Raw genomic sequence first — 56007 nt, 5'->3', positions numbered from 1 at the left:
GTCTACTTCGAGCCCATACCGGACCGACATCGTAAATCGAACTACTGTTGTGGCGAGTACCAAATCGGCGAAGTGTAGGCGCGTTCCTGCGTTGTTAATTGGATGCCATCCGGCATGTTTATTCCGAACTTAACTGCATCATACGCCGTCCAGCGAGGGGTCGGTATTTCTATAACCCGGGCATAATAAAATGCGCTTTCCGAAGGATCGAAATCTGGGTCTTCCCACACGGTTCCAAGCTCAGAGGCTCCAATTGTGTTGGTCCACGAGGGGATAGAAAGGTCAACTGTGGTGCCTACTGACGGTAACTTGCCAGCGCCATCTGGTTCGCGGGAACCAGACCAGGCCACGTCGTAGACTTTTTCCTGTTGCTCTCCATCTGCATCTAGCCAGCCCTTTATGATCTGAATTCGATCCAGGTTTGCTCCCATCGGATCACGAAGCGCATATACCAGAAAGGAAGGTGCGCCCTCACCAGGGTCAAGATCCCCCCCCATCGGCACACCTTTGGTGTATCCCACAAGCGCCAAGTCCCGCCGCAAGGCATCCTCTTCGGTAAAAGAAAAACCTCCGAACATACGAACGCGCATTCTGGGTCCTGTTGTTGCGTAGGTTTCACGCCGATGCATCGCATCCCAAATGGCTTCTCGGGAATTTTCCTGCGCCCATACTGCGGTCAGACCGCCAGTAATGTATTGCGACGAAAGCAGCGCAACCGCCCCGTCAGCATAGGTCTTACTGACATGTTGGCTGCGCTCTTCGCTGGGCTCGTAACCGGTGAACTTCCCGAAGAAATTGTCGTTATCTGGAGCCGTTAAACCTGTGTGTGTATCACTTGCCCCACCCAAGCCAAACTTGAAAGGGTTTACTCCCAAAGCCTTTTCCAAAGACAAGCCACGAAGTAATCCGGATCGAGCGTATTCACCGGGCAACATTTCTGGCTCTTTCGGAACCGAAGCATCCAGATTGCCGTAATCCCATGTTTCGAAGTCAGCAAATTCATCGTCAGGCGATAGGAACGGGTGGGCCTCACCATCTCCCTTAATCTGCGTTGGTTCGTATAGTCTTTCCCATTTGTTTCGCGCTTCTGCGTATGCCGGATCTAACGGCACACTATCCGCGAAGTCATCGACTAACGGGAACATCCAGCCGTTAGACAAATTCCCATTATGTGGAATTGCAAGAACACGCCCGCCTGTCGTTTGCTCATAGTTTTCCAACCACTTCCAAAGATCACGAGGGTTTGGTGAGCCCACAGGTGGCGTTGTTGTATAAGGGAGTATCTTTCTTGTGAGCTCAGGGCCGTCGCGAAAGATCACATTTCGGTGCAAATTGTTCCCTGCAACGAGAGATGTCCATTCATAGGCGATAAAGGTGCTGAATACGCCGGGGTCATTGTACTGCTCTGCGGCGTCGATAATGTCGTCCCAAACACGGGCATACGCGGGGTTGCCTGGTTGATAGTTCAGCGCAGGGGAAACCTGTCCTTGCGCAAACGCGGCTGTAAGCTCAAGCGCAGCCGCTAGAGCGGCTTCCCCACCCTTATTGAATTCTTCATGGAAATACCTGCCTTGCTCATCTGCCAAGATGTTGGGAGCACCTCCGATGATGTCGGTGATAGCACCCATAGCATCCGAATGATCTGTAATCATGAAGAAATCGAGAGGCATCGACAACTTTACAGGTTGCCCCGTGTTAGACACAACTTCTTCGCCACGCGCAAACCGGTAGGCATCATGAGGCATGAGGCGCGTACCACCCCCACCAGCATCCCCGGAAAGACCAGTATGAACGTGAGTGTCACCAAAATAGACTTGAGTTGGATATGCGCGTTCAGCGTAAGGTGAATAAGGTCGACCGGAAGGACCGGAAAGGCCTGACGGATTTATTGCATCCTGAGCTAAGACTGGGCTCCCCAGAATGAGAGCTGCTGGCAAAACAAAGCGAAACAATTTTTCCTCCATAATTGAAGGCACCATAGCATAACTCTGCTCGGGAAGTTATTTTGACTGAGTTCGAAGGTTTGCCAAGTTCGCGCAACAGTCATTGGTGACCGTTGTAGCGAATGGCGACTTTGAGCCCAATGTGGCCGGTACAAGACTTAATATCAAATGCCGCTAGTATGCTTCCGGTTTGATCCGAGAGATTCCCAAAGAAAAATAAGTAGCGGTTGGGCACAAAGACAATTCACCGATCAGAAGTGTCGCTGGCCTTCGAAAACCTGATCAAAGAGCTAAATTAAAAAAATCAAACAGTCATATGTCTTCTTTGGTAATAGCGTTAAATTGTCATACTTAGCCGGTCCCAAAGCCTATCTTTAGGTGAGTCCTCAATCTCAGTTATCCGCTGTCATAAAGCCCGCGCTCATGCTATCCGTCGCAAAAAGGTTTCGGCTGTCGTGACATGCTTGTTTTTGACTTCTGGCGACATGCGTCCCGCCGTACGGCACATCATCGCCCATCGAGGATTGCCAGCAAGTCTGTCGGTGTGTTTCAGAATGAATCGCCAGTAAAGGCCGTCCCATATGTCGGACCAAGGCCCTTTGCCCCAATGGCTCATTTTGCGAACGTAGTTTGAACCGGAAAAGTACGGTTTGGTGGTGATTAAACCGCCATCGGCATGCTGGCTCATCGCGTAGGCATTTGGAACCATTACCCAATCATAGCTGTCGACGAACATTTCCATGAACCAGCGATAGACATGGTCCGGATCAATCTCACACAGAAACATGAAACCGCCCAGTACCATAAGGCGTTCAATGTGATGGCAATACCCAGTTTTGAGTACCCTTTTGATCGTGTCGTCCAGCGGATCAATACCAGTGGTTCCATCATAGAAAGAGCGGGGTATGGGGCGGTGATGGCCCCAATGATTTGTTGTGCGCATCTGCACTCCAAGGTCCTCATATGTCGCGCGCATGAACTCGCGCCAGCCAATGATCTGCCGGATGAATCCTTCTACCGAGTTCAGGGGAATGCTCTTTCGATCCGCATGCGCGAGGGCCGCGTCCAAAACTTGTTTGGGCGTCAACAATCCTATGTTCAAAACAGGCGTGAGAACGGCATGCCATAGCCAGTTTTCGCCCTCGACAATGGCATCTTCATAGTCGCCAAAACGTTCGAATCGCCGCTCCAGAAACTGCGCTAGCCAATCGGATGCAGCTTTATGTGATGTCGGATAATATAGCGTTTCCAGACTGCCCAGTGCATTTGGAAAATCAGCTAGAACGCTCACTTTTGCGGCTTCATCAACTGCATCATGGTCAGGCCAGTCGATCCACGGCAGGCTATCCAACAGCGCTTTGGGTACTTTTTTGCGGTTTTCTTCGTCAAAGCTCCACTGTCCGCCAGTCGGTTGACCGCTGTCCATTAACACGTTCAAGCGCCGGCGTTGGCTTTTGTAGAACTCGGCCATGAGCCAACGTTTTCGACCGGCAGACCAATTCAGATTGTCGGCCCGCGTATTCAGAAAGCCGGGTGATGGCTGGATATCAAGCGTGATTTCGGTATTGCTAGCCGCCGCGCGCAACCGTCTTTCTGCGATGAAGTCTACTGGATCAGCCATAACTATTCGGCTGACACCGCGATCGCGCAGACTTTGAAACAATCGCAGACATGCGCCCGGTTGCCGCTCAAAGGGCCATATCGTGGCATCAAGTCCCTTGGTGACCAAGCGGTTACAATAGCGCGCCATAGAAGCGCGGTGCAGCCAAAGCTTTTGCTTGTGCATTGTGGCCGGATAATGCGCATCGCCAAAGAACAGCGGATCCTCGAAAAGCACAGCAGTGTCTGGCTGGGCGACCAGACCCGGGTGTTGGGCAAACAATTGGTTGGGGAGTAGAAGGGTGGCAGTGGACACGGGTTAAAGTCTTCGTTGGAAGGGCAGGTTCAATTGATCCAAGAGCAATGGGATCTTCTTTCGAAGGCCGAAGTATCCGGCCCTTGCATGAGGCCACGTTATCGCGTCGTACGGCCGCATTATCCTGATCAATGATAGACCTGCATCTCTCAATAAGGGTTCCACACGATCCAATCGTGACCGAGTGGGGCCAACAGGCGAGTAGGCTGTTGCAATGGTCGTGACACCCGCATTTCGCGCTGCCTCGATCAGCGGACCACACCAGTCGTCGGCCGATTTTGCGGGTTTTTCGTAGGGTTCAAGGGCGCTGCTGATCGCGCCCTTGGCAAAGTCTTTTGCGGCGTCTCCCATCGGGTTTGGAGACCGGCCATGCGTCGCTAAAAGCCCGATCGCGGTAGCAGGCGATGTCGGCATTACGCTTTCACCTGACAGATCATCCTCCGTCAACAGCAACAGATAAGGACAGTCTGGGGGTGAGCGCGGGCTCGAAAGAGGAATGAGCGGGTGATCTACTTGCTCGGTCAACGGTTCTGCAAATTTGGCGAGGCCTTTTGGTTGAAACCGTCCTTCAGTGTATTTGGCAATATTGTCAGGTCGCGCGAGGTAGGTTTTGCCTTTCGTGTGCAATCCGCCAACCCACCGCCAGCTCAGCGTGTTCGATGAGGGATCGCCATCCAGCAAGTGTCGCAAAAAGAAATCTGCCCCAAGCTGCCACGGTAAACGAAGCGTAAAAATCCAAATTGAAGCAAACCACATGCGCGTATGATTATGAAGGTAGCCAGTCGCCACCAGTTCCTGAGCCCAATGATCAAAACAGTCGATGCCTGTATTGCCCTTAACGGCTTCATTGAAGCGGATCTCTAGGTCTTCGTCACTTGCTAGCCGCTCACAAGCGCTCAACAAGTCCCGCTGATATAGTGCCCAGACGCTGGGCCTTTGTTCCAGCCAGCCCTTGAAGTACGTGCGCCAAAACACTTCTTGCACGAACTTTTCTGCCACGTTGAAACCATGCGCGGCCAGTACCGTTGCCAGAACCTCTTTCTCCGTTATCAAACGGTGGCGCAGCCACGGCGACAAAGCTGATACATTGCAGCGTCGCTCGGTCCCAAAATCGTAGTTCCGCGTACTTGTATATCGCCGCCCAGTGCGGCCAACGAACTGCTTCAGCCTTTCCAGACCAGTGGTACGTGTAGGTTTGAAGCTGATTGTTTCTTTCGCTTTCGCGAGTTCTAGAAATTTCTCGGTCATGCAGCCGACCTGCATTTTTTTGAGCAGTATTTCACTTCATCCCAAACGCTTTCCCATTTCTTGCGCCAGGTGAAAGGGCGCTGACAGACCGGGCAGATTTTTTGCGGCAAATCGACTTTCTTCCGCATTTTCATGACTGCTCCCCAAAAGGTAAGTCGAGTTGCTTTTGACCTTGAGACGCCCGCGGGCCTCTGCGAGCATTCGGTCTTGTCTTTCGGCTTGCGTGTTTTGTCGCGATGGCTCGTGCATTGGTGCGAAACTCCGCACTTCGGCGTACGCCCCAAACCCGCTCGCGCGCGGCCTTGGCTGCCGTGAGATGGTCAAAAACGGGCTCTGGATAGAGCTTTCCAAGGATTTGCTTCGCGTTTTGAGCTTTCCAGGGTTCGTGGATGTGCTGATCCGCGATTTGGCGTAACTCCGGCACCCATGTCCGAATGAACAACCCTTTTGGATCCTGATCATGGCCCTGCTTAACCGGATTATAAATCCGCACAGTATTGATGCCGGTAGTGCCTGATTGCATCTGTACCTGGTTCCAGTGAATGCCTGGTTCGTAGTCAGTAAACATGCGCGCTAAATGCTCCCCCGGGGCCCACCAATCCAGCCAGAGATGATAACTCGCCGTGGCCATCACCATTCCGCGCATCCGAAAATTGAGCCAGCCGGTCGCTTGCAACGACCGCATGCATGCGTCGAAAAATGGATACCCGGTTTCGCCGTTGGACCAAGCAGCCAAGAGTTCAGCATCTGGTGCCGTGGGACGAAGACCGTCGTATAGCCGATGCAGGTTTTCAAACTCAATCCGAGGTTCATCCTCAAGTTTCTGAATAAAATGGCAATGCCAATGCAATCGGCCCGAGAACGAGCGAAGCGATTTGCGCCATTCCCTTGCATGCGGTGGCAATCTGCGTCTTTGCTTTTCAGTAGCTTGCGAAACCTCGCGCATCGAAAGCGCCCCCCAAGCCAGGTAGGGCGATAGCCGCGAACACGCAACGGCCCCCTCCAACGGGCTGGACATTTCGCGTTGGTATCTTTTGCCACGGTGGATCAAAAAGCTGTTCAACCGTTCCAAACCCGCAGTTCGCCCACCGGCTTGACGACTCGTACATGAATCGTTCCCCAAGCCGAGGTCGCGCCCCGTGGGAATATATCCTGGTTCTATGCTGATATGCTCTAGCGCAACTGGTGAAGAAATGGGAAGAGCCATAAATCTATCCCAACGTTCCGCCCAGCCGTCACGGGATTTGAGCCTGCGAAAAACGCCATGGTTCTGCACTTCGTGCCACCGCACAGTATGATTCCTGCACCATGCAGCGACCTGGCGATCCCGCTGATACGTCCATCTGTTTCCTGTTTCCTCGTGTGACCAAAGGACGTCAATTAGACCACGGTCTTTCAACTCGGAAAGGACCGACACAATTTGCCCGGTGCGAACAACAAGTGGCTGGCCCAGTTTCCCGAGCTCTTTTCGTAAACCAGCGATTGTCTCAGCAACAAAGTCCCACTGCCGTTTTGAAGCGTCGCCTTGCTGCCAAAGCTCTGGTTCAACCACGTAGAGTGGCAGAACTGGCCCGACCTCAGACGCTTGCGCTATTGCCGGATGATCATTTATCCGTAAATCCCGTTTGAACCAAACAACCTGCACGACACCTCCGTTCTTCAAGTATTGTACGTGTGGCCGCAAAGAATGGATCTTTGTTCCAAACTCCTCTCCATTCCGCTGTCGACGCAGCCTTTGCACCGGCGCTATCGGCCTTTGGCACTCGAAGTTTGGAAGTTTCCGCGAACTCACTGATGAGCGTTTGGCCTGAAGAAGGAGACCTAGGCGAAAGTGACATAGTTGTTGAAGACTCTGAGCCCAAAAACACCATGCCCAGAACCGGATGGCCCAGCTTTATTTTGTTCGAATTCTGATTTCTAAGTACAGGTTAAGAAAAAGACCACCACAACGATCTGTATGCCACCATGCACCTCTGGCACCATTGGCGGCGAACCCCAGAACATCCGCCCCCAAAGCACCGTTGGTGGGAGAAAGCTAAATTTAAACCGAACCATCCAGTTTGCGTATCGAAATCGGTAATCTAGGCTCATGCAGCATATAGCCTCGCCGATCATTCGATACGAAAACCACTGAATTTTCTGCCATAGTCATTCTTTTGTGCCGGCGATTTTTAAGTACTCTTCGGCAATCATCGATGTAACTACAAACCTCACGCCTCATTCGACATATTTGCCGGTACGCCTGCAATTCCAGCGAAGCTGCCGTTAAGTCTGAATTGCAGCATCCCAAGTTGCGACTTCATAGCGCATCTGTGCGCCACAGCTGCCCCCTCTTTTCTTTGGTTTTTGCGCTAGCTCTTACAAATGTACCGGCGATACCCAAGAGGTATGGGCGAACAAAATGTACAAAACGGATAATGCTGACGTTGCACTCAATTCTAATGACACCGATCAATCCCTTACTACGGTATACGAAGCGTGAATAAGGCGCAAATGTTGCCAAGTACGGATTCGAGAACGTTATTGACGGGCTAATCCCGCCTTTGGAAATAGCCATAGTCTAGGTTGATCATGTTGACGAACTCGTCCTGTTAACTGGCTTCGCTCCAAAGCAAGACGCGATGCTCGAAAGCGTCGACCTTAAGGGCAGGAAAACCCGGTATGCAAGTTCTAGCAGAGGCGTTACCCCCGGTAAGCCTGCCACGCGTGCCAACCAACGCCATTTGGGTAAAGCACCCCAGAGTTCCGCGAACCCGCGCGCACCGGACACAAGTTTTCCATCTGGTCGGCGCACAGTGAATCGATTCATCGCTTCTTGTCGCGTTAGATTTGGACCAACACGAGCATTGGGTTCTGAAACGTCGACAAACCGCAGGTGTTCAGCGCCCTGGCAAGAAGCATAATGCCCGATCTCAACGGAGCAAATCTGAGATGCGAACCAGAGCAGCAACATTGGCGACATCGCTGTCGATACTGCGCGCGATACCGGGATATTGCATTTTGATCGCCACATCGCGCCCGTCTTTAATAGTTGCACGATGTACTTGCCCTATGCTTGCAGCCGCTACAGGCCTAACATTGAAAGCTTTGAAGGATTTTCGCCAATCTGGACCCCAGGCTCGATTCAAGACATCACGCAATTGTTTAGGCGGCATGAAATGCGCCTGATCTCGTAAACGCGCCATGATGTCAGCCAGTTCAGACGGCAAGACCTCACCTGCATCCATCGAAATCAACTGACCCACCTTCATCGCGGCCCCTCGCATACGCGCAAGCTGATCCGCGATTCGTGTCACGTTGCCGGGTGTCATCAACAAACCACGCATATCGGGTCGCGCACCGCGACCGATCTCTCTTAGGGCGCGTGCTGCCATGTTCCCCGCAATGCCTGCCGTCATGCTGCTCAAACCGGCAAAGCTTCCAGCACATGGCGGGTGAACTTGCACCATCAAGACGCTCAATGTCAGCTTTGATCGGGCAGCACTTTTTGACCGGCGTTGCAGGCCGAGAAGCCGAAATGAGTGTCCTAAATCTACCAGTTCGCCAATAGTTCGCCCATGCGCTCTAGGCCAAGGTCGAGGTTGGCAGCAGTACCTCCCCCCACGCCCAGTCGGATGTGGTTCTGCATCCCGTAAGACGAACCCGGTAAAAGAAATGTCCGATAGGGATCGGCGAGCAAGCGTTTGGCGAAAACGTCGCCATCAATCCCATCGAGCAGTGCCAAACCAATCAATCCAGCCTGAGGTTTGACCCAATCGAGGCGGGGTTGATCGGCAGCAAACCGATCCAGGCGTTCCAGCGTTTCCATCCCAGTTGCCCGTGCAGTTTTTATAGCCTGATTATATCGGCCAGGCCTTAGGGCGATTTCGGCGATGACTTCACCGAGAATATTCATAATTTCGCTCGAGTTTTCCCGCAGAATAATAGCGTCCCAAATCAGATCTGGATCACGGCATATCATCCACCCGGTGCGTAGCCCCTGGAGCCCCAGTGCCTTGGAAACGCTGCCCGTCGTGATACCCCTAGGATACAAACCGGCAATCGAAGGGGCGCGGGATCCGACCCACTCCAATCCTGCATAAACCTCGTCAACAACCAGCCATGCGCCGACACGATCTGCGATTTGGGCAAGCCTTTCCAGCTCTGCTTGTTTCATCAACTGCCCGGTGGGGTTATTGGGGTTGGTTATAAAGATAAGCCGCGTGCGTTCTGTTACTGCAGCCTCAACTTTGTCGAGCGGCAATACCCAACCAGCACTCTCTTCACGGTCGACAACTCTTAGTGTCGCTCCAACCGCCTCTGCCAAGACGCCCGCTTGTGGCCAACCCGGGCGTTCCGTTACGACTTCGTCGCCCGGTTGGACCAATTGCATGAATGCAAGATAATTGGCTTCTGCAGCGCCGGCGGTGATCAGAACGTCGTCTGGCTTGCAAACATCAGACAAGCCGGCGCGGTCCAAGACATGTCGTCGTAAAGCAGGCAGACCCCGAAAGCTCATTTGGTTCCAATCCAACGGCAGCGCTGGATCCAGCGCATCCATGAACTCACCCAAACGCGGCGACTCGGACAAGGAAAACCCAACGAAAGCTTCTGGATCCGTTTCTGTGGTATCCAGTAGGTACTGAAAGAGTGTGTGTATCTTGACTTTCATGCTCTACTCTAAATCTTTTTAGTCAATCAGGGAGATAGTCTGTGCAAGCAGAGGGATTTGTCAAAGGGCGACCGATTGACCTTGCGGTTTTGGACTACGGGCTGTTCAAGGTCCATTCCACTGGCCGTATCATAGGTATCTGCGGGTTTCTGATCCGGACAGATTTAGGAGAGGCAATACTCATCGACACTGGATTTCCTGAAAAATACGCGATTGATACCGACGCCGCAGTCAAAGAAGATCGATTGTTCGAGTTTGGCAAGGTTCTGAAGTGCGAACCAGATAATCTGCCACGCGCACAGCTGGCAAAACTCGGACTCGTTCCGTCGAATATTACGTTGCAAATTTGTACGCACACCCATATCGACCACATCGGCGCTTTGGGCGACTTTCCAAGCAGTCCAATTCTTATCTCTTCTGCGGAGCGAGCCTTACCTCGCCCCTTGTATTGGGGCGACATGCGGCCTTTGGAATGGCCCGATCAGGATTATCTCTTGGTTGATGGCGACGTAGAGATTGGGCCGGGTATCTTCGTTTTGAAGGCACCCGGTCATGCGCCTGGCCAGATCGCGATAATGGTCGATCTTCCGTCGGGGGCGATTTTATTAACCAGTGATGCGATTTCCCGACCAGCAGAAATCGACGAGAAGTTTGCCGGGTCTTGGGACGAAGATGCAGCGATTGCCAGCGCAGACAGGTTGATGCGTCTAGCATCCGAGCGAGATGCCTTTGTAATCTATGGGCATTGTCCAAAGCAGTGGCCTGTTCTGAAAAAAGCACCAGGAGTCTACAGATGATCCCACCCCGTGAACCATTTTCCATAAATACAACGGTGCGCCTAGGAGTTATCTGACGTCGCGTCCTTGGTTCAGAATAATCACATTCCCACTGGAAACATCACCGGCCGGCGAAATTAGAAAACCGACCCAAGACGCGATTTGCTCAGGTAGCATCGCGCGACCATGCGGCATGGCACTAACGGCTTTCTCCAAGACTTCCTCAGTTAATACACTGAACAATGGTGTCTCAGTCATGGCAGGAGCCAGAGAATTCACACAGATCTTTTCCTGTGCGTATCGACGGGCGAGATCTTTCGTAAGAGTATCCAACGCCGCTTTTGACGCCCGGTAGTGCGGAGGGTCGAACACATCGAAATTGTAAGCTCCGTTCGATGAGATATTTACAATCTTTTTGATGCCTTCGCGTTCCAACATCAACTGAACCGCCTGCTGGCAACAGTGGAACGCGGAGTTGAAGTTGATTGTCATCTGCTGTTCGAGTTCTTCGGGCGGAATGTGCGGGAAGTCAGACATGTAGCAGGTGCCCGCGTTGTTTATCAAAGCATCCAGACCGCCATACTCTGACCTAATTCCATCAAACGTATGAGCGGTAGCAATGGGATCTGTTAAGTCAACGCAGATAGGCGTGAAATCCGAACCCAGTTCTGCCGCAAGTTCGTCTAGTCGCTCTTCACTGAGGTCCAGCCCAATTACATGAAACCCATTTGTCCGCAATTGGCGACAGATGGCCTGACCCATCCTTCCCGCAGCGCCGGTCACAACCGCTGTTTTCATAATCACTCCTCCAACCATGGCCATATCTGGGGTACTGCGAGCTAAAAAATTCGCAACCCTTTCATCCGAAAGCGGTGAAAGTCAATTCTCTTCGAATTCGGTGCACGTCCGTTGAGGGCTCAAGCTCGATTTCGCAAAGTCCACTTTCCGCGCGTTTCTAACATTTTTCTGCCAGGATGCTGCGTAGTAGCGAACTGGAGCTTCGTCCGCATTGCGGTCGTTCGCTGCAACTTGCTTGAACGTCTACTTTGCGGACGAAGCGGACCTTGATGGTCACAGACTGAACGTCGGCTTCTGGCATTGTTGCGTGAGCTGTTTCTACGGGGCAATTAAAAACTGGCTGTCCGTTTCGAGCAAACTTACAATGCCCGGCAACTTTCTTGTTCTATCTTCTACTTTCTGACAAGAATTGCATGTTCCCGCTCTATAACCTTTTCCCAATCGCCTTGTGCTTTCAGACCGGTCGAAGAGTCTCCCATTAGCGAAGTAACCATCAATCTACCACGCGCTTTCGCTTCTTCTTTCGAAAACCCGGCCTGTTCAAACATCCAGGCGGCGAACTGGAATCGTTTGCCGATGGTTCTTTGATACGCTTCTCTTACCTTCACCTCCCCAAATATCTGGCAAAACCTACTTGCCTTCAATCTTGGCGTCGAGCTTGGCCAAGTCGCCATTATTCTTGCGCTCTGGCCTGCCTTGATAATGTGTCGGCGCGTGAACTCGAGCTTGTGGATGTACCTACGTGTGGGCTTGGCCGGTGGATGTGCGGCTATCGCTTGCTATTGGACCTTTAAGCGAGTTGCCGAGGTTTATTCCACGTTGGCTTAAGGTCATTGCGATGGCGCGTGCCGTGATGGTCGCCTGGGAGAAAAGCGGACATTCGGCTGTTCCGCAGCATAAGACAGATTGGGCTAAGTGCAGCCATTCGCTGCGATCCGTCTGACTGACCTCTTCGCGGACAAAGCCGTCATTTACCGTCTATACGAGCGTTGTTAAGCTGTCATCCATGTGGCGTTCCATGCAACACCAGCGCCCAATTTCTATTGTTTGCGGGGGTGAGGCTATTTCCATCCCTTCCCGAGACGCAACACTTGCCTACTTTGCGAATTCAACTGCGGCTGCTGGAATTTCGGGCAATCTACTCTTTTTCATGTTCTGGGTGCCTGGCATTTTGCATCGCGGTTGCGTGCGTTGTGGATTTTTTAGAAACAGCTTGTTTCGAATATATTAATTGTCAAATTTGATCCGGTGAACGACGTCAAACGTAAGCCCTATATCGAAACAAATGGGGGCTAAAAATGAAAAAGCTTTTCGTACTTTCCACTACCGCGCTCATCGCGTTCACTGCACCTGCCATGGCTAACGGTAATTCCGATGCCGCGAAAAATATGGCGGACACTCTTTCCAGTACGCCGGGAATTGGAGCTGCCGCACCGTCGGTCAGTGGTAAAAACGCTATCGATGGTATCAAGAGTGATAGCGGTTGGGGCAACGCCGGCAGTCGTGTGGTTTCGGGACAGCAAGTCTCTCGCGGAAAGAAATAATAAACCACCCTCGTGTACCGAACCTAGTTGGGCACAAGTTATCATTTTTGGAGGGCGCCGTTCAAATGATCGGCGTCCTTACTTTGCTTTTTGTGTCGCGTCTCAGTTGGAATAATCCGCAATCCGCATCTGGTCGGCTTGACTATGATGCTAGGCAAATCCGCCGCCTCTGAAGAGCTTGTTCTTGAGTTCAAAGGCGCGATAGCAATAATTTCTCAGACGATGCAAAGCTGTCGTTAGCCAACCCGCGCGCTTGATGCTATGCAGTCCGCAGAAATGGACACTAGACGTTTCAGCAAAGACACGGATACTTCAAAGCTCAAATGGATGGCTGTGTAATTTCGTGCCTAGTAAGCCGCAGTTCATTCAAGTGTGGTCAGGAATACGTGGGCCATAACGACTGGCAGGTACATGGGTTATCGTTGAAACGCAGGAAACAAGATCCTTTTAGCGTCTCCGTGCTCTGGGTGAACAGTTTCAGAACATGGGTTTTGTGTTCTATGATTTCGAAACGACAGGAGTTTCAGTCGCATTCGACCAACCGCTTCAGTTCGCTGCGGTTCTCACAGACGAAAGACTTAATGAAGTCGAACGGGTCGAACTGCGGTGTCGATTGGCACCACATGTTATTCCTTCTCCGTACGCATTGATCGTAACTGGTATTTGTCACGAACAGCTTGTTGACCCGGATCTACCGGAGCTCTTTGAGTTTACTCAGGCCATTATGGATTGTTTGACGCGATGGTCGCCCGCTACGTGGGTTGGCTATAATTCCATCAGATTTGATGAAGAAGTCCTAAGCCAAGCATTCTATCAAAATCTCCAACCGAAGATCTATGCCACACAATTGAACGGCAACAAGAGATTGGACATTCTCACGGCGGTCTATGCAGTATGGTGTCGCAGCCGAAGCTTGTTAAACTGGCCGATTGACGACAAAGGCCGACCGGTTTTTAGTTGGACCGTTTGGCCCCTGAGAACGGGTTCGACAGTCATGATGCGCATGACGCGCTCGGTGACGTTGAAGCCACGCTGCACCTAGCACGCAAAATCGCTTTTGGTGATCCGGAACTTTGGTCGAGCCTACTTGAAAACCGCGACAAAAAGCGTGTCTTAGATAAGCTCAGCAACTTCCAACCATTTGAGCTTGTTTCGCGGTTTGGCGGAGGACCTCCTGAGCCCTACATCGGCTGCTTTTGCGGAGTTTCCCCAAGCAATCCTTCGGTGGCGGCTTTTTTAGACCTCGTGAAGGCTGATCCATCTGAACTTATTGAGGCCAGCGATACGACGATCCTTCGAGCAATCAACGGTTCACCGAATGTAATCCGCAGGTTCGCCGGAAGCTCCAAACCCAAGAAAGATCCGACACATTCAATCGTCAGATGGTTCAATGCCTGTGTAATTTCTTTCGCTTCCATGGATCTGAAACTACTCGAGTATCGACTCAACCATCAAGCAAGTATGCTTCACAAATATTGTGCCTCTTGGTTGTTTCCATGCTGAACCAAGAAGAAACTCTTATGCTGTGAATGCTGGAAGTTTGCCCTGAAAGCCCGGCTTTTGAGCCCCGTCGGGGCAATGATTGAAAAACCGCCCTCAACCCCTCGCGTTGCAGTGTCGTACTAGACCCGAGCTTTTCTGGCACCGACAGACAGGCCTAGTGATCTGAAAGGCATGATTGATGAGCCGTTCTGATGGCGTAGATGCGTTCCAGCCATCGGTAATGCTGAGCTTGTTCACTTCACTGAAGACCGGTCGAAATCCAATCACAGCGAAAAGCCAAATTCGCGCTAATGCGTGAAACTACCTATTCAATTCCTAACTGACAAGCTTCGTGGTAAAAGCCAATCAATCCAGTATCTGAAGCAATTCATCAATGAGCAGAGAAAGCAAGTTTTTGAGCCTGGTGCTTCGGCACAAGCCTGAGGAGATCGGTCTTCAGCTCGATAAGCATGGGTGGGTTCGTGTTGATGAACTCTTGCGGAAGCTGAAGAAAGCCAATCGCAAGCTTAGCCGCGACGAACTCATTCAGCTTGTCGAAAACAACGATAAGAAGCGCTTCACTCTGTCCGAGGATGGCTTGCGGATCAGGGCAGCTCAAGGTCACTCAATTGATGTGGATCTGGGTCTGGAGCCTCAATGTCCACCTGACGAACTATACCACAGTACAGCCAGCGCAAATCTTGATGCAATATTCTCCGAGGGCTTAATTTCTGGGCGTCGCCACCAGGTTCATCTATCTTTGGATCCAGACACAGCCAAGCGCGTTGGCCAACGACACGGCAAACCTGTTGTGCTACGCGTCGAGGCACAACGAATGTTCAACGACGGTTTTGAGTTTTTACGCGCTGACAACGGTGTCTGGCTCACAGCCAAGGTTCCAGCAACCTATTTGGGATTTGGTTCGACTGCAGAACAATAACTAAGCCCATCTATACCGGACTCGTTGAGTAGGGGTAGTTATTCAACCAGATCTACGGGCATTGAGCTTCCTATTGCGCATACGAGACACATGATGCAGAGCTCAGAATTTATCCCGCAACAGGGATAAACCTCTGTCAAAAGAGACAAACTTCGTGTCATCTTTCATTGAACACAGTGGTGAGCCGTGCAGGATTCGAACCTGCGACCCACTGATTAAAAGTCAGTTGCTCTACCAACTGAGCTAACGGCCCACTCTTTTGTTGGATCTCGATGATCCGTGGCGCTCTGTAAGGTATTTACCCAACCGGGTTCAAGACCTAAATTTGCACCTCGGCACGCTTTTGTCTGATGTCAGTCCAGCGCCCCGATAGGCGGCCTAATTAGGCAGGTGGCGCTGGGGGGTCAACCCCTATTTTGTGGAATCTTTAGGACAGGCTGGATTCATTTTGTCGCCGGGGTTATATGCCCGCAATGCAAACCCTAAACGATACCGGATTGCCCATTATGAAGATGCACGGGCTGGGCAATGACTTTGTCGTTGTGGATGCGCGCGCGCATACGATTCCGATCACACCCAAGATGGCCAGGGGAATTGGACATCGGCAGTTTGGCGTGGGTTTCGACCAGCTCGCGGTGATCGAAAGCGGAGATGCAGATGCGCATCTGGTGTTCTACAACGCCGATGGGTCGACCTCGGCAGCCTGTGGCAACGCAACGCGATGTATTGCCAGGTTCTTGCTGGATGAAACTGGCAGATCGGATCTGACTCTCACGACAGAACGCGGCACTCTGCAGGCACGGGACGCAGGAAATGGCCTGACATCAGTCAACATGGGCCAACCTCAGCTTCTTTGGAATGAGATTCCCCTGACCGAAGAAATGGACACGCTTGAACTCCCCATCGAAGGGGGGCCAACAGCAACCGGAATGGGTAATCCGCATTGCACTTTCTTTGTCGACGATGCGGAGGCGATCCCTCTCGAAGATTTCGGTGCGCGTTATGAACACCATCCGCTCTATCCTGAACGTACCAACGTGCAGGTAGCACAGATCGCAGGGCCAGACAAAATCCGCATGCGCGTCTGGGAGCGCGGTGTTGGGATCACCTTGGCTTCGGGGTCATCATCCTGTGCCACTGCCGTCGCAGCGGCCCGGCGTGGACTTACCGGGCGCCAGGTACAAGTTGATCTTGACGGTGGGACTATATGGATCGACTGGCGCGATGATGGCGTCTGGATGACGGGGCCAACAGTCCACGTTTTTTCGGGTACGCTCACGCCGGAATTTCTGAGGTCTCTGGAATGAATCCGCCCAAGTTCAGTACTCTGGGTTGCCGCCTGAACGCCTACGAGACCGAGGCGATGAAAGAGCTGTCACAGCTGGCGGGCCTTAGCGATGCGGTGATCGTAAACACTTGTGCGGTGACTGCTGAGGCCGTGCGCAAGGCGCGGCAGGAAATTCGCAAGCTGCGGCGGGAAAATCCCGACGCTCGCCTGATTGTCACCGGCTGTGCCGCGCAGACTGAGCCAGAGACATTCGCGCGCATGGATGAGGTCGACGCGGTAATCGGAAACACCGAAAAGATGCGGCCCGAAACCTGGAAAGGAATGGCTGCTGATTTCATCGGTCAGACCGAAGCCGTGCAGGTAGATGACATCATGTCTGTTACCGAAACGGCGGGCCATCTGATCGACGGTTTTGGCACCCGCTCACGCGCCTACGTACAGGTCCAGAACGGGTGCGACCATCGGTGTACTTTCTGCATCATCCCCTATGGCCGCGGAAACTCTCGCAGCGTCCCTGCAGGCGTCGTGGTGGACCAGATCAAGCGGCTGGTCGATAGGGGCTATAACGAAGTTGTCCTGACCGGAGTTGACCTGACCTCATGGGGCGCGGACCTGCCTGCGCAACCCAAGTTTGGTGATCTGGTCATGCGCATCCTGAAACTGGTGCCGGACCTTCAGCGCCTGCGGATCAGTTCGATCGACTCGATCGAGGTGGACGAGAATCTGATGCAAGCTATTGCGACCGAACCGCGCCTGATGCCGCATCTGCATCTGTCGCTACAGCATGGTGATGATCTGATCCTGAAGCGCATGAAACGTCGCCACCTGCGCGATGATGCCATCCGCTTTACGGAAGAGGCTCGTAAGTTGCGCCCGGATATGACATTTGGGGCCGATATCATCGCAGGCTTCCCGACAGAGTCCGAAGACCATTTCGAGAATTCTCTAAAACTGGTCAACGACTGCGACCTGACCTGGCTGCATGTGTTTCCTTATTCAAAACGCGAAGGAACTCCCGCTGCTCGCATTCCACAGCAGGTGAACGGAAACGTAATCAAGGAGCGGGCCGCCCGCTTACGCGCTGCCGGGGATGCCAAGGTTGCGAAGCATCTTTCAGAACAGGTTGGAAGGCATCACAACATACTGATGGAAAACCCTCATATGGGGCGGACGGAACAGTTCACCGAAGTCACTTTTGCGCAGCCTCAAATTGAAGGGCAGATCGTGCGCGGGGTGATCACAGGCACATCAGGTACGCAGTTGCAGGCCCAACCCTGTGCTCAGGTCAGTCAAAGATAGACGACACCGAATTCCCGCTCGATCAACTCAAAGTCCTGTTCGCCAATCTCGTTCTGCCGGGAGGTTTCGGCCATGAACGCTTCGACGCGGTCGCCGGGGAAAATGTAGCTGATCATACGCACATCCTGATCGCTATTGTTTTTCATATAGTGGGAAACTCCGCGCGGGCAGTGAATGGTATCCCCTGCGCCGGTGCTGACCCACGTGTCACCAATCTTCGCATCAACCGTGCCTTGAAGAATGTGAAACGTCTGATCCTCCCATTTATGGTAATGATCGGGCACCGCGCCTCCTGGAGCCATAACGCCGTCCGAGATTACGTATTCTCCGTCGGTGGCCTCTTTGCCCACAACAACTCCGACATACTCATTCGGGGCCATCATGTATTTCTTGCTGCCATCCCAATGCTGAATGACAACCTGTTTACGTGTGGCTTCGATTTTGTCTGCCATCGATAAGCTCCTTCGGAATTTCTGTATTCGCTATCTGGGAACTCGTGGCCTGAATTCTAGTAGGCACCAAAGAAGAAACCCCGCAACCGAAAGGTGCGGGGGTCCTTTAATAGACAATCCGGTTGGATATTAGTCCTTGCGGATCTTGCCCTTGTGGGGCGCCCACAGGCGCTTGTTCACCAGATAAAGCAGCACAGACAGAACCGTCAGGAACAGAACACCGACGAACCCGGCATTCTTGCGGCCCATCATCTTTGGCTCAGCGGTCCACATCAGGAAGGCCGCAACGTCTTCCGACATGGCTTCAACCGTTGCTGGATGACCATCTGCGAATTCGACCTGATCCTCGGCCAATGGCGGTGCCATCGAGATCCAGCCACCCGGGAAGGCCTTGTTCTCATAAAGAACCGTGCCCGCCTCTTCCTTCTCTTCGCCGGTATAGCCGTCAAGCAATGATGCGATATATTCCGCACCACCCATGCCTTTGACCAGTTGGTTAATCCCCAGGCCGTATGGGCCATGGAATCCGGCACGGGCCTTCGCCATCAAGCTCAGGTCCGGTGCGCCAACGCCAGTATTGGCCGGGAAGTGGTCGGTCGGGATTGCCGGGCGGAAATCGTCCAGCTCGGGATCAAACACTTCGAAATTATCGGCCGCATAGGTGATGACCTGTTCTTCCGAATATCCCAGATCCTCAAGCGTCCGCAGCGGTATGTATTGCAGACCATGGCACGCCGCGCAGACCTCGGTGTAGATCTGCAGACCGCGCTGAAGCTGGTTCTGATCCCAGGTGCCAAACGGACCTTCGAACGAAAAGTCAAAGTCCTCGATGTGCTGCTCACCGCCACCTGCCGCAAAGGTCGAGGCGGGCGCAAGGGCCAGAGCAAACGCGGCACCGATTGCAAGTTTCTTGAACATGATTCCGGTCCCTCTTCTTACTCGGCCGGCGTGGCGTCGGCGTCAGCCTTGCCATAATGCGCGTTGAAGTCTTCTTCGATGGTTTCCGGCTGTGCCAGAGGTTTCTCGATCACACCAAGGATCGGCAGGATCACGAAGAAATATGCGAACCAGTAGGCGGACGCGATCAGCGAGAAGGTCGCATAGGGTTCTTCCGCGGGCATCGCACCCAGCCACATCAGGGCAAAGAAGTCGATGACCAGCAGGTAGAACCACCATTTGAACATCGGGCGGTATTTGCCCGAACGCACGGTCGATGTGTCCAGCCAAGGTGCCAGAGCCATTGCAAGGATCGCACCGAACATCGCCAGAACACCGAAGAACTTGGCATCGATGATGCCGCCGGTGATGAAGCTGGCGAACTGAACGACCCAGACCTCGCCGGTGAACGCACGCAGAATCGCGTAGAACGGCAGGAAGTACCATTCAGGAACGATGTGCGCAGGTGTGACCAGCGGGTTGGCTTCGATGTAGTTATCCGGGTGGCCCAGATAGTTCGGCATGTAACCCACGATGGCCCAGAACACGACCAGAATGACGGCCAGAGCGAACAGGTCCTTGATCACGAAATAGGGCCAGAACGGCAGCGTGTCTTTCTCGGCCTCGGCTTTCGAACCACGGCGTACTTCAACACCCGTAGGGTTGTTGTTGCCAGTGGTGTGGAAGGCCCAGATATGCACGATGACCAGCGCTGCGATAACGAAAGGCAGCAGGTAGTGCAGAGAGAAGAAACGGTTCAGCGTGGCGTTGTCCACCGCAGGTCCGCCCAGCAGCCAGGTCTGAATCGCGTCACCCACAAACGGGATCGCTCCAAACAGGCCGGTGATCACGGTCGCACCCCAGAAGGACATCTGGCCCCAGGGCAGAACGTAACCCATGAAGGCAGTGCCCATCATCATCAGGTAGATCAGCATACCGATGATCCACGTGATCTCACGCGGGGCTTTGTACGAGCCGTAGAACAGGCCGCGGAAAATGTGAATGTAGACCGCAACAAAGAACAGAGACGCGCCGTTCATGTGCAGATACCGCAGCATATAGCCGCCATTCACGTTGCGCATGATGTGTTCGATGCTGGCAAAGGCCAGATCGACATGCGGGGTATAGTGCATCACCAGAACGATACCGGTGACGATTTGCAGCGCCAGACAGAACGTCAGAACGATACCCCAAATCCACATCCAGTTCAGGTTCTTTGGGGTCGGGATCATCAGGGTATCATACAGCAGGCCGACAATCGGCAGGCGGCTGTTCAGCCACTTTTCGCCGCTTGTCTTCGGCTCGTAATGATCGTGGGGAATTCCGGACATAAGTTGGGTCTCCCTTAGCCGAGTTTGATTGTGCTGTTGTCCACCCATTCAGCGGGTGGGACAGGCAGGTTCTCGGGCGCGGGGCCCTTACGGATACGGCCGGCCAGATCGTAGTGCGAACCGTGGCAGGGGCAGAACCAGCCGCCGAAATCACCGGCATCGCCCAGCGGCACACATCCAAGGTGAGTACAGACGCCCATCTGAACGATCCATGCACCCGGCGCTTCGCCTTCGGGCGACGGCATGACGCGGTTGGCGTCAGTTGCCGGTGCATCGGCTGCAATATTGAAGTTACGCGCCAGCGGATCAGGCAGAGCATCCACGCCTTCGGCGTCCTGCTCTTTGGCTTCCTGGATCTCGGCACCAGTTCGGTGACGGATGAAAACAGGTTTGCCCAACCACTTCACGGTCAGCTGCGTGCCCGTCTCAACCCCGCTGACGTCAACACGGATCGAGGACAGCGCCTGAACGTCTGCCGAGGGATTCATTTGATTTACCAGGGGCCAAACGGCAGCCCCCGTCGCAACGACACCTGCGCCGCCAGCGACGTAGTACAGAAAATCTCTGCGGGTGCCTTCGTGGTCTTCAGCGTGGGACACGAGGTTATCTCCGAATTGTCTGGCGCCCGCGAACGGGCATATAGCTCGCGCACCGCATGAACTGCGGCGTCTTAAAGGGGGTATCTATCGGGGAGAATAGAGTTCGTCCAGCGCTCTTAAACGCGCAATACGCCGCATCTAAGCAATCATGTCACGGTGAAAGGGTAAAATTTCAATATCAAATGTAGATTTTAGTCTTCTGGGCAGCCACTAGGTCCGGCGGTCATGTGGTGTGATTCGGGGCTGGCCTGCGGATTGGCGCATCCGGGTTTATCCACCTTGACTCCCTCTTAAGATCGTCGAAATGACACTGAATTTGCCAGAGTTTTGCCACGATATTTTCCAAGTTAACGCGAACATGATGAGATTAAATTGTTAATTTAAAATAGATATTTCAAAGATATAGCAGAATATCCAATTCCGATTGCACTCATTGTAGGAATACGCGAAAGGCCGAAGGAAATCACCAAGTAGCCGGAGAATTCCAATGCCAAAAATTGCCGTAACTGCGTGTCTTTTTACGATTCTGACTACAGCACAAGCGATTGCTGCCGGAGACCCCGCAAAAGGCGAGCAACTCTATAACCGATGTTCATCCTGCCACGCGATCATCAAAGATGGCGAAGTTTTGGTTAAAGGCGGAATCACGGGGCCGAATCTCTATGGCGTGGTTGGTCGCGTGGCCGGGACTGAAAACGACTATCTGAACGGAAGCGAGCGTCTGCCCATTGGCATGTTTACCGATGACATGATCCGTGCCGGGCAAGAAGGGCTGGTATGGACCGAAGAAAACATCGCCGCCTATTCACAAGACCCCATCGACTTCATCAAACAGTATCTGAATGATGAAACCGCCCGCCCGAATATGAGCGTGAAGCTAAAGAAAGGAGCGGATCACATAGCCGCCTATCTCGCCACCTTCACTACTCAGTAAACTAGGTGATTTTTAAATTTTGGCCTCGCGCATAAGCGAGGCCAATGTCCCGACCTCAGCCCCAATCCCAGCAGATTGGACGTGATCAGCGGCGCGTTGGCGCGCAACGTCGGGCTTGTTCTGGTTAAGTTTCCAAGTGCCATCTATGTCCGATACCGTCAGTCGGCATGGCACGATCATCCGCATCATCCGATCCAGCGCATCTGGTGTCATCTTCGACGCCAGCCATGGAGGCTTAGGCAACAGGCGATTCTCGAAATCAGCAGCCTGTCGATCCAGCAGGCCTCGCAACTCTTCCACGGGGCGCATCTCAAGCACGCCGGTCAGATGCACCGCAACATAGTTCCAGGTCGGGACCTGATCATCGACGCCATACCAATCAGGCGAGATGTACCCATCAGGCCCTGAAACGGCGATCCGCACAGATTGCGGCTGCTTCAATGCACGAACGATCGGGTTTGACCGCACCAGATGCAGATCCGCCCATCCGGCATCTTCGCTCAGCAGGAATGGAACGTGGCTCAGCAACGGAGCTTCTTGTGTCGAGACCGCCAGAACGCCAAAGGCGCGCTCTCGGGCAAAATCGATATGACGCGCACACGCCTCGTTGCGAAAGGCAGGGTTAGGATGCATTTAGGTCCTCCGTCCAATTTCTCTTGCAGAACCAGTATCGAATTGGCAAGGTCCACCTCGTTCTCAGGGCGGGGCGAAATTCCCCACCGGCGGTATGCGGGCTCGACCCGTAAGCCCGCGAGCGGCCCCGACCTTCGGGGTGTCAGCAGATCTGGTGAGAGGCCAGAGCCGACGGTTACAGTCCGGATGAAAGAGAACGTGCAGCACGCCGGTAATGCGGTGTGCCCGCTCGTGATCGCCTTGGGTGAAGTGTCTGTTTGCTAAGGAGATCATGATGACACACACCCGCTATTCTTTCGTCAAAGCCAATTGGCATTCTGATATCGTGGATCGCGCCCTTGATGGGTTCTTGCAACTCATCCCCGCCGAACAGGTCGATATATTTGACGTCCACGGCGCGTTTGAAATGCCTTTGATTGCCCGCGATCTGGCTCAAACCGGTCAATACGCAGCCATAGCCTGTGCAGCCTTTGTAGTAGATGGGGGCATATACCGGCACGATTTTGTTGCTCAGGCCGTGGTTGATGGTTTGATGCGCGCCGGTATGGATACCGGTGTCCCTGTGCTGTCGGTCTCGCTGACGCCGCATCAATATCAGGAAACCGATCATCACAACGCCATCTACCGCGAGCACTTTGTGCAAAAAGGGCGCGAAGCCGCACAGGCGGCCCTAAAGGTCACCGAAACCCGCACGCACATCGCTGCTGCGGCCTGACAGCTAGCGGTCGGGGTCACCCTCGACCGCAAATCCGCTTGAGGCCAAGCCCCGCGCCCGCTAATCACGTTCCGCAAAGGAGCACTCCCCATGTCGATGAACAGCTTTGGACACCTCTTCCGAGTCACCACCTGGGGTGAAAGTCACGGCCCTGCATTGGGGGCCACCGTCGACGGCTGCCCACCGGGTGTGCAAATCAATGAGACTATGATCCAGCACTGGCTGGACAAGCGCAAACCAGGGCAGAACAAGTTTACGACCCAGCGACGCGAGCCCGATCAGGTCAAAATTCTGTCCGGTGTTTTCGAAGGCCAGACCACCGGCACGCCTGTACAATTGATGATCGAGAACACCGATCAGCGCTCGAAAGACTACGGCGACATCATGGACAAGTTCCGCCCTGGTCACGCTGATATTACCTACTGGCAGAAATACGGTATTCGCGATTATCGCGGTGGCGGCCGAAGCTCGGCTCGGGAAACGGCATCGCGCGTCGCCGCCGGAGGATTAGCGCGCGAAGCAATCAGGCAGATCGCCCCGAATGTGCAGATCACCGGTTATATGACGCAGATCGGCCCGCACAAAATCGACCGTGCCAATTTCGACTGGTCGCAGATCGAACAAAACCCGTTCTGGACACCGGACGCTAAATCTGCCGAGGATTGGGCGGTCTATCTCGATGATCTGCGCAAGTCCGGAAACTCGGTCGGCGCGGTAGTTGAGGTCGTGGCGCGTGGCGTCCCTGCGGGGCTGGGCGCACCAATATACGCAAAGTTAGACACTGATCTGGCCGCTGCCATGATGTCGATCAACGCCGTAAAAGGCGTCGAGATTGGCGAGGGTATGGCGGCAGCAGAACTGACCGGCGAAGCCAACGCTGATGAAATCTTTATGGGTCAGAACGGCCCGCAATACAGCTCGAACCATGCAGGTGGCATTTTGGGCGGCATTTCCACCGGGCAGGACGTCGTCGTGCGGTTTGCGGTCAAGCCGACCTCGTCGATCTTGACCACTCGCAAAACCATCACCAAATCCGGTGAAGAGACCGAGATCATTACCAAAGGACGCCACGATCCCTGCGTTGGCATCCGCGCCGTGCCGGTGGGTGAGGCGATGATGGCCTGTGTAATCCTCGATCACTTGCTTCTACATCGCGGCCAGATCGGCGAGAACCGTGGACGGATTGGCTGATCATCGCGCGGCGCTTCGGGCGGTCGTCACGCAGCGAATGCTGACCGATCCAGCGCATGATCTGGCGCATCTGGATCGGGTTTGGTTAATCGCTCAGACTATTGCTGACCAGCGCACCAACCAGCGTGTATTGCTCGCCGCCTGTTATCTGCATGATCTGATCAATCTGCCCAAGGACGATCCCAACCGGCATCTGGCGTCGCAACAATCGGCCACTGAATCAGAGCCTATTCTTGCAGAACTTGGCTTTGCGGCTTCGGAAATTTGCAACACGCAACACGCCATTGCTGCGCACAGCTACTCCGCCAACATCCCTCCTGAATCGCCCGAGGCATGTATCCTGCGGGATGCGGATCGACTGGACGCACTTGGCGCGATCGGGATTGCCCGCACCTTCGCCGTGTCGGGAGCGTTGGGGCGGGCGTTATATGATATCGCCGATCCCTTCGCCGAAGACCGCGTCTTGGATGATCAGAAATTTGCAATTGACCATTGGAAGACCAAGCTGCTGAATCTGCCAGCTGAAATGGTGACTGATGGCGGACGTGATTTAGCGCACAAGCGGGTTACTCAAATGCTCGGGTTTCTTGAGATATTCTCGGAAGAAATCGGGCACCCACTCCCAATCAACTGGAAATCTGTCTGATTGGTACAATCCCATCGTTGATCTTTTGCGCGCGAAAGCGCAGGTTCGCGCCATGGCGAAATCCTTAACATCGCATCGTCCGGCATTAGCCGTGGCGCTGAAACTCAGTGCGCTGGTGCTGTTCACAGTAATGTCCGCCTTGGTCAAGGCGCTGTCGGATGATTTCCCTCCGGGCGAAATGGTGTTTTTCCGCTCGCTCTTCGCCATTCCGGTCATCATTGCTTGGTTGTCATGGCGCGGAGAGCTGACGCAAGGTTTCATCGTAAAGAAGCCCATGGGCCATTTCTGGCGCGGTGTATTGGGCACGTCGGCCATGGGGTTGACCTTTACCGGACTTAGCCTGCTGCCTTTGCCCGAGGTCACGGCCATCGGCTATGCCACCCCTATCTTCACGCTGATCATGGCCGCAATCATGTTGGGTGAACGGATACGAATGATCCGCATCGGCGCCGTTGCGCTTGGTCTTGTCGGCGTTCTGATCATGATCTGGCCGCGCCTGGGCTCGGGTACTGCTGAAACCGCCGCAATGATCGGCGCGCTCTGTGTATTGGCGGCTACTGTCGCGCGCGCTTTTGTTCAGATACACATTCGGCAACTTGTGCAGGTGGATCATCCAGCTGCGATTGTGTTCTACTTTTCGCTCACGGCAACTTTGCTTTCAAGCCTATCGGTGTTTTGGGGCTGGGTTGTCCCAAGCTGGGAACAAGCTGCATTGCTGGTCACAATGGGCTTGATCGGCGGAGTGGCGCAGATTCTCGTGACATCCTCGTACAAATTCGGCCAAGCCTCAATGTTGGCGCCTTACGATTATACGACGATGCTGTTTGCCATCATCATCGGTTATATCTGGTTTGATGAGCTTCCGACCCTGGTGATGCTGGGCGGCGCGACGCTGGTGATTGCCGGCAATGTCGTAGTCATCCTACGCGAACGCCAACTTGGACTCGATCGGACCAAGGCGCGGTCTGTAACCGACCCCAAAGCGTGACTTTACCTTTTGCAAACTTCCCCTAGTTTAGGGCGCGATACTCCCATGAGGTTTCCCAATGAGCGACGCACAAAACCACAAAGAAAAAATGCAAGAGGTGCAGGCGAAGCACCGCAAAAAAGTCTCGGAAGCGGTTGATCCCGGTCGGGGATTGGTGCTGATCAACACCGGCAAGGGCAAGGGCAAGTCCTCGGCCGCATTTGGTGTAGTAATTCGCGCCTTGGGTTGGGGTCAGAAAGTGGCTGTGGTTCAGTTCATCAAAGGCAAATGGAAGACGGGTGAGCGCAGGTTCTTTGAAGAGCGTGATCTGGTCACCTGGCACACAATGGGCGAAGGCTTCACCTGGGATACGCAAGACCGCGAACGTGACATTGCTGCCGCGACGGCAGCCTTTGGCAAGGCGTGTGATCTGATGAAAAGCGGCGACTATGATCTTGTTGTTTTGGACGAGATCAATATCGCGCTGCGCTATGAATACCTTTCAGTAGAGACTGTTATTGACGGTCTTAAGGCCCGTTCGGACAAAACCAGCGTATTCCTGACAGGCCGGGATGCACCCCAAGCTTTGCGCGAATATGCGGATCTGGTGACCGAGATGACCGAAGAGAAGCATCCGTTTCAGGCCGGTATCAAAGCCCAGCGGGGTGTGGATTTCTAAACCCGCACTTCCCCTTCATTCAGCGCGCGCAGTGATGCGCGCCTGACAGGCTCAGGTGTCACGACGGGGTGTTCCTCGAGCTTGCGACAACGTTCGGCATCACAGGTCTTGTGATCAAGATAAGCGGCGACATCTGAGGTCAGCGCATCGCAATCACATGACGCGCAACAGGGATCGCCCATCAATTCTTCGAAACGTTCGCGCAATCGCAGCCTCTTTGTGGTCGTTTCCGGGGCGATGGCAGGCCTTCACATCTGCACAAGCTGAGCCTACAGATCGCCCCAGAACCTGGAGCTTGATATCAAAATCTGGCGTTGCATTATATCTGATTGTTTTAATCGGAAATTTCAAGCCCTAAATTCGATTACATCATCGCCAACTCAATTTGGGCAAATCGCCTTATTAGAGCCGAAAAAGGAAGAGGGCCACGCAGAAATCCGCACGGCCCATCAATGATTTACAGATTTGGTATTCGGTCAGACAACAACATCTTTTTCGGGCGCACTAAGCGATATGACCGCGACAACAGCGGCACCGTTTATCCAGTAGAACAGGGCGTCAATGCCGGAAAATCCAAGCAGGCTGGGCGCCATCAGAAAGGCAATACCAACAAGAAGATCTACAGCGAGGTGGAACTTGTAGGACAGCACCCTCCAGATTCCGAGATGATGATCTGTCAGAATAGTCAATACGAAGGCGGCCACGCCTGTAAACACGGACAGCCAGAGTGCCAAGGGGTTGGACTGACCAAGCCCTAGAACAAAGGGCAACACCATCAGCGCAATCGCAACTGGGTAGTCGAGATACGCATGGACAGAGCGGGTGACAAAACGCAGGGACATTTCAACTTCCTTTCCTTAATCAGTGATGGCTAAAGGATAGGAGCAGCGATCCGAACGGAGTATACTTGGTCGTTTGATAAACTTTGCAGATCGTTCGAAATACTAAACGTTCAGTGCAGTGCCCGATAGGCGGCGGGAGATACGCCAACCTGCTTCTTGAACACGCGCGAAAACGCGGCCTCAGAGGCATACCCCACCTCGGCAGCCGCATCCGCAACATTCCAGCGGTTTTCGGTCAACCCATGACAGGCTATCTGCATCCGCCAATCTGTCAGATATTGTATCGGAGTTGTTCCCATCTTCTGGGCAAAAAGCTGGGCAAACGCGGTGCGCGACATCGCTGCCTCGCGCGCGAGTGAGGCAACACTCCACTCCTGTGCGGGGGACTGATGAAATGCCGTCAGCGCCCGCGAGATGCGCGGGTCGGCAAACCCGGCCAGCGCGGCATCATCCGGGCTTTGGTGTTCCAGATAGGCCCGTATTGCTTGCGCAAACAGCACTTCAGACAGTTTCAAAGCAATTAAATCGCCGCCAATGCGTGCGCCGGACACCTCTGATCCGATCATGCGCAGGGTCGCCTCAATCCAGGTGCCAGCGTCCTCCCCGTAATTCTCGATCAGAATATAGGGCGGCAGCCGATCGATCAGCATATGCCCAGTCCCTTTCCGACCGGCGGGTCCCGTAAACGAGAAATGACCGCAGATCAGCTGCGTATCGCGTTCTTCTTCCGCCCCGCCATAGACCAGCACACCGTCGCCGTTGTAGCCGGACTGATCCAACACCTGCTCAAGTGGCAGAGCGTCATAGGGTTTGACCTCGTTGCACAGCAGCGCGTGTGACGCGCCATGTGGGATCAAGATCAGGTCGCCCTGCCGCAACCGCAGCGTCTCGCCAGTTGCAGACAGGTAAACCTTAAGCTCACCGCGCTGAACAAAGTGAAAGCGGGCCACGTTCTCGTAGCTCGGCACCTGTATCCCGAACGGAGGGGTAAAGGATGTGCGAAAGTAAAATGTACCACGAAGAGACAGGCGGGTGAGAATATCGCTGAGAAGATCCAACATAGATCAAGAATACGGTCTCACACGCAGGCGTCCATATCTCGGGACGATCTGCACAAAAATTTGCACGACCTGCGATCAAAACCCCCGCCTGAGCGGGGGTTCAAAGCGGTATTAACTTACGCGCGGACCAGCTTTTCGTAGTCTTCGGCGATTTCGCGGGTCAGCTCGCCTACTTCAAACGTATAGTCACCGATTTGCCCGACCGGCGTGACTTCGGCCGCTGTGCCAGTCAGCCAACACTGTTCGAAATCTGCCATTTCTTCGGGTCTGATGCGGCGTTCGTGGACAGTGACGCCCTTGTCTTTCAGCATCTGGATGACCGTCTGACGGGTGATGCCGTTTAGGAAGCAATCGGCCAGTGGGGTGTGCACTTCACCATCCTTGACGAAGAAGACGTTGGCACCCGTCGCCTCGGCCACGTTTCCGTTGTAATCCATGAACAAAGCGTCCGAGCAGCCTTTAGCTTCGGCCTTATGCTTTGAAATGGTGCAGATCATGTAAAGACCCGCTGCCTTGGCATGTACCGGAATGGTTTCCGGGCTGGGTCGTTTCCATTCGGCGATGTCCAGCTTGGCACCTTGCATCTTGGCATCACCGTAATACGCACCCCAAGGCCAAACAGCGATGGCCATCCGAACGGGGTTCTTGGCGGAAGCGACACCCATGTCCTCGCCCGAGCCACGCCAGACCAGCGCCCGCACATAAGCATCCTGAAGTCCGCTAGCTTTCAGCGCCTCTTCCTTGGCGGCCTCGATCTCATCGACCGAGTAGGGCATCGGCATATCCAGCGCCTCAGCCGAGGCAATCAGGCGTTCCGAATGTTCGCGGCTTTTGAAGATCTTACCGTTATAGGCGCGCTCACCCTCAAACACGGAGGACGCATAGTGCATCGCGTGGGACAGAATGTGCACATTGGCTTCGCGCCAGGGCACCAGTTCGCCATCCATCCAGATGACACCGTCGCGATCGTCATATCCCGCCATGCGAAACCTCCTGAGCCGGGCTGTATTTCCAAATGTTGCGCCAATTAAGTCCGATCCGGACATAATGTTGCGCAAAAACTGCGATTCGATACCTGTGCGCTCTTGGAATGTCAATAAGGCTGACATAAAGTCAGATCATACTGAGTATGAGGTCCGACATGTCCGACATCCGTCCCGCCCCGGTATTTGGCGGAGAAAGCCTGTTGTTTCTGACAGATGAGCAACTGAGGCAGGGCATTGAGGCTATGTTTTTTGCCTATCGCGGTTTTACCGCCGATCCTGATCGTATCCTGACTGAATTGGCCTATGGTCGGGCGCATCACCGGGCCATCCACTTCATCAACCGCGCGCCGGGGACAACGGTCAACAACCTGCTGGCCATATTGGGTGTTACCAAACAATCGCTGAACCGCGTTCTGCGTAGCCTCATCGAAGATGGTCTGGTCGAAAGCCGAGTCGGAACAGTGGACAAACGTGAACGCCACCTATTTCTGACGGATAAGGGGAAGGCGTTAGAGGCCAAACTCTCCGACGCCCAGCGCGCCCGGATGCGCGCGGCCTACAAAGATGCGGGCCCCGAAGCAGTGGCCGGGTTTCGCAAAGTGCTTGAAGCGATGATGGATGCTGATATGCGTCGTGCATATACAAAACTGCGGGATACGACTTCATGAGCGAAATGGACGCCCATCTTCTGATCGTCGACGATGACGAGCGCATTCGCGATTTGCTCAAGAAATTCCTGATGCGCAGCGGGTTCTTGGTGACTTCTGCGCGCGACGCGGCCCATGCGCGGCGGGTGTTGTCAGGGTTGGATTTTGATATGATTGTGCTGGATGTGATGATGCCCGGCGAGGATGGCGTCAGCCTGACCCGGGCCTTGCGCGAAACGCATTCCACCCCGATCTTGTTGCTGACGGCAAAGGGCGAAACCGAGCATCGGATTGCTGGTTTGGAAGCCGGAGCGGATGACTACTTGGCGAAGCCGTTCGAACCCAAAGAGTTGCTACTTAGGATCAATGCCATTCTGCGCCGGATGCCGGAAACGCCCGCGCACGACGCAGTGGCCAAGATTCTGCATCTTGGACCAATTCGCTACGATATCGAGCGGGGAGAGATGTGGCAGGGCGAAGACCCAGTGCGCCTGACTGCAACGGAAAGCCAGTTGATGAAGATATTCTCGGCCCAGCCCGGCGAACCGATTAGCCGTGCCAAGCTGGTCGAGGACCTGGGGCGCGACAAGGGACAGGCGCAGGAACGTGCGGTGGACGTGCAGATCACCCGCTTGCGTCGGAAGCTGGAGCAGGATCCGAAACAACCTCGGTATCTGCAGACTGTGCGCGGTGCGGGCTATATGCTGGCGCCGGACTGATGAGCCGCTGCGCGGCGTTTTTAGGCCTTGGGCGAGGATATTTTTAGCCAGATGAAGATGGGATCCTGATGAAAACCGCTTTGCTGACCCACGCAGATTGCCTGAACCATGCGACACCGGAGGGGCATCCAGAGCGGGTGGCGCGGTTGGAACATATCCTTCATGCGCTTGAGGATTTGGATTTGCAGCGTGTGACAGCGCCGTTGGCGGCGGATGATGATTTGCTACGAGTTCATCCGCAGAGCCATATCAGTGATATTCTTGACCAAAGGCCCTCGGATGGGTTCAAGCAGATTGATGGGGATACATTCATGTCTCCAGGATCTGTTGATGCGGCCTATCGCGCGGCAGGTGCGGTGGTGCGAGCAGTCGATCTGGTACTGGGCGGTGAAGCACCGAATGCGTTCTGTGCGATACGACCGCCAGGCCACCATGCCGAGACGGAAGCGGCCATGGGGTTCTGTCTGTTTGGCAATGCCGCGTTGGCTGCAAAGCATGCACTGGATCATCACGGGTTGAACCGCGTGGCAGTGGTGGATTTCGATGTTCATCATGGCAATGGCACGCAGGATTTGCTGTGGGACGAAAAGCGCGCGCTGGTGATCACCAGTCAGCAGATGCCGTTATGGCCCGGCTCTGGCCGTACTGACGAAACCGGCGCTTATGAGACGGTTTTGAATATTCCTTTGGCACCGGGCACAGGCGGAGCGGAGATGCGAGCCGCTTATGAGGCGCAAGCTTTTCCACGACTGCGCGCTTTCAAGCCGGAACTAATTATTGTCTCCGCCGGGTTTGATGCCCATCAGGATGATCCGTTGGCAAATCTTAACTGGTCCACGGGTGATTTCGCCTGGATCACGGCGGAGCTGTGCAAGATTGCTGATGAAGTGTGTGATGGGCGTATCGTCTCGACTCTGGAAGGCGGGTATGATCTGAACGCATTGGCCGAGGCGACACGCGCCCATGTGGAAGAATTGATGAAGGCAGCACAATGACCGATACCCCAGTCGAACAGATGACCTTTGAACAGGCGATGAAAGAGCTTGAGGCCGTGGTGGGCCAGCTGGAACGAGGGGATGTGGCGCTGGATCAGTCGATCGCTTTGTATGAGCGGGGTGCGGCGTTGAAGAAACGCTGTGAGGATGAGCTGAAGCGCGCCGAGGAAAAGGTGGCCGCGATCACTTTGGACGCAGATGGCCAGCCAACCGGGACGACGCCTGTCGAAGGTCAGTAAATGTTTCGTGAAAAGCTGGCACAGGATGCCGCGCTGATTCAGAGCCATTTTGATCTGGTTCTGAGCGCGCTGGATGAACTGGATGTGACCCGCGCGATGACCTATGCCACGCAAGGCGGCAAGCGTCTGCGAGGGTTTCTGGTGCTGGAAAGTGCTCGGTTGCATGGCATCGATGCGGCTCGGGCGATCTGGCCAGCGACGGGGATCGAAGCGCTGCATGCATACTCGCTGGTTCATGACGACCTGCCCTGCATGGATGATGATGACCTGAGGCGCGGTCGCCCCACGGTTCATGTGAAATGGGATGACGGGACGGCCGTTCTGGCCGGGGATGCGCTGCAGACACTTGCATTTGAGCTTTGCGTGCGGCCAGAGGTCGGAAATGCTGAAATACGCGCCGAACTGACTCTAACACTGGCAAAAGCGAGCGGCGCGCAGGGTATGGTTCTGGGTCAGGCGCTGGATATTGCGGCGGAGACGGCAGCAGGGCCACTGACACTGGATGAGATTACGCAACTGCAAGCGGGCAAGACCGGCGCGTTGATCGAATGGTCCGCCTGTGCAGGCGCACGGCTGGCGCAGGCTGATCCCACCCCCTTGCGCCAATATGCCCAAGCGCTTGGGCTTGCCTTTCAGATCGCGGATGACATCATGGATGTCGAAGGAGATGCCGAAAAGGCAGGAAAGCGCTTGCAGAAGGATGCAGAGGCGGGCAAGGCGACTTTTGTCTCGCTTCTTGGCCTGGATGCGGCTAAATCCCGTGCCGCTGAGCTTGTGGATCAGGCTTGTGCTGCGTTGGATGAATATGGTTCAAAAGCTGAAACCTTGAAGCAGGCTGCCCGCTTCGTTATTGCCCGGGACAGCTAAGCCAGGAACGCCAAATGTCAGACCGCCCGAATACGCCTCTGCTGGATCTTGTGAACCGCCCTGCGGACCTCAAGCAATTCACGGATGCGCAGCTGCATCAAGTGGCGCATGAGCTGCGGTCAGAAACGGTCTCGGCTGTGTCTGTCACGGGCGGACATCTGGGGGCAGGTTTGGGAGTGGTCGAGCTGACCACAGCGCTGCACGCTGTGTTCGATACTCCGAGAGACAAGATCATTTGGGACGTCGGTCACCAGTGCTATCCGCACAAGATTCTGACCGAGCGCCGCGATCGGATTCGCACCCTGCGCATGAAAGATGGCCTGAGCGGATTTACCAAGCGCAGCGAAAGCCCATATGACCCGTTTGGCGCGGCCCATTCCAGCACTTCGATCAGCGCCGCGCTGGGGTTTGCAGTGGCTCGTGATCTGGGCGGTGTGACGCCCGAAGGTCTCGGCGATGCGATAGCAGTAATCGGCGATGGCTCGATGTCTGCGGGCATGGCATTTGAGGCGATGAACAATGCAGGGCATCTGAACAAACGCCTGATCGTGATCCTGAACGACAACGAGATGAGCATTGCGCCACCCGTGGGTGCTCTGTCCAACTACCTATCGCGTATCTATGCCGAAGAGCCGTTCCACGATCTGAAAGCAGCCGCCAAGGGCGCAGTATCCCTATTGCCTGAACCTTTTCGCGAGGGGGCAAAGCGCGCCAAGGACATGCTAAAGGGCATGGCCATGGGCGGGACGTTGTTTGAGGAATTGGGCTTTTCTTACCTCGGCCCCATCGACGGGCATGATCTGGACCAGTTGTTGCCGGTCCTGCGTGCGGTCAAGGCCAAAGCGACAGGTCCGATCCTGATCCACGTATTGACCAAAAAGGGCAAGGGTTATGCCCCTGCCGAACAGGCGCGCGACAAGGGTCATGCAACCGCGAAGTTCGACGTAGTGACGGGTGAGCAGAAAAAGGCACCATCCAACGCGCCGTCTTACACCTCGGTCTTTGGCAAGACCCTGGTCGAGGAAGCGGCGCGGGATGACAAGATCGTCGCGGTCACCGCTGCAATGCCGGATGGGACTGGGCTGAACCTGTTTGCTGAGCGCTACCCTTCGCGGTGTTTTGATGTGGCGATTGCCGAACAGCATGGTGTGACATTCTCGGCTGCGCTGGCCGCCGGCGGGATGAAGCCGTTCTGTGCAATGTATTCCACTTTCCTGCAGCGTGGCTACGATCAGGTGGTACATGACGTAGCCATCCAACGCTTGCCGGTGCGCTTTGCAGTCGACCGTGCTGGTTTGGTCGGAGCCGACGGCGCGACCCATGCGGGATCGTTTGATATTGCTTACTTGGCCAACCTTCCGGGCATGGTTGTCATGGCCGCCGCGGATGAGGCTGAGTTGATGCACATGGTTGCCACTGCCGTCGCTTATGATGATGGTCCGATCGCCTTCCGCTATCCTCGCGGCGAAGGGGTGGGCGTTGACTTGCCCGAGCGCGGCGAAGTGTTGGAGATTGGCAAAGGCCGCATAATCCAGAAAGGTGCGCGTGTAGCACTTCTGTCCTTCGGGACGAGGCTGGCCGAGGTGCAGAAGGCGGCCGAGGCGCTTTCCGCGCGCGGGATCACCCCCACCATCGCCGATGCGCGCTTTGCCAAGCCTCTGGATCGGGATTTGATCCTTGATCTGGCCGCGAACCACGAGGCGCTGATCACGATCGAGGAAGGCGCAGTTGGCGGTTTCGGCAGTCATGTTGCGCAGCTTTTGGCCGATGAGGGCGTGTTCGACGAAGGTTTGAAGTATCGCTCGATGGTATTGCCGGATATCTTCATCGATCAGGCCAGCCCGGCGGATATGTACGCGGTCGCTGGTATGGATGCAGAGCAGATCGAGGCTAAAGTACTGTCGATTCTGGGCGTCACGACGATTGGCGAAAAACGCGCCTGAATCGGCGAATTCGTTTGGCGCAAACGCGTGGTCGTGATTTAAGTTTCATAGACACATCTGAAATTGTGCATTTTTTGCACATGTTTTTTGCCTCTGCGGGGAAATAACAGCTTTGAAAATGACATAGGTCAATATCCTGATGTTCGGGTTACACTAGAACCCGACTCGGGGTGAGGCTGCTCCTTGCCCTTTATGCATAAGGTCGCAAGCGAATGAACAAGCTAGCCAGCCGCCGTGCGTTTCTTAAGGGAAAAGTGCTGCGCAATGATCAAAACTCCATCCGCCCGCCTGGGGCAGATGCAGCCGAGTTTCTTGAGCTGTGCACGCAATGCGACGAATGCCGCGAGGCATGTCCCGAAGACATAATCAAGTTCGACACACAAGGCTTCCCCGTCGTCCAACTGGATGCAGGCCCCTGCACATTCTGCGGTGATTGCGCCAATGCTTGCCCGACCGGAGCATTGAACCCCGAACATATCGCCTACTGGCCCTGGCGCGCCAGAGTTGCGGCCACGTGCCTGTCGATGAATGGTATCAGTTGTCGTGTCTGTCAGGATATCTGCGACCACCGTGCAATCCGCTTTCAATTGCAGACCGGTGGCCGCGCCGAACCCGTACTCGACACCGATACCTGCACCGGCTGCGGCGCCTGCGCCAGCGCCTGCCCCGCCGGTTCCGTCAGCTTTGAACGCCACACCCCGCCCACGCAGGAGGTCGCCTTATGAACATCTGTGGATGCCTCGTCCATGTAACCCCCGAAACCACGCAGAGTGCACAGGCCACGATTGCGGGTACAAAAGGGGCAGAGGTTCACGCGGCATCCGAGGATGGCCGCATTGTTGTTGTGGTCGAGGATACGCCGGAAAAACTGGCATCCGAGACGATCATGGATCTGCATCAGATCCCGGGTGTGATCTCTCTGACCCTGACTTATCACCATTTCGAAGACCTCGCGGAGACCCGTCCGCACCTTAACGCTTCTCGCCAGAACTAAAGCCGGAGACCCATGTCATGACCATCTCTGAATCCCGCCGGACCTTTTTGAAATCAACTGCCGCCGCTGCGACAGCCTCAGCCGCAGGTTTGCCGCTTGCAACCGGACAAGTAAACGCTCAGGCCGGGAACCCTGATATTCGCTGGGACAAAGCCGCCTGCCGGTTCTGCGGCACTGGCTGCTCGGTCCTGGTTGGCACCAAAGACGGGCGCGTGGTTGCCACTCAAGGCGACCCGGACGCGCCGGTGAACCGTGGCCTGAACTGCATCAAGGGCTATTTCCTATCCAAGATCATGTACGGCAAAGACCGTCTGACCACGCCGATGCTGCGCAAGACCAATGGCGAATACGATAAGAATGGTGAATTCGAACCCGTCAGCTGGGACGAAGCCTTCGACGTCATGGCCGCCAAGTGGAAAGAGGCCCTTGCCAAGAAAGGGCCAACCAGTGTGGGTATGTTCGGCTCGGGCCAGTGGACTGTCTGGGAAGGTTATGCCGCTGCCAAGATGATGAAAGCGGGATTTCGGTCCAACAACATCGACCCCAACGCGCGCCACTGCATGGCCTCTGCGGTTGTCGGCTTTATGCGGACATTTGGCATTGACGAGCCGATGGGCTGCTACGACGATTTTGAACATGCCGATACGTTCGTGCTCTGGGGCTCGAACATGGCCGAGATGCACCCCATTCTGTGGTCACGCCTGACCGACACGCGTCTGACCAAACCAGGATCCGAAGTGCATGTGCTGTCGACCTATGAACACCGCTCGTTCGAATTGGCAGACAACGGGATGGTCTTTGTGCCACAAACCGATCTGGCGATCCTGAACTACATCGCCAATTACATCATCCAGAACGGCGCTGTGAACGAAGACTTCGTCAAGAACCACGTCAACATCACCAAGACCGCCACCGATATCGGTTATGGCCTGCGTGACAACAACCCGCTGCAGCAAGAGGCTGAAAACCCGAACTCGGGTAAATTGGAACCGATCAGCTTCGAGGAATATGCCGAAGCCGTTTCGGAATACACGCTGGAATACACATCGGAACTGTCCGGCGTTCCTGCCTCACAGCTCGAACGTCTGGCCCAGCAATATGCCGATCCAAACCGTAAGGTGATGAGCCTGTGGACCATGGGCTTCAACCAGCACACCCGCGGATCGTGGGTAAACTCGCTGATGTACAACGTGCACCTGCTGGTCGGTAAGATTTCAGAGCCCGGCAACTCGCCCTTCTCGCTTACCGGTCAGCCCTCGGCCTGTGGTACGGCACGTGAGGTTGGGACCTTCGCGCACCGTCTGCCCGCCGATATGGTCGTGGCAAACGACAAGCACCGCGAGATCTGCGAGACTGCGTGGAAAATCCCTGCGGGCACCATCCCGCCCAAACCCGGGTTCCACGCCGTACTGCAGCACCGCAAACTGAAAGACGGTGATCTGAATGCCTATTGGGTGCAGTGCACCAACAACATGCAGGCGGCACCCAATATCAACGAAGAAGGCTATCCCGGTTATCGCAACCCTGAGAACTTCATTGCCGTATCCGATCCCTACCCGACCGTAACGGCTCTGTCTGCTGACCTGATCTTGCCCACCGCCATGTGGGTCGAGAAGGAAGGTGCCTATGGCAACGCCGAGCGTCGCACGCAATTCTGGCGGCAACAGGTCAAGGCTCCGGGTGAGGCGAAATCGGACCTCTGGCAACTGATGGAGTTCTCCAAACGCTTCACCGTTGAAGAAGTTTGGGGCGAGGAACTGTTGGCCACTATGCCCGAACATCGCGGTAAGACCATGTATGACGTGCTGTTCGCCAATGGCACGATCGACCAGTTCCCGCTGTCTGAAACCGCGGAAGGGTTCGACAACGACGAATCTGAGCACTTTGGCTTCTACGTGCAGAAGGGCCTGTTCGAGGAATATGCCAATTTCGGTCGCGGCCATGCGCACGATCTGGCACCGTTCGAAACTTACCACCAGGCGCGCGGCTTGCGCTGGCCGGTCGTGGACGGCAAAGAGACGCTTTATCGCTTCCGTGAGGGCTATGATCCTTACGTGCCCGAAGGTGCGGATGTGAAGTTCTACGGCCACAAGGATGGCAAGGCCAAGATCATCTTTGCACCATACGAGCCCGCCCCCGAGGTACCGGATGAAGAGTTCAACCTGTGGCTCTGCACGGGCCGGGTGCTGGAACACTGGCATTCGGGTTCAATGACTCGCCGCGTGCCCGAACTGCACCGCGCCTATCCTGCCGCTGTGGTCTACATGCACCCCGACGATGCGCGCGAGCGTGGTCTGCGGCGCGGGCAGGAGATCGTTCTATCTACCCGCCGCGGCGAGGTTAACAGCCGGGTTGAAACCCGCGGCCGGAACAAAGTGCCGCGTGGTCTGGTGTTCATGCCGTGGTTCGACGAAGGCCAGCTGACAAACAAGCTGACCCTGGACGCGACCTGCCCGCTGTCGAAAGAGACCGACTTCAAGAAATGCGCCTGTAAGGTCGAGCGCGCGTAAAAGGCTGGCAAGGCAAAGGTCGTCCCCATGTCTCGTGTTGGCACACCCCTTTCGCCGCAGCGGCGCCGGTTCCTGCAGGACTCGGCGCGCGCAGCGGGTGGCTGCGTGGCAGCCGGGTCCTTGCTGGCCTGGCTGGCGCGGGACGCACGGGCGTTGCCGGCCGAGGCCTTGCGACCCCCCGGAGCCTTGCCGGAAAAAGACTTCCTGTCGGCCTGTATCCGCTGTGGATTGTGCGTGCGGGAATGTCCCTATGACACGCTGAAACTGGCGGAACTGGGTGTCGATGCGGTGGCCACCGGCACACCGTATTTCACCGCCCGCGAAGTGCCTTGTGAGATGTGTGACGACATTCCTTGCGTCGCGGCCTGCCCGACCGGAGCGCTGGACCCCGGACTGGACAATATCGACGACGCCAAGATGGGTGTGGCTGTTCTGGTCGATCAGGAGAACTGCCTGAATTTCCTCGGCCTGCGTTGCGACGTCTGTTACCGCGTCTGCCCCGTCATCGACGAGGCGATCACGCTGGAGACCGAACACAACGCCCGCTCAGGCAGTCACGCAATCTTCATTCCGACCGTTCACGCCGATCATTGCACAGGTTGTGGTGTGTGCGAGAAAAGCTGCGTTCTTCCTGAAGCCGCGATTAAGGTTCTGCCCATCCGTCTAGCCCGGGGCAGCAGCGCTGATCATTACCTTAAGGGCTGGGAAGAAAAAGAGGCCAAAGGCGCGCCCGTCGTCGAAGGCATCATCGATTTGCCTGACCGCCTACCGGGGCCGGGCACCGATAACCTTGTCGCTCCGGGCGGATTTGAACCCAGCTTCAAGTTGCCGGAGGTCACCCAATGACCGCCCGCACACATATGCCACTGGGGCAGGAAGCCATCGCAGCCAAAGGCTGGCTGGGTGCCCATAAATACCTGCTGCTGCGCCGGGCAAGTCAGCTGTTCTTTCTGGTGTTGTTCCTGCTGGGCCCGTGGTTCGGTATCTGGATCGTGCAAGGCACTCTGGCCGGGTCGCTGACGCTGGGCCTGCTGCCCCTGACCGATCCGTTTGTCTTTCTGCAAAGCCTGATCGCTGGGCATTGGCCCGAACTGACCGGCGCGATTGGCGCTGCCATTGTTCTGGTGGCCTACGCCCTGATCGGAGGTCGCGTCTATTGCTCGTGGGTCTGCCCGATCAACCCCGTAACCGACAGCGCGCATTGGCTGCACCGCAAGCTGGGCCTGCAAAAAGGCTGGCAACCCAAACGTGGCACTCGTCTGTGGATCATGGTCACTGTACTGATCGTGTCCGGCCTGACCGGAGCCATCGCGTGGGAGCTGGTCAACCCGATCACCATGCTGCATCGCGGGCTGATCTTTGGCATGGGATTTGTCTGGGCGATGGTCGCCGCGATCTTCCTATTCGACCTGCTGGTATCGCGCCACGGATGGTGCGGCCATGTCTGCCCCGTAGGCGCGTTCTATGGATTGATCGGCAGCAAAGCGATGCTGCGGGTCAGCGCCGCCAACCGCTCCGCTTGCGACGACTGCATGGATTGCTACGCGGTCTGCCCGGAAAACCACGTGATCTCTCCGGCGCTAAAAGGCAAAGACACCCCGTTGATCCTGTCGCCCGACTGCACCAATTGCGGCCGTTGCATCGATATCTGCGCCGAAGACGTTTTCAAATTCACCCATCGGTTCGACGCCCTGACCGTCGCACCACCGGAATCAACCGCCGCGCCTCAGCCGCGTGCCTCAAGACCTTTTTGAAGGAGTGAGAAGATGAAAAAGCCGATCCTAGTGGGCCTTGCCCTGATCCCGCCGCTGCTCCTCGGTGGCCTGGCCCTTGCACAATCTGCCGGGGTCAACAGCCTGCGCGGTGTCGAAGTGGATGAACCCGCCATTGTGGATCAGGTGCATCGCACTGTCGAAGGCCGCATGCAGCGCAACTATCGCCAGCAGCCACCGCTGATCCCGCACTCGATCGAACAGTACCAGATCGACCTGCGTACCAATCAGTGTCTGTCGTGCCACGACTGGACCAAAGCCGGTGAGCGCAATGCGCCAACGCTGTCGATGACCCACTATCTGGACCGCGAAGGCCGTGAGTTGGATCAGATCGCAGGCACTCGGTATTTCTGCAACCAGTGCCACGTGCCGCAGGCCGATGCGCTGCCGCTGGTCGACAACACTTTTGAACCTTCCTCCGGAAACTAAACTCAGGTCGAAAAGGAGAGCGCGACATGTCCGACTCCCAAGAAAAACAAGGGCTCATCCGGCGCCTCTGGACCTGGTTCTGGAGCCCGATCGCCGTCGTCAGCGTTGGTTTCACCCTGCTTGCCGGATTTCTGGCAGGCATCCTGTTCTGGGGTGGGTTCCACTGGACGCTGGAACTGACGAATACAGAAGAGTTCTGCACCTCGTGTCACACGATGGAGGTCAATCTCGGCGAATACCGCGAGACCATCCACTATAACAACCATTCGGGCGTGCGGGCGATCTGTTCGGACTGCCACGTCCCGGACGAGTGGAATCATAAGATCAAAGCCAAGATCATGGCCGTGAAGGATGTCTACCACGAACTGGCAGGCACGATCAGCACGCCCGAGAAGTATGAGGATCATCGTCTCGCTATGGCGACGGCCGTTTGGAAGAAGATGAAAGCATCCGACAGCCGGGAATGCCGTAACTGTCACAACTTCGACTATATGGACTTCACGATTCAGGAGACCCGGGCCGCCAATGAACACCAGCGCGCGATCGATAACGGCATGACCTGTATCGACTGCCACCAGGGTATCGCGCACAGCCTCCCACCCAACTATCTGGAAACGTATGAAAAGATTGCGAAAGAGATAGACGGCGAGGTTCTGCAGGAACACGCAGCCGCTTCAGGAGACGACATCCGCGCGTTCCTGAACAAAAGCTCGGATTAAGGTGGGACAGAGATGTTAGAAATACTTGGAACCATCGGCGGCAACGTATTGGGCCTACCCGGCATTCTGGGTCTGGCACTGGGCATGATGACCCGCCAATATTGGTTGGGGGCCCTATTGGGCGGTCTGGTAGGCCTGATCGCACCACTGCTTTTTGCCGGGTGGCAATTTTCCCATGTCGGAGCCATGGCGCTAATCATCGCGATCATCGTTGGCGTCTGTGCCGGTACCCTTGGCACCGCCATTCGCCGCAAGGGCGCGACAGTCTGAAGAGGTCAACCCGGCAGCAATGCCGGGTTACCGACCCCAGTTTTCCGCCGGATCACTTTCGGCATAATCCCGCAGCAATGCTATATCCGATATCACAGCGTGGTTGCGGTTGATCTTTACCCCCACCGCCTTAAGCCTTGAAAACGCCCGGCTCAGGCTTTCGGGTTTCATACCCAGACGACCCGCGATCAGCATCTTGTCATAAGGCAGCGATACTTCGCACTCACCCGCATCAGTGTCACAGAGGTTCAGCAAAAACTCGGCCACTCGCTGTGCACCGGTCTGCGCCTTGAGCTGTTCCAGCTGCGCCACCAGCGAGTGCAGATGGGTGAAGGTCGCGGCCAGAATCGAGATCCCGATCTCGGGGTCTTCCTTCATCAGCGAAATCAGGATTGGGCTGGGAATGTGCATGACATCACAGGCCGAAACGGCCTCGGCCGAGACCGGATAGGGCACGTTGCGCAGCGCCACGGCCTCACCAAAACTGTCGCCACGGGTAAAGACGCTCACAACGGCCTCGGCACCGGTAGGTGTCATACGGAACAGCTTAACCCACCCCGCCAGTACGACGTGGATCGCCTGCGCCGTTTCCTCCTGCAGAAATATTGTCTCACCGCGGTCATACTGACGCCAGATCGCGTGGCTCAGCAAAGTTTCCACATGCTGTTCCGGTAAACTGCGCAGCAGCAGCGACTGACGTGCGATCGCTTTTTGTGCTTCGTGAGACAAGAGAATACCCCTGTTACTTCCTGCCGGCGCGCGCGCTCGGTTGGTCCATCCCTGTCCCACGCTATGCCAGAGCCGGCAGTTGTACACCATAGTTTTTATGTTGCCTAAACTTGACTATTGTCATGTTGCGGGTTGGTTCGCTGCCCTATTCTCGGCTCAAAGCCAGTATTCCGGGGAGCACGTAACATGGACTACGAGCGTTATTTCAGCCAAAGCCTCAATGACCTTCGGGATGAAGGAAATTATCGTGTTTTCATAGACTTGCAGCGTTGTTGTGGCTCTTTTCCGAATGCACGCCAAACGGATGGCTCAGTCCAGCGGAATGTGCGGATCTGGTGCTCGAACGATTATCTCGGCATGGGTCAGCACCCCTCGGTGATCGGCGCGATGCATGACGCATTGGACCGCTGCGGCGCAGGGGCTGGCGGCACGCGGAATATATCGGGCACCACGCATGATCACGTGCTGCTTGAGGCCGAACTGGCGGATTTGCACGGAAAGGAATCCGCGCTTCTGTTTACTTCCGGGTATGTTTCGAATTGGGCGGCCCTGGGAACCCTCGCCGCAAAAATCCCCGACCTGATCGTGTTCTCGGATGCCCTGAACCACGCCTCGATGATCGAAGGCATCCGCCACTCGCGAGCGCAGAAGGTGATCTGGAAACACAACGATCTGGAAGACCTTGAGGCCAAGCTGGCCGCCGCTGATCCAGATGCACCCAAGATGATCGCCTTCGAGTCGGTCTATTCGATGGACGGCGACATCGCCCCCATCAAAGAGATCTGCGATCTGGCCGATAAATACGGCGCTATGACCTATCTGGATGAGGTTCATGCGGTGGGTCTTTACGGCCCGCGCGGCGGCGGCATCGCCGAACGCGAAGGGCTGATGGATCGCCTGACGGTGATCGAAGGCACGCTAGGCAAGGCGTTCGGTGTGGTGGGCGGGTACATCGCTGCCTCTGCTGCGCTGTGCGATTTCGTGCGCAGCTTTGCCAGCGGCTTCATTTTTACCACCGCCCTGCCGCCTTCTATCGCAGCTGGAGCTGCAGCCTCGATCCGGCATCTGAAACAATCGAATGCTGAACGCGACCTGCAGAAAGCCCGTGTGTCGCAGGTTCGGGCCCGTTTGGATGCGGAAGGTATCCCTCATATCCCCAACCCCAGCCATATCATCCCAGTGATGGTCGGCGATCCGGTGAAGTGCAAGTTCATCTCGGACACGCTGCTGGAAGAGTTCGGCATCTACATTCAGCCGATCAACTATCCGACCGTGCCAAAAGGGACCGAGCGGCTGCGGATCACGCCGTCGCCCGTCCATACGGATGAGGATATCGACCATCTTGTCGGCGCGCTGTCTACCCTCTGGCAACGCTGTCAGATCGCCCGGATGCCGATGGCGGCCCAGTAACAACGAAGCGCCCCCTAGCGTGACACTTCGCCGTCTCTTCGGAGGCGGCGTTTTTTTGGTCAGATCAGGTAGAGGGCGAAGATGATGATGGCAAATCCTGTAGTCACCATGGTGAATCCCCGCAGCCAGGCCGGGCTGTTTGCGAGATCAAGATAACGAGCCAGGATGACGCGGCATTTCGCCAGTGCGAGGATCAGAATGCCGCCGGCTAGGACGGCCGGCGGGATGGGCAGCACAGTCAGCAGTGCAGATGCGACGCTGAGCATCAGAAGGGTTAGCCATGCGCGTGTGAGCGCATTCGGGAGTCTCCGGCGGGCGTATTTAGGAAAAGATGAAGCTGCGGGCATCCGTATTATCCCAACAGGTAGATCACGGGGAAAAGCAGGATCCAGACCAGATCGACCATGTGCCAGAACTGCGCACCTGCCTCGATGTTGCGGGGGTCATCGCACCAGGCGACCAGCAGCAGGATGCCAACACCTGCCAGCACATGAGCGGCGTGGAAGCCGGTTAGCAGGTAGTAGAACAGGAAGAACGGGTGGGTTTCGTAGGTGATCCCCTGTGCTGCTTTGCCGGCGTATTCCGCGCCCTTGATGATCAGGAACACAACGCCCAGCGCGGCGGCGGCGATCAGTGCCAGACGGGCGGCGAGCCGACGCGCGATCTGCCGCCAGTGCAGCGCTTGCGCCGCCAGATAGCCTGAGGTCACCAGCACCGCCGTATTGAGCGCCGCTCCGGTACGATAAAGATGCGATTGTGCTTCGGCGAACCCGGCCGGATCGGTCAGCCGAACGCCCATGAAGGCAATCAGGCCAGCGCCGAATACCAGCAGTTCCGAGATGATCAGAACCCACATCAACAACTCGCCCGGAAGCTCGTCGATCAAAGAGGTATCACTCATGCGCCGACCAGTTGGCGGTAGATTTGCGGCAGGGCCATAGTCAGGCGGTGCGGATCGGGGATGACCGCGAATCCGCCTTGGCCGAACATGCGCGGGAACCAGCTTTTACCGGTTTTGTCGATGGTAACGCCAAAGACCGATTGCCCGGCGCGGCGCGCCTCGCGGATGGCTTGGCGTGTGTCTTCGATGCCGTGACGGCCTTCGTAATGGTCCAGATCGTTGGGTTTGCCATCGGTGATCACAAGCAGCAACCGGCGTTTGCGCGATTGACTGGCCAGATCGGCCGAGCAATGGCGGATCGCCGCACCCAGCCTTGTATAGTGGCCCGGACGCAGGGACGCGATGCGCTGTTCTACCAATCTGCCCATCGGCTCATCGAACCGTTTGCAGCGCTGCACGAAGACGCGTTGGCGTTTCAGTGAGCTGAAAGCGTGAATGGCAAAATCGTCACCGCAGGCGTTCAGACCCCAGGCCAGCGCGGCCAGTGCCTCGCGTTCGATGTCGATCACGGCACGGCCTGTCACGGCGCTTTCGGTCGAGCGGCTGACATCCAGTAGAATCGAAACGGCCAGATCGCGGGCTTCGGGGCGGGATTGCATCCAGACGCGTTCATTGCCTTCTCCGCTGGCGCGGCGGTCGGTTTCGGCCCGCACGGCAGCCTCGATATCCAGTTGATCGCCGTCCAAATGGCCCCGGGTCATGACGCGGCCCGGGCGCAGCGCCTCGAACTGGCGTTTTACGGCGCGGATGCGGCGGGCGGTGGCCGGGTCTTTGCCGAATTCAGCCGAGTCTTCGCGGATATCGGCATCCGACAGCAAGACGTTGACGTGATCCGGCAAGTACTGCCCCGTGCGCACGTCCCATTCAGGATAGAGGATGCGGCCTGAAAGACGCTCGCGATTCACGTCCTCGGGCGCAAGGTCCAGATGCAGTTTCAACTTGGTCGGCGGGGCTTTGGAGATCTGCCCCAAACCGATTTCTTCCTGATCGTCGGCGGCTTTCTTGGCGTTATCGGGATCGTCATCATCGATGCGCCGGTTGATGTTCAGGAACTCGGCCCAGCTGAGGATCGCCTCGAACTTGTGCAGGATGAAACTGTCACTGCGGTTGGCCTGATCCGATTTACGGCGGCGGGCGCGGTGGGTTTTCTCCCCTGATTCCTCAGGTGGACCTTCGGTATCGGGGTTTTCGACCTCGTTGTGTTCGGAAAATCCGACGGCGCGCAGTTCGGGCCACAGGGGAACAGGGCGGAGATGCTGATATCCACGTGGGGCGGTCAGATCATCATCCAAGGTCAGAAGCTGCTCGGCCCGCTCTGACAGGGGTGCGGGATCGCCCAGCATGTAACGAACCAGTTCCTCGACCGCGGCCTCCACAGGAGGCAGGCCGGGGATATCGCGGTGATGCAGAACACCCTTGCAAAGCTCGGTGTAAAGTGGGCGCAGGCCGGGGGCGTCGTCCAAAGTAGCCTCGACCATGCTCTGCGCGGCAATCAACGCGCGCAGGTCAGCGCGCAGAGGGTCATCTTCATCAATCCGGGTTCCGGCATGGGCGGCAGCAGCGACCAGCCAGACAAAAAGCGCGCCATTGGCTTCGCGCGCGGGGAAAACTGCCAGCCGGTCCGGCAGGCGCAGAACTTCGCCATCGAACGAGGCGCGCGGCATTAGCTCGGCCTCGGTTGCCAGCTTGCGGCGCCAGCTTAGACGGTGACGTGAAACCTCGGGTGAGACCGGGCGCAATTCAACGCCCGGACTACCCCCAAGCCCTCGGAAGAGGACGGCCAGCCGCCCTGCGACCTCAGAGAGGTCGACCGCGGCTCCATCATGCACCTCTGGTGCATCAAGGCGGCTGGCAAGGGTGTGCCACAGTTTCCCGATCGTTTCTTCGGGTTCCCATGGCTCAAAATCGATCCTGACCATCGGCCGGCCTCACCCAAAGACAGCCGTGACAAGATCGAGGAGCCCGCGTTTGATGTCCTCGTCATCAGTCAGAGGTTCAATCATAGCGGCAAGGATGGCGCGGTCGGTTGACATGCCCTGTGCGATCAACGTCGCGGCATAGACAACCAGACGGGTGGAAACGCCTTCCTCAAGGTCCCGACCCTTGAGCCCACGCAGCTTGTTCGCCAACCGGATCAGGGGCTTGCAGCGCTCCAGCGCCAGCCCGCTTTCCTGCGCGACGACTTCGGCTTCCATCTCAGGCGATGGGAAGTCGAATTCCAGCGAAATAAACCGCTGCCGGGTCGAGGGTTTCAGGGTTTTCAGGATATTCTGGTATCCGGGGTTATATGAGGCCACCAGCATGAATCCGGGGGCGGCCTCAAGTTCTTCGCCGGTGCGGTCGATCGGCAGAATGCGCCGGTCGTCGGTCAGCGGGTGCAGCACGACGGTCACGTCTTTGCGGGCCTCAACCACCTCATCGAGATAGCAGATCGCACCTTCGCGCACCGCACGGGTCAGGGGGCCATCGACCCAGACGGTTTCTCCACCTTTCAACAGGTAGCGGCCAATCAGGTCGGCAGCGGCAAGGTCATCGTGGCAGGCCACGGTGTACAGCGGGCGGCCAAGTTTTGCGGCCATGTGGGCCACGAAACGGGTCTTGCCGCAGCCTGTCGGGCCTTTCAGCAGAACCGGCAGGTCGTTGTTGTAAGCGGCGGTGAACACATCGCACTCATCACCTTGGGCGAGGTAGAAGGGGGCGTTTGCCACCCCCTCGTTCAGTTTCATGGAGCCGTCCATCTTCATGACTCCGCTGCGACGTGGTCAGGATCGCTTTCCAGCCGGTCGCGTTCGATTGGGCCGGGTTCGACCACCTCTTTCCGGGGAACCCAGATCGAGTAGATGAACAGCAGCGCACCAAGCACTACAACCACACCAGAGCCAAGACGCATCCAGTAGAAGATCGCAATCTGGTCCTGTACGTCCATGAAGTAGTCACCGACCACACGTTGCATGTGCGTCTGTACGGTTCCGCCGAAGGTCAGGACGAAGGTCATGAACACCATGCCGCTGGTCATCAGCCAGAACGAACCCATGTTTAGAACCTGATTATAGGGATCACGGTTCTTCAGGATCGGCATCGCGTAGCTGAAGATCGCCAGGTTGAGGCAGACATAGGCACCGTAGAAGGCCAGGTGACCGTGCGCGGCGGTGATCTGTGTACCGTGGGTATAGTAGTTCACCCCATGCAGTGTGTGCAGGAAGCCCCAGACACCAGCACCGAAGAAGGCAAGCGTGGCACAGCCCAGCGACCATAGCAGAGCGGCCTTGTTGGGGTGGTCACGACGGCCCTTCCAGACCATGACGAAGGCAAATGCCATCATTGCGAAGAACGGGATCACCTCAAGGCTTGAGAAGATCGAACCGATCCATTGCCAGTACGCAGGGGTACCGATCCAATAGTAGTGGTGACCTGTCCCAAGGATGCCCGAGAACAAAGCGGCGGCGACGATGACATAAAGCCATTTCTCGACCACCTCACGGTCTACACCGGTCAGCTTTAGCATCAGGTAGGCGAGGATTGAGGCCATGATCAGTTCCCACACACCTTCAACCCACAGGTGAACGACATACCACCAGTATTGCTTATCGAGGCTCAGGTTGCCCGGGTTGTAGAAGGCAAACAGGAACAGAAGCGCCAGACCCCACAGACCCAACAACAGGATGTTGGTGATGGCAGTCTTCTTGCCCTTCAGAACTGTCATCGACACGTTGTACAGGAAGATCAGCGCGGCAACGACAATACCCATCTTGACCCATTTGGGTTGCTCAAGGAACTCGCGCCCCTCTTTGCCCAGCAGCCAATTGCCTTCGAACAGGTTGAAGACATAGGTCACGACCACGCCCAGCGTGCCGACCACAAGAATGATCAGCTGCAGATAAGCCAGCTTGGGTGAATGGATTTCACGTTCCGCCTCTTCCGGGATCAGGAAGTAGGCCGCTCCAAAGAAGCCAAGGATCAGCCAGACGATCAAAGAGTTGGTGTGAAGCATCCGCACGATATTGAACGGCAGAAGCTCACTCAGGAAGTTCGGGAATACATAGATGAAACCGGCCAGAAGGCCGCCGATCACCTGTATCGCGAACAGGGCCATAGCTACCGCAAAGTAGGCATAGGCGATTTTTTGGGATTCGTATTTCATTGCTCCGTTCCCTTTCTCAGCCTGCCTCGTTGGGCGGCCAGCCCTGAGCGTCGATATTGTCGGTCCAGATCAGGAAGTTCGCCAGATCACGGATCTCTTCGTCGCTGAGGTTGAAATTGGGCATCTGTCGACGACCGGGAATGCCGGTCGGTTGTGCTTCCATCCAGCCCTTAAGTGCTTCAAAGGCTGATTCCGGGTCGTCCAGCACACCCCAACGGGTCATCACATTCGCGACTTCCGGCGCATAGTAGGCGCCTTCACCCATGATGGTGTGACAGTTGATGCAGGCGTGTTTTTCCCAGACATGCTTGCCCCGGACCACACTTTCATCAAGCTTTGCCGAATTCTCGGAGTTGACGATATACAAGTGCGAATGGGCCGACAGGGCCAGAAAGATGAGGATGAAGAACAGTGACCCGCCATAGAATATGTTGCGAGCCATGCTCTTTGTCATGACTTCTCGCATTGCGCTCTCCTTTGCGCAGATTAGCTAGTATGGAGACAATGCCGCGTGGGTAGTGGAACTGCCTTAACGAAAGTCAAGACTGCAGAGGATGAGCGTTCCCCATTCCAAATCTTTGGTCATCAGAGGCCAACAACGATCTATTTTGATCAAACAACAGCAGTTTTCCCTCATTAAACCGATATTTTTAATCGAATAATAACCTTGAAAACTGCAATTAGGGTGGTCAGTCTCTTGCAGAATTCTTTGTCGGTCGGAGTTTTCCCTTCGGCCTGTGGCCCACTCAAGCCAGGCGGAAAATATCAATGCCAATTAATATCTACGGTGCCTTTCGTACTGACACGACGATGACAGACAACACAGCGACCTTTGCGACGCTTGGGGCCACGTTTCAGATATCCCAATATAACCAGATCACGATTGACGATGGTGCGGATGGGTCGGCTATTGAAGGCGACAATATCGTCAATGAATCCCCGAACGACCCGACCCAGACCTATTTGGGAGAGGTGTTTATCTGGGACTACACGATCGAAGTAAATGATGGCGTCAACACCTATCAGATCGGTGTTATGGACTGGGATGAAAACGGCGATGGCGATTTCGATTTCCCAACGGCGGAACAAGGCTATTTTCTCGGCTTTATCGGTGATGTACCCCCACTTAATACAACGCTGACTGTTGGCTCGGTTGTCGACAACGGCGCGAATATTGACGTAGATACCGTTGTTCCCTGCTTCTGCGCTGGCACGCTGATAGATACTCCAACCGGACCTCGCGCGATCGAAACACTATCCACTGGTGACAAAGTCGTCACCTTGGATCACGGTCCCCAAGTTATTCGTTGGATTGGATCGCGAACGCTTGATGCGTCTGAACTGGCTCGCAAACCCAGATTACGCCCTATCCGGATCGCTGCCGGTAGTCTGGGCAGCGGCCTGCCACGTCGTGATCTTTTGGTCTCACCCCAGCACCGCATGCTGATCCGTTCGAACATCGCGATTCGCATGTTCGACAGCGAGGAAGTCCTGGTCCCAGCCCACAAGCTTGTTGGCATCTCGGGAATTACTGTCGAAGAGGACGCTCAGAATGTCGTCTACCATCACATGCTCTTCGACCGGCATGAGATCGTGTTGGCCGAAGGTGCGCCATCCGAAAGCCTATTCACCGGGCAACAGGCGCTAAAGGCTATACACCCGGAAGCACTGGTTGAAATTGTTGCGCTTTTCCCTGAACTGGCCTCGCAGGATCATCAACCTGTGGCTGCGCGCCAGATTCCCAGGCAGGGAAGAAAAATCCACTCATTGCTGCGACGGCACAAAAAAAACGACATAGCCTTGATCCGACCGTCTTGATACGGATTCATCGGCGCGCCTACAGTCAGGAAGCAATACGTGGCCCTGTCAAAGCAGGCCACATCGTGATCAGGTAAAGAACGATAGCGCTGATCCACAGACCGTCAGATACCAACATCATGACCAGATACCCCTGGTCGGTCACTGAACCAACCCAGCGCAAAATAGCAGCCGAAGCCATAAGACCGTAGGCGACCGCCATAGGTGGTGGGGCAACAAGTGCGCGGCCGCTATGGCCCAAAGCAGCCCGACTCATCACAGCTAGGGTCATGCCTCCGACACAACCGATCCCCAGAACGTGCAACGCGCCGATTTCGCTGCCGATACCCAGAACCGCCACCCCCCACAAAACCAACCCCAGTGCCAGCATTCCCAGACCCAGATGCAGGGCAACCAAGATCGGTTGACGTATGGCCCAGCGCGCGCGCCATCGTGACATGCGCAGGATTTGGGTTATGCCAAGCGCTACGGCCATGCCACCCGCTATCTTACCCAATCCGAAGAGAAAAACGCTGAGCGGTAGTAGCAGCGCCAATCCCATGCTGGCTTTGTCTAATGCAGCTACCGACACCGGCCACGCGGCTTCCGGCTCGCCAGCGCGCTTCATCGCATTCCGGGTGAAAGCTGGCGTTATACGTCCACCAAGTATCGCGATCATGCTGCACAGCGTCAGCAATCCTACACGCAATCCTATGTCCAGCGAACCGCCAGTCATGCCCATCCAATCCAGATGGGTTAGCAGATTGGCAATCCAGAAATAGCTGAGCAACAACAGAAAGATCATGTTCTGCGGCTTGGGGCGTCGGATCAGTTGGCTTGCGATCTTTGCCGCCAGAATCGGTACAAAGGCCAGATCGAAGACAGCGACCAGACCCGGCGGCAAAGCCCCGGAGAACCACATCGCGATCCGTCCGGCCAACCAGATACCCGCGGCGATAACAATAAACTGTGCCCTTGCTTCCGGCGTACCCGTCCAGTTTGGCACCGCTGTCAGTAAAAATCCTCCAAGGGCAGCCGTGGCATATCCAAATATCATCTCATGCGCATGCCACATTGGTGGGCTCATGGCGTAGGTCGGATATTCGTAATCGACCAACCCGGTCTGAGTCGTGAGCCACACACCCCAAGCACCACCCGCGAATAGACCGAATAGCCCCGCTGACAGAAAAAAGACGCGAAATCCATCACCCAGTACCCGCGCGATCATTGCCGGCATGCCTGCTCTCCTCGGCCTTAGTGGCTGTTGGATTCGGTCTAGCAAAACCGACCCGCGCCGGACTTAACCGAAATCAAGCACCCGGAGAAACATGACCCTAAAACATAGGTTTTTCTCATAATTTGAAGGCTAATCAGGACCTTCATTTTCCAGTTTGCGACCCTTCCGTTGACTTTCGTCAAGGAGTGATCGGCGCCAATGTTTCAGGCTGCAACCTGCCTCACCACGCAAATGGAGAGTGATCATGTCACTTGGAATCAGCTACGATAAGACCGGCCGCGCCTTTGGGGTCGGTTTGGCAATGCTGCTGGGCTCTGTCGCCGCGCCAGCATTTGCCGAAGAGCCAACGTTGAGCGACGAAGCATTTGAGTCGTCCAAGCAGCTCTATTTTGAACAATGCGCAGGTTGTCACGGCGTTCTGCGCAAAGGTGCGACCGGTAAGAACCTGGAACCACACTGGAAAAAAACTGCAGCAGACGGCACCGTCACAGAAGGCGGTACGCTTCAGCTGGGTCAGGAGCGTCTTGAAAAGATCATCGCCTGGGGAACCGAAGGCGGGATGAACAACTTCTCGGACATTATGACCGAGCAGGAAATCAAGGATATGGCGACATATATTATGATGGAGGCCCCCAAGCCGCCGGAAATGTCGCTGGAGCAGATGAAAGAGACCCGCAAGGTCTATGTGGAAGAGGCCGACTATCCGACCGAGCCGCTGCATGGCCGCAACTGGGAAAACTTCTTCGTCGTCATCGAACGTGACGTGGGCAAAGTGGCTGTTATCGACGGCGACACCAAAGAAGTGCTAACCCACATCCCGACCGGTTATGCCGTACACGTTCTGAAAGCGTCTGAGCACCACTCGATCACTGAGCCTGAGCATCCCGGCCGCTTCTGGTACACGATGGGCCGCGACGGCAAGATGACCAAGATCGACCTCTGGCAGAAGCCTGAGAACATGTTGGTTTCCGAGGTCAAAATCGCCTATGACGCACGCGACGTTGCCGTTTCCGGCGACGGCAAATACGTCATCGGTGGTGGCTACTGGCCGCCGCATTTCGCGATCGTCGACGCGCAGACCATGGAACCGGTAAAGGTCGTTTCGACACGCGGCACCAACGTAGACGGCGAGTATGTGGAAGAAGCCCGCGTAGCCGCGATCTACACCACGCCGAACGAACCCACCTGGATCGTTGCCGTGAAAGAGCTCGGCCAGCTGTGGCAGGTCGATTATACCGACCTGGACAACCTGCGGATCGACAAGATCAACTCGGCCAAGTTCCTGCACGACGGGTTCTTCGACCCGACAGGCCGGTACTTCCAGATCGCCGCGAACGCGTCGAACAAGATGGTCGTCGTCGACACCGAGACCCACAAGCTGGAAGCGATGATTGACACTGCAGCCCTGCCGCACCCGGGACCGGGCGCCAACTGGGTCGACCCGAACTGTGGTCCGGTGGCTGGTACAACCCACCTTGGTGTTGGTACCGTAACGGTCTGGGGTAACGACCCCGAAGGTCATCCGGATCAGGCCTGGAAAACCTGCTACGAAGTGGAAACAGACGGCCCCGGCCTGTTTGTCCGTACCCACCCGAACTCGGACTACATCTGGGCTGACCAGACTAAACACCCCGAGCCGGAAATTCAGCAATCTGTTCAGGTCATCTCGAAAGAGACCGGTGAGATCGTGAAAACCATCCAGATCACCGAAGACGAAGGCAGCGCTGCTGTTCACTTCGAATTCAACGCGGATGGAACCGAGGTCTGGGTCTCCAAATGGAACCTGTCGGATTCGAAAGAACCCAATGGTCAGATCGTAATCTTCGACGCCAAGACACTGGAAGAAATCGGCCGCATCGAAGGGCTTTATGCTCCGACCGGTAAGTTCAACGTCTACAACCGTTCGAACCACGTCACCTGACGGTTTGAGAACCAACACCGGAAAGGGCGGGCCCCTCGCCCGCCCTTTCCTCGTTTGACCCATCAGCCAAACTCACCGGCCTGCCATCAAAGGCCAGATAAGAAAGCCAAAACGGAGCACGGATATGACCTCCGAACCGGATAAGAAAAAACCGATCTGGCGCCGGTATTTCCTGTGGGGAATGCCCGTGGCCGGTATTGCCGCAGCTTTTGTCGGCGGCATCATCTTCTGGGGCGGGTTCAACACCGCCATGGAAGCCACCAACACCAAAGATTTCTGTATCTCGTGCCACGAGATGCGCGATTTCGTCTATGAGGAATATACGGGCACGATCCATGACGTGAACCGTTCCGGCGTAGGCGCTGTCTGTTCCGATTGCCACGTGCCCAAGGACTGGACCCACAAGATCATCCGCAAAATCAAGGCGTCGAAAGAGCTGTACGGCAAGATGGTCGGCACCATCAACACACGCGAAAAGTTCGAAGCCAAGCGTGTACATCTGGCAATGAACGAGTGGGAACGGATGAAGTCCAGCGACTCGCGCGAGTGTCGCAACTGCCATGACTTCGAGTCGATGATGCCCGAGTTCCAAAAACCCCGTGCGCGTCAGCAGCACCTGAATGCGATGACCGTCGGGCAAACCTGTATCGACTGTCACAAAGGGATTGCACACTCGGACGCCCGGGATCGGGCTGACGAGGAGTATCTGGAAAAGCTTGAGGCCCCGAACCCGTCCTTTATCCGCGAGATACCGCCGGAATACCTGGCCAGCCTGGAACGGATCGAAGCCAAAGAAGCTGCCGAAGCTGAGGCCGAAAAAGCTGCCAAACAGGCACAGCATGAGGCCGTGCAGGCACAGATTGCGGCGGCGGTGGATGCGGCGGTGGCCGAGGAGCGCGCCAAAGCCGGCGGCGAAGAGGCCGCAGCGCCTTCGGGTGGTGGAGGTGGCAGCGATGTCGGGTCGGATATCGATTGGAACGCTGTGGCCGCCGCAGATCTCAAGCTGTTCTACCCCGGTCAAGCTTCGTTTGAATGGGTGCAGAATGGCAAATTCCACGGTGGCGCACGGCCGCTGACTAAAGGAGGTGATCAGTGCACGACCTGTCACGCCAAAGAGCTGGATACCATCGGCAACAAAATCGTCGCAGGTGGTGAGCTTGAGCCGACGCCGATCCCCGGCAAACGGGGTGTGATCAATGCGACCGTACAGGCCGCGCATGATGATCAGAACCTCTATGTCCGACTGCAGTGGCCGGATGCCGGGCACAATCCCGCACCTTTCGTTGATGGTGGCAAAATGGACCCCGACAACCAGATCAAGGTTGCCATGATGATCACCGGCACAGGGATCGAACTGGGCGAACAGGTGGGGTGTTGGGCGTCGTGTCACGCCGATAACAGCTATATGCCCTTTGATCCGGGTGCCGAGGCGATTGCCGCAAATGGCGATGTCTCGGGTCGGTTGAACACGCAGGACACGGTGACCAAGTACATCAGCGAAAGCCGGACCGAGGTCGAGATCAAGGGCCGTCGTGGCAAGGCGCTGGGTGGCTGGGACAAACTGCAAGCCGCTGAGCAGATCGAGCAGTATCTGGCCGACGGAACCTATCTGGACCTGATGCGCGTCTATGCAGACGGCAGCGCCACCAACGGTTATCTGCTGGAACAGCGCGTGGTTAATGACGGCGAAATCGCCGCCTCGGCCAGCCTCGACGCGGGCATGTGGACCGTGGTCTTCACCCGCCCACTGAACTCGGGCGCGCCTGGTGACGTGCCGCTGGAGGTCGGTCAGACCTACACAGTCGGCTTTGCTATCCACGATGACTTTGCCGCCGCACGGTTCCATCACGTAACGCTGGATACCAGCCTGGCACTGGATGACGACAGCGCCTTCATCAACGTGGTCAAACA

The 56007-nt window shown here is 55.9% G+C and carries 58 protein-coding genes, 1 tRNA gene, 1 pseudogene and 1 riboswitch (1 of these 61 only partly in view); of the genes and pseudogenes, 32 read left to right on the top strand and 28 right to left on the bottom strand.

The genetic code is table 11. The features are described from left to right. Positions 1-41 precede the first annotated feature (41 nt). The 8 genes and pseudogenes from G7G_RS0119585 to G7G_RS0119555 all read right to left on the bottom strand — a co-directional run bounded on the left by G7G_RS0119585 (position 42) and on the right by G7G_RS0119555 (position 9757). On the bottom strand, positions 42-1964 hold the full coding sequence (locus G7G_RS0119585; RefSeq protein ID WP_037322009.1) for a DUF3604 domain-containing protein: 1923 nt from the start codon (positions 1962-1964) through the stop codon (positions 42-44). A 400-nt stretch (positions 1965-2364) separates the two neighbouring features. Next, positions 2365-3858 carry a cryptochrome/photolyase family protein gene (locus G7G_RS0119580; RefSeq protein WP_010443161.1) on the bottom strand — a complete coding sequence of 498 codons (1494 nt, stop codon included), beginning with the start codon at positions 3856-3858 and terminating at the stop codon, positions 2365-2367. Between the two features lie 3 nt (positions 3859-3861). Further along, entirely contained in the window at positions 3862-5106 is a 1245-nt protein-coding gene (locus G7G_RS0119575; RefSeq protein WP_010443160.1) for an FAD-binding domain-containing protein, read from the bottom strand. Then, entirely contained in the window at positions 5103-5234 is a 132-nt protein-coding gene (locus G7G_RS24020; RefSeq protein WP_238528841.1) for a DUF2256 domain-containing protein, read from the bottom strand. The genes G7G_RS0119575 and G7G_RS24020 overlap by 4 nt, the downstream gene beginning before the upstream one ends. 2 nt (positions 5235-5236) lie before the next feature. Further along, positions 5237-6751 carry an FAD-binding domain-containing protein gene (locus G7G_RS0119565; protein ID WP_010443158.1) on the bottom strand — a complete coding sequence of 505 codons (1515 nt, stop codon included), beginning with the start codon at positions 6749-6751 and terminating at the stop codon, positions 5237-5239. Between the two features lie 924 nt (positions 6752-7675). After that, positions 7676-8059 (bottom strand): thiol-disulfide oxidoreductase DCC family protein, encoded by a 384-nt coding sequence (locus G7G_RS25020; RefSeq protein WP_202945043.1) that lies wholly within the window; start codon positions 8057-8059, stop codon positions 7676-7678. Beyond that, positions 8025-8555: pseudogene (locus G7G_RS0119560) on the bottom strand (AarF/UbiB family protein); the annotation flags it as partial. The gene G7G_RS25020 and the pseudogene G7G_RS0119560, both read right to left, overlap by 35 nt. Before the next feature lie 83 nt (positions 8556-8638). Further along, complete coding sequence (locus G7G_RS0119555; RefSeq protein ID WP_010443155.1) at positions 8639-9757, bottom strand: pyridoxal phosphate-dependent aminotransferase; 1119 nt, start codon at positions 9755-9757, stop codon at positions 8639-8641. 41 nt (positions 9758-9798) lie between these two features. On the opposite strand from G7G_RS0119555, the gene G7G_RS0119550 reads away from it, so the two are divergent. After that, a complete protein-coding gene (locus tag G7G_RS0119550) occupies positions 9799-10554 on the top strand; it encodes an N-acyl homoserine lactonase family protein (protein ID WP_010443154.1) in 756 nt (251 codons plus the stop codon). Between the two features lie 48 nt (positions 10555-10602). Here the strand turns inward: G7G_RS0119550 and G7G_RS0119545 are convergent, their stop codons facing one another. Next, positions 10603-11331, bottom strand: coding sequence for an SDR family NAD(P)-dependent oxidoreductase (locus tag G7G_RS0119545; protein WP_010443153.1), 729 nt, complete (start codon positions 11329-11331; stop codon positions 10603-10605). A gap of 392 nt (positions 11332-11723) precedes the next feature. Next, positions 11724-11939, bottom strand: a complete 216-nt coding sequence (locus tag G7G_RS0119540) for a hypothetical protein (protein WP_147437046.1) — start codon at positions 11937-11939, stop codon at positions 11724-11726. A 10-nt stretch (positions 11940-11949) separates the two neighbouring features. Between G7G_RS0119540 and G7G_RS25015 the strand changes: the two genes are divergently transcribed. From G7G_RS25015 to G7G_RS0119520, 5 genes are all read left to right on the top strand, one after another. Further along, positions 11950-12159 carry a HupE/UreJ family protein gene (locus tag G7G_RS25015; protein WP_083829033.1) on the top strand — a complete coding sequence of 70 codons (210 nt, stop codon included), beginning with the start codon at positions 11950-11952 and terminating at the stop codon, positions 12157-12159. A gap of 470 nt (positions 12160-12629) precedes the next feature. Then, positions 12630-12875, top strand: coding sequence for a hypothetical protein (locus tag G7G_RS0119535; RefSeq protein ID WP_010443151.1), 246 nt, complete (start codon positions 12630-12632; stop codon positions 12873-12875). Positions 12876-13359: 484 nt separating this feature from the next. Then, the gene (locus tag G7G_RS24770; RefSeq protein ID WP_010443150.1) at positions 13360-13917 is read left to right on the top strand and encodes an exonuclease domain-containing protein; all 558 of its coding nucleotides are present in this window, start codon (positions 13360-13362) and stop codon (positions 13915-13917) included. Further along, positions 13833-14378, top strand: coding sequence for a hypothetical protein (locus G7G_RS24765; protein WP_238528843.1), 546 nt, complete (start codon positions 13833-13835; stop codon positions 14376-14378). The genes G7G_RS24770 and G7G_RS24765 overlap by 85 nt, the downstream gene beginning before the upstream one ends. 373 nt (positions 14379-14751) lie before the next feature. Further along, positions 14752-15297, top strand: a complete 546-nt coding sequence (locus G7G_RS0119520) for an RNA 2'-phosphotransferase (protein ID WP_010443148.1) — start codon at positions 14752-14754, stop codon at positions 15295-15297. 177 nt (positions 15298-15474) lie between these two features. Here G7G_RS0119520 and G7G_RS0119515 read toward each other — a convergent pair. Next, positions 15475-15550 (bottom strand) — tRNA-Lys (locus tag G7G_RS0119515). A 211-nt stretch (positions 15551-15761) separates the two neighbouring features. On the opposite strand from G7G_RS0119515, the gene dapF reads away from it, so the two are divergent. Both dapF and mtaB read left to right on the top strand, forming a co-directional pair. Beyond that, complete coding sequence (gene dapF, locus G7G_RS0119510; RefSeq protein WP_010443147.1) at positions 15762-16604, top strand: diaminopimelate epimerase; 843 nt, start codon at positions 15762-15764, stop codon at positions 16602-16604. Next, a complete protein-coding gene (gene mtaB, locus G7G_RS0119505; protein ID WP_010443146.1) occupies positions 16601-17884 on the top strand; it encodes a tRNA (N(6)-L-threonylcarbamoyladenosine(37)-C(2))-methylthiotransferase MtaB in 1284 nt (427 codons plus the stop codon). Before dapF ends, mtaB begins: the two co-directional genes overlap by 4 nt. Here the strand turns inward: mtaB and G7G_RS0119500 are convergent. The 4 genes from G7G_RS0119500 to petA all read right to left on the bottom strand — a co-directional run bounded on the left by G7G_RS0119500 (position 17875) and on the right by petA (position 21202). Next, positions 17875-18336 carry a cupin domain-containing protein gene (locus G7G_RS0119500; protein WP_010443145.1) on the bottom strand — a complete coding sequence of 154 codons (462 nt, stop codon included), beginning with the start codon at positions 18334-18336 and terminating at the stop codon, positions 17875-17877. The genes mtaB and G7G_RS0119500 overlap by 10 nt on opposite strands. Before the next feature lie 129 nt (positions 18337-18465). Beyond that, complete coding sequence (locus G7G_RS0119495) at positions 18466-19254, bottom strand: cytochrome c1 (protein ID WP_010443144.1); 789 nt, start codon at positions 19252-19254, stop codon at positions 18466-18468. Between the two features lie 17 nt (positions 19255-19271). Then, on the bottom strand, positions 19272-20603 hold the full coding sequence (gene petB, locus G7G_RS0119490; RefSeq protein ID WP_010443143.1) for a cytochrome b: 1332 nt from the start codon (positions 20601-20603) through the stop codon (positions 19272-19274). A 14-nt stretch (positions 20604-20617) separates the two neighbouring features. Next, positions 20618-21202 carry a ubiquinol-cytochrome c reductase iron-sulfur subunit gene (petA, locus tag G7G_RS0119485; RefSeq protein WP_010443142.1) on the bottom strand — a complete coding sequence of 195 codons (585 nt, stop codon included), beginning with the start codon at positions 21200-21202 and terminating at the stop codon, positions 20618-20620. Positions 21203-21689: 487 nt separating this feature from the next. Here petA and G7G_RS0119480 point away from each other — a divergent pair, with 487 nt between their 5' ends. After that, on the top strand, positions 21690-22136 hold the full coding sequence (locus tag G7G_RS0119480) for a c-type cytochrome (RefSeq protein ID WP_010443141.1): 447 nt from the start codon (positions 21690-21692) through the stop codon (positions 22134-22136). Positions 22137-22148: 12 nt separating this feature from the next. Here G7G_RS0119480 and G7G_RS0119475 read toward each other — a convergent pair whose 3' ends face one another. Continuing rightward, the gene (locus tag G7G_RS0119475) at positions 22149-22769 is read right to left on the bottom strand and encodes an FMN-binding negative transcriptional regulator (protein WP_010443140.1); all 621 of its coding nucleotides are present in this window, start codon (positions 22767-22769) and stop codon (positions 22149-22151) included. 55 nt (positions 22770-22824) lie between these two features. Beyond that, positions 22825-22971, top strand: a riboswitch (FMN riboswitch). A 72-nt stretch (positions 22972-23043) separates the two neighbouring features. Here G7G_RS0119475 and G7G_RS0119470 point away from each other — a divergent pair. The 5 genes from G7G_RS0119470 (at position 23044) to cobO (ending at position 26967) form a co-directional block, all read left to right on the top strand. Then, entirely contained in the window at positions 23044-23484 is a 441-nt protein-coding gene (locus G7G_RS0119470) for a 6,7-dimethyl-8-ribityllumazine synthase (RefSeq protein WP_010443139.1), read from the top strand. 90 nt (positions 23485-23574) lie between these two features. After that, positions 23575-24675, top strand: coding sequence for a chorismate synthase (aroC, locus tag G7G_RS0119465; protein WP_010443138.1), 1101 nt, complete (start codon positions 23575-23577; stop codon positions 24673-24675). Continuing rightward, complete coding sequence (locus G7G_RS0119460) at positions 24659-25321, top strand: HD domain-containing protein (protein WP_010443137.1); 663 nt, start codon at positions 24659-24661, stop codon at positions 25319-25321. The genes aroC and G7G_RS0119460 overlap by 17 nt, the downstream gene beginning before the upstream one ends. Positions 25322-25373: 52 nt before the next feature. Then, complete coding sequence (locus G7G_RS0119455; RefSeq protein WP_010443136.1) at positions 25374-26309, top strand: DMT family transporter; 936 nt, start codon at positions 25374-25376, stop codon at positions 26307-26309. A gap of 58 nt (positions 26310-26367) precedes the next feature. Beyond that, complete coding sequence (gene cobO, locus G7G_RS0119450) at positions 26368-26967, top strand: cob(I)yrinic acid a,c-diamide adenosyltransferase (RefSeq protein ID WP_010443135.1); 600 nt, start codon at positions 26368-26370, stop codon at positions 26965-26967. Here cobO and G7G_RS0119445 read toward each other — a convergent pair. The 4 genes from G7G_RS0119445 to G7G_RS0119430 all read right to left on the bottom strand — a co-directional run bounded on the left by G7G_RS0119445 (position 26964) and on the right by G7G_RS0119430 (position 29853). Beyond that, entirely contained in the window at positions 26964-27173 is a 210-nt protein-coding gene (locus G7G_RS0119445) for a hypothetical protein (protein ID WP_010443134.1), read from the bottom strand. The genes cobO and G7G_RS0119445 overlap by 4 nt on opposite strands. 270 nt (positions 27174-27443) lie before the next feature. Continuing rightward, on the bottom strand, positions 27444-27809 hold the full coding sequence (locus tag G7G_RS0119440) for an SPW repeat domain-containing protein (protein ID WP_010443133.1): 366 nt from the start codon (positions 27807-27809) through the stop codon (positions 27444-27446). Between the two features lie 110 nt (positions 27810-27919). Beyond that, complete coding sequence (locus G7G_RS0119435; RefSeq protein ID WP_010443132.1) at positions 27920-28870, bottom strand: AraC family transcriptional regulator; 951 nt, start codon at positions 28868-28870, stop codon at positions 27920-27922. Positions 28871-28986: 116 nt separating this feature from the next. Continuing rightward, a complete protein-coding gene (locus G7G_RS0119430) occupies positions 28987-29853 on the bottom strand; it encodes a branched-chain amino acid aminotransferase (protein WP_010443131.1) in 867 nt (288 codons plus the stop codon). A gap of 158 nt (positions 29854-30011) precedes the next feature. Here G7G_RS0119430 and G7G_RS0119425 point away from each other — a divergent pair, with 158 nt between their 5' ends. From G7G_RS0119425 to G7G_RS0119360, 14 genes are all read left to right on the top strand, one after another. Further along, complete coding sequence (locus G7G_RS0119425; protein ID WP_010443130.1) at positions 30012-30524, top strand: MarR family winged helix-turn-helix transcriptional regulator; 513 nt, start codon at positions 30012-30014, stop codon at positions 30522-30524. Then, on the top strand, positions 30521-31222 hold the full coding sequence (locus tag G7G_RS0119420) for a response regulator (RefSeq protein ID WP_010443129.1): 702 nt from the start codon (positions 30521-30523) through the stop codon (positions 31220-31222). Before G7G_RS0119425 ends, G7G_RS0119420 begins: the two co-directional genes overlap by 4 nt. A 68-nt stretch (positions 31223-31290) precedes the next feature. Next, positions 31291-32217 carry a histone deacetylase family protein gene (locus tag G7G_RS0119415; RefSeq protein WP_010443128.1) on the top strand — a complete coding sequence of 309 codons (927 nt, stop codon included), beginning with the start codon at positions 31291-31293 and terminating at the stop codon, positions 32215-32217. After that, a complete protein-coding gene (locus G7G_RS0119410; protein ID WP_010443127.1) occupies positions 32214-32456 on the top strand; it encodes an exodeoxyribonuclease VII small subunit in 243 nt (80 codons plus the stop codon). The genes G7G_RS0119415 and G7G_RS0119410 overlap by 4 nt, the downstream gene beginning before the upstream one ends. Beyond that, complete coding sequence (locus tag G7G_RS0119405) at positions 32457-33323, top strand: polyprenyl synthetase family protein (RefSeq protein WP_010443126.1); 867 nt, start codon at positions 32457-32459, stop codon at positions 33321-33323. Positions 33324-33337: 14 nt separating this feature from the next. Next, positions 33338-35266: a 1-deoxy-D-xylulose-5-phosphate synthase gene (dxs, locus tag G7G_RS0119400; protein ID WP_010443125.1), complete on the top strand. Its 1929-nt coding sequence runs from the start codon at positions 33338-33340 to the stop codon at positions 35264-35266. 212 nt (positions 35267-35478) lie between these two features. Next, positions 35479-35991, top strand: coding sequence for a ferredoxin-type protein NapF (napF, locus tag G7G_RS24000; RefSeq protein WP_010443124.1), 513 nt, complete (start codon positions 35479-35481; stop codon positions 35989-35991). Beyond that, the gene (locus tag G7G_RS0119390; RefSeq protein ID WP_010443123.1) at positions 35988-36260 is read left to right on the top strand and encodes a chaperone NapD; all 273 of its coding nucleotides are present in this window, start codon (positions 35988-35990) and stop codon (positions 36258-36260) included. Before napF ends, G7G_RS0119390 begins: the two co-directional genes overlap by 4 nt. Before the next feature lie 17 nt (positions 36261-36277). Next, complete coding sequence (gene napA / locus G7G_RS0119385) at positions 36278-38770, top strand: nitrate reductase catalytic subunit NapA (RefSeq protein WP_010443122.1); 2493 nt, start codon at positions 36278-36280, stop codon at positions 38768-38770. Positions 38771-38797: 27 nt separating this feature from the next. Continuing rightward, complete coding sequence (gene napG, locus G7G_RS0119380) at positions 38798-39616, top strand: ferredoxin-type protein NapG (protein WP_010443121.1); 819 nt, start codon at positions 38798-38800, stop codon at positions 39614-39616. Then, positions 39613-40524, top strand: coding sequence for a quinol dehydrogenase ferredoxin subunit NapH (napH, locus tag G7G_RS0119375; protein ID WP_010443120.1), 912 nt, complete (start codon positions 39613-39615; stop codon positions 40522-40524). The genes napG and napH overlap by 4 nt, the downstream gene beginning before the upstream one ends. Before the next feature lie 12 nt (positions 40525-40536). After that, on the top strand, positions 40537-40971 hold the full coding sequence (locus tag G7G_RS0119370; protein ID WP_010443119.1) for a nitrate reductase cytochrome c-type subunit: 435 nt from the start codon (positions 40537-40539) through the stop codon (positions 40969-40971). A 26-nt stretch (positions 40972-40997) separates the two neighbouring features. Continuing rightward, positions 40998-41690: a NapC/NirT family cytochrome c gene (locus G7G_RS0119365; RefSeq protein WP_010443118.1), complete on the top strand. Its 693-nt coding sequence runs from the start codon at positions 40998-41000 to the stop codon at positions 41688-41690. Between the two features lie 12 nt (positions 41691-41702). Further along, positions 41703-41960, top strand: coding sequence for a hypothetical protein (locus G7G_RS0119360; protein WP_010443117.1), 258 nt, complete (start codon positions 41703-41705; stop codon positions 41958-41960). Between the two features lie 27 nt (positions 41961-41987). Here G7G_RS0119360 and G7G_RS0119355 read toward each other — a convergent pair whose 3' ends face one another. Continuing rightward, the gene (locus G7G_RS0119355) at positions 41988-42689 is read right to left on the bottom strand and encodes a Crp/Fnr family transcriptional regulator (protein ID WP_010443116.1); all 702 of its coding nucleotides are present in this window, start codon (positions 42687-42689) and stop codon (positions 41988-41990) included. Between the two features lie 186 nt (positions 42690-42875). On the opposite strand from G7G_RS0119355, the gene hemA reads away from it, so the two are divergent. Beyond that, the gene (hemA, locus tag G7G_RS0119350) at positions 42876-44099 is read left to right on the top strand and encodes a 5-aminolevulinate synthase (protein WP_010443115.1); all 1224 of its coding nucleotides are present in this window, start codon (positions 42876-42878) and stop codon (positions 44097-44099) included. Positions 44100-44158: 59 nt separating this feature from the next. Here hemA and G7G_RS23370 read toward each other — a convergent pair whose 3' ends face one another. Genes G7G_RS23370 through G7G_RS0119320 form a run of 6 tightly spaced genes read right to left on the bottom strand, consistent with a single transcriptional unit; the run spans position 44159 to position 49607 of the window. Continuing rightward, positions 44159-44446 (bottom strand): cytochrome C oxidase subunit IV family protein, encoded by a 288-nt coding sequence (locus G7G_RS23370; protein ID WP_037321969.1) that lies wholly within the window; start codon positions 44444-44446, stop codon positions 44159-44161. Between the two features lie 5 nt (positions 44447-44451). Beyond that, positions 44452-45000, bottom strand: coding sequence for a cytochrome c oxidase subunit 3 (locus G7G_RS0119340; protein WP_010443113.1), 549 nt, complete (start codon positions 44998-45000; stop codon positions 44452-44454). Further along, entirely contained in the window at positions 44997-46919 is a 1923-nt protein-coding gene (locus G7G_RS0119335) for a nitric oxide reductase activation protein NorD (RefSeq protein ID WP_010443112.1), read from the bottom strand. Before G7G_RS0119335 ends, G7G_RS0119340 begins: the two co-directional genes overlap by 4 nt. A gap of 9 nt (positions 46920-46928) precedes the next feature. Next, entirely contained in the window at positions 46929-47738 is an 810-nt protein-coding gene (locus G7G_RS0119330) for a CbbQ/NirQ/NorQ/GpvN family protein (RefSeq protein WP_010443111.1), read from the bottom strand. A gap of 2 nt (positions 47739-47740) precedes the next feature. Then, positions 47741-49141 carry a cbb3-type cytochrome c oxidase subunit I gene (locus G7G_RS0119325; RefSeq protein ID WP_010443110.1) on the bottom strand — a complete coding sequence of 467 codons (1401 nt, stop codon included), beginning with the start codon at positions 49139-49141 and terminating at the stop codon, positions 47741-47743. Between the two features lie 16 nt (positions 49142-49157). Beyond that, the gene (locus G7G_RS0119320; protein ID WP_010443109.1) at positions 49158-49607 is read right to left on the bottom strand and encodes a c-type cytochrome; all 450 of its coding nucleotides are present in this window, start codon (positions 49605-49607) and stop codon (positions 49158-49160) included. 344 nt (positions 49608-49951) lie between these two features. On the opposite strand from G7G_RS0119320, the gene G7G_RS0119315 reads away from it, so the two are divergent. After that, complete coding sequence (locus G7G_RS0119315) at positions 49952-50959, top strand: Hint domain-containing protein (RefSeq protein WP_238528836.1); 1008 nt, start codon at positions 49952-49954, stop codon at positions 50957-50959. Positions 50960-50984: 25 nt separating this feature from the next. Here G7G_RS0119315 and G7G_RS0119310 read toward each other — a convergent pair whose 3' ends face one another. Beyond that, positions 50985-52175, bottom strand: a complete 1191-nt coding sequence (locus G7G_RS0119310) for an NnrS family protein (protein WP_010443107.1) — start codon at positions 52173-52175, stop codon at positions 50985-50987. Between the two features lie 244 nt (positions 52176-52419). On the opposite strand from G7G_RS0119310, the gene G7G_RS0119305 reads away from it, so the two are divergent. After that, positions 52420-54096, top strand: a complete 1677-nt coding sequence (locus G7G_RS0119305) for a cytochrome D1 domain-containing protein (RefSeq protein ID WP_010443106.1) — start codon at positions 52420-52422, stop codon at positions 54094-54096. A gap of 124 nt (positions 54097-54220) precedes the next feature. After that, positions 54221-56007, top strand: partial view of a NapC/NirT family cytochrome c gene (locus G7G_RS0119300; RefSeq protein WP_010443105.1) — the 5' portion only. It continues 4 nt past the right edge of the window; the window shows 1787 of its 1791 coding nt (coding positions 1-1787); the start codon lies at positions 54221-54223; its stop codon lies off the right edge, out of view.

The sequence above is a fragment of the Ruegeria conchae genome, from assembly GCF_000192475.1.
Lineage (GTDB): Bacteria > Pseudomonadota > Alphaproteobacteria > Rhodobacterales > Rhodobacteraceae > Ruegeria > Ruegeria conchae.
Note: the sequence above shows the minus strand (reverse complement) of the source record. Positions and strands in the feature narration are given on the sequence as shown.

Excerpts from the sequence above, each read along its gene's own strand:
- G7G_RS0119585 (WP_037322009.1), bottom strand. The coding sequence starts at position 1,964 with ATGGAGGAAAAATTGTTTCGCTTTGTTTTGCCAGCAGCTCTCATTCTG.
- G7G_RS0119575 (WP_010443160.1), bottom strand. The coding sequence starts at position 5,106 with ATGACCGAGAAATTTCTAGAACTCGCGAAAGCGAAAGAAACAATCAGC.
- G7G_RS24020 (WP_238528841.1), bottom strand. The coding sequence starts at position 5,234 with ATGCGGAAGAAAGTCGATTTGCCGCAAAAAATCTGCCCGGTCTGTCAG.
- G7G_RS25020 (WP_202945043.1), bottom strand. The coding sequence starts at position 8,059 with ATGTTGCTGCTCTGGTTCGCATCTCAGATTTGCTCCGTTGAGATCGGG.
- G7G_RS0119555 (WP_010443155.1), bottom strand. The coding sequence starts at position 9,757 with ATGAAAGTCAAGATACACACACTCTTTCAGTACCTACTGGATACCACA.
- G7G_RS0119545 (WP_010443153.1), bottom strand. The coding sequence starts at position 11,331 with ATGAAAACAGCGGTTGTGACCGGCGCTGCGGGAAGGATGGGTCAGGCC.
- G7G_RS0119535 (WP_010443151.1), top strand. The coding sequence starts at position 12,630 with ATGAAAAAGCTTTTCGTACTTTCCACTACCGCGCTCATCGCGTTCACT.
- G7G_RS24770 (WP_010443150.1), top strand. The coding sequence starts at position 13,360 with ATGGGTTTTGTGTTCTATGATTTCGAAACGACAGGAGTTTCAGTCGCA.
- G7G_RS0119520 (WP_010443148.1), top strand. The coding sequence starts at position 14,752 with ATGAGCAGAGAAAGCAAGTTTTTGAGCCTGGTGCTTCGGCACAAGCCT.
- dapF (WP_010443147.1), top strand. The coding sequence starts at position 15,762 with ATGCCCGCAATGCAAACCCTAAACGATACCGGATTGCCCATTATGAAG.
- mtaB (WP_010443146.1), top strand. The coding sequence starts at position 16,601 with ATGAATCCGCCCAAGTTCAGTACTCTGGGTTGCCGCCTGAACGCCTAC.
- G7G_RS0119500 (WP_010443145.1), bottom strand. The coding sequence starts at position 18,336 with ATGGCAGACAAAATCGAAGCCACACGTAAACAGGTTGTCATTCAGCAT.
- G7G_RS0119495 (WP_010443144.1), bottom strand. The coding sequence starts at position 19,254 with ATGTTCAAGAAACTTGCAATCGGTGCCGCGTTTGCTCTGGCCCTTGCG.
- petB (WP_010443143.1), bottom strand. The coding sequence starts at position 20,603 with ATGTCCGGAATTCCCCACGATCATTACGAGCCGAAGACAAGCGGCGAA.
- G7G_RS0119480 (WP_010443141.1), top strand. The coding sequence starts at position 21,690 with ATGCCAAAAATTGCCGTAACTGCGTGTCTTTTTACGATTCTGACTACA.
- G7G_RS0119475 (WP_010443140.1), bottom strand. The coding sequence starts at position 22,769 with ATGCATCCTAACCCTGCCTTTCGCAACGAGGCGTGTGCGCGTCATATC.
- G7G_RS0119470 (WP_010443139.1), top strand. The coding sequence starts at position 23,044 with ATGACACACACCCGCTATTCTTTCGTCAAAGCCAATTGGCATTCTGAT.
- aroC (WP_010443138.1), top strand. The coding sequence starts at position 23,575 with ATGTCGATGAACAGCTTTGGACACCTCTTCCGAGTCACCACCTGGGGT.
- G7G_RS0119455 (WP_010443136.1), top strand. The coding sequence starts at position 25,374 with ATGGCGAAATCCTTAACATCGCATCGTCCGGCATTAGCCGTGGCGCTG.
- cobO (WP_010443135.1), top strand. The coding sequence starts at position 26,368 with ATGAGCGACGCACAAAACCACAAAGAAAAAATGCAAGAGGTGCAGGCG.
- G7G_RS0119440 (WP_010443133.1), bottom strand. The coding sequence starts at position 27,809 with ATGTCCCTGCGTTTTGTCACCCGCTCTGTCCATGCGTATCTCGACTAC.
- G7G_RS0119435 (WP_010443132.1), bottom strand. The coding sequence starts at position 28,870 with ATGTTGGATCTTCTCAGCGATATTCTCACCCGCCTGTCTCTTCGTGGT.
- G7G_RS0119430 (WP_010443131.1), bottom strand. The coding sequence starts at position 29,853 with ATGGCGGGATATGACGATCGCGACGGTGTCATCTGGATGGATGGCGAA.
- G7G_RS0119425 (WP_010443130.1), top strand. The coding sequence starts at position 30,012 with ATGTCCGACATCCGTCCCGCCCCGGTATTTGGCGGAGAAAGCCTGTTG.
- G7G_RS0119420 (WP_010443129.1), top strand. The coding sequence starts at position 30,521 with ATGAGCGAAATGGACGCCCATCTTCTGATCGTCGACGATGACGAGCGC.
- G7G_RS0119415 (WP_010443128.1), top strand. The coding sequence starts at position 31,291 with ATGAAAACCGCTTTGCTGACCCACGCAGATTGCCTGAACCATGCGACA.
- G7G_RS0119410 (WP_010443127.1), top strand. The coding sequence starts at position 32,214 with ATGACCGATACCCCAGTCGAACAGATGACCTTTGAACAGGCGATGAAA.
- G7G_RS0119405 (WP_010443126.1), top strand. The coding sequence starts at position 32,457 with ATGTTTCGTGAAAAGCTGGCACAGGATGCCGCGCTGATTCAGAGCCAT.
- dxs (WP_010443125.1), top strand. The coding sequence starts at position 33,338 with ATGTCAGACCGCCCGAATACGCCTCTGCTGGATCTTGTGAACCGCCCT.
- napF (WP_010443124.1), top strand. The coding sequence starts at position 35,479 with ATGAACAAGCTAGCCAGCCGCCGTGCGTTTCTTAAGGGAAAAGTGCTG.
- G7G_RS0119390 (WP_010443123.1), top strand. The coding sequence starts at position 35,988 with ATGAACATCTGTGGATGCCTCGTCCATGTAACCCCCGAAACCACGCAG.
- napA (WP_010443122.1), top strand. The coding sequence starts at position 36,278 with ATGACCATCTCTGAATCCCGCCGGACCTTTTTGAAATCAACTGCCGCC.
- napG (WP_010443121.1), top strand. The coding sequence starts at position 38,798 with ATGTCTCGTGTTGGCACACCCCTTTCGCCGCAGCGGCGCCGGTTCCTG.
- napH (WP_010443120.1), top strand. The coding sequence starts at position 39,613 with ATGACCGCCCGCACACATATGCCACTGGGGCAGGAAGCCATCGCAGCC.
- G7G_RS0119370 (WP_010443119.1), top strand. The coding sequence starts at position 40,537 with ATGAAAAAGCCGATCCTAGTGGGCCTTGCCCTGATCCCGCCGCTGCTC.
- G7G_RS0119365 (WP_010443118.1), top strand. The coding sequence starts at position 40,998 with ATGTCCGACTCCCAAGAAAAACAAGGGCTCATCCGGCGCCTCTGGACC.
- G7G_RS0119360 (WP_010443117.1), top strand. The coding sequence starts at position 41,703 with ATGTTAGAAATACTTGGAACCATCGGCGGCAACGTATTGGGCCTACCC.
- hemA (WP_010443115.1), top strand. The coding sequence starts at position 42,876 with ATGGACTACGAGCGTTATTTCAGCCAAAGCCTCAATGACCTTCGGGAT.
- G7G_RS23370 (WP_037321969.1), bottom strand. The coding sequence starts at position 44,446 with ATGCCCGCAGCTTCATCTTTTCCTAAATACGCCCGCCGGAGACTCCCG.
- G7G_RS0119340 (WP_010443113.1), bottom strand. The coding sequence starts at position 45,000 with ATGAGTGATACCTCTTTGATCGACGAGCTTCCGGGCGAGTTGTTGATG.
- G7G_RS0119335 (WP_010443112.1), bottom strand. The coding sequence starts at position 46,919 with ATGGTCAGGATCGATTTTGAGCCATGGGAACCCGAAGAAACGATCGGG.
- G7G_RS0119330 (WP_010443111.1), bottom strand. The coding sequence starts at position 47,738 with ATGGACGGCTCCATGAAACTGAACGAGGGGGTGGCAAACGCCCCCTTC.
- G7G_RS0119325 (WP_010443110.1), bottom strand. The coding sequence starts at position 49,141 with ATGAAATACGAATCCCAAAAAATCGCCTATGCCTACTTTGCGGTAGCT.
- G7G_RS0119320 (WP_010443109.1), bottom strand. The coding sequence starts at position 49,607 with ATGCGAGAAGTCATGACAAAGAGCATGGCTCGCAACATATTCTATGGC.
- G7G_RS0119315 (WP_238528836.1), top strand. The coding sequence starts at position 49,952 with ATGACAGACAACACAGCGACCTTTGCGACGCTTGGGGCCACGTTTCAG.
- G7G_RS0119310 (WP_010443107.1), bottom strand. The coding sequence starts at position 52,175 with ATGCCGGCAATGATCGCGCGGGTACTGGGTGATGGATTTCGCGTCTTT.
- G7G_RS0119305 (WP_010443106.1), top strand. The coding sequence starts at position 52,420 with ATGTCACTTGGAATCAGCTACGATAAGACCGGCCGCGCCTTTGGGGTC.